Below are 56,784 nucleotides of genomic sequence, written 5' to 3'. Positions count from 1 at the left end.
GTCGAAGTAGTGCCGCCAGTCCCAGAAGGGGCCGGGGTCGTCGTGCATGTCGGGGATGCTCGAGGTGGTCGGCGCCGCCACGTTGTCGTGCCCGAAGATGTGCTGACGGTCGAGCGGGATGTTGTACTTCTTCGCCAGGTAGCGCACCAGTTTGGCTGAGGACTGGTACATCTGCTCCGTGTACCAGGCGTCGGGCTGCCTGAGGAACCCCTCGTGCTCGATGCCGATCGAACGGGCGTTCACAAACTGGTTCCCGGAGTGCCAGGCCACGTCCTTGGTCCTGATGTGCTGGGTGACATGGCCGTCCTTGGAGCGGATCGAGTAGTGCCAGGACGCCTCCGTCGGATCCTGCACGGTCTGACGCATGGACGGCAGGCCCGCCTCCGTGTCGTGGATGACGATGTACTCGATCTTCTGGTCCCTGGGCCGGTCGGCCAGGTCGTGATTGCCGTAGTCGCCGTTGTCGTCGTACTCGACGTACGGCGCGGCGAGCCAGTCGCAGGTCAGCTCCGCGGGACACTCGACCTCCTTGGGCCGCCGTGCCGCCTGGGGGTGAGGAGTGCGGGGGTGTACGCCAGGGCTGGCGGGGAGGGTGACCTGCTGTCCGGAGTCGGTGGTGCGGTGCGCGCCCTTGCGGATCACCGCGAAGACGTTGTTCGCGTACTCCGCCGCCGACGCGGTGTCGCCGGTCCCCGGGAAGCGTGCCACCGCCTCCCACCAGTCCGCCGGGTTGGTGCTGAGCGGCTTGCCGAGCTGCCGTTGTGTCTCCGCGAGGAGCGCCGCACCTCCGCGTACGTTGGCCTCGGCATCGGTCCGCAGCCGCGCCACCGGGGCTCCGATCAGGCCGGCGGCCCGGCGCAGGTCCGCGGGCTGCGCGGAGCGTCCGCCCGGGGAGCCCGCCGCGGGCGAGGCCGAGGACCCCGCCGCGGCCGCGGGCGGCTGGGCACCTCCGCGGTGCGACTCCGACGGAGCCGGTGTCGGGGACTTGCCCTTGGCCTGGCGGGCGTCGACCAGGTGCATCGGCCCGTAGCCGCCGACGACGCTCGGGGTGCCCGGCCGGGCGTCCCATCGCGACTGCAGGTAGGACACGCCCAGAAGCACACTGCGCGGCACGTGGTATTCGTTCGCGGCGTCCGTGAAGACGTTCTGAAGCTGGCGGTCGGCCGATGTCCCTCCGGCGCACGCCGCCGGGCCGGCCAGCAGCGGCATCAGGAGCGCCGCGGAGGCGGTCATGCGGACTGTACGGCGGTGCTCACGTGGGGAGTTGGGGACACGGGGGGCGACACGTCTTCTCATCGCAAGGGTCTCCAATCATGCTCGTCGCAATCAGGACAAAGGAGTTGCCCTCTGCATCACCCCCCGTACGTTTCCGTGCCCGACACGCCCCGTCGCGCCAAGCGTCACTGGTGTGGCCCAGCCACCCGGCAGAGGCCACCCGGTCGGCGGCAGAACGTCCGCCCCGGCGGGGAGTCGGCGCGAGCCCGCCGCGGCACGCGGGAGTCCCGTCGTACGGGGCGCGTGGGAGTGCCGTCATACGGGGCGCGTGGGAGCCCCGTCATACGGGGTGCGCGGAAGTGTCGCCGTACGGGGGAGGTGACGGCTCAGTCCTGGACCGGGTCCACCTGCCAGTCGGGGTGTCCCGGCATGGGCGGGGTGCGGTCCCCGTACAACCACGGCGTCAGGAACGGCTTCAGATCCTCGCCCGCGACCTCGGACGCCAGCGCGACGAAGTCCTGGGTACCGGCCGCCCGCCCCTGGTACTTCGTCACCCAGGACCGCTCGATCTTCTCGAAGGTCCCCTCGCCGACCTTCTCCCGGAGGGCGTAGAGCACGAGCGCCGAGCCGTCGTACCGCACCTGCTTGAACAGGGCCGCCTCGGTGCGGGGTTCGGCGGGCGCCCCGTCGTCGTGACGCCACTGGTCGTGCTGCTCGTACGCCGCCCGCATCGCGGATTCGATGCTGTCGCCGTCGTGCGCCTCGGAGTAGAGACGCTCGTAGAAACGGGCGTGCCCCTCGCTCAGCCACAGGTCGGACCACCGCCGGATGGCCACGCTGTCGCCGGTCCACTGATGGGTCAGCTCGTGTACGAGGTCGCGCTCGGCGCCGACCCGGTCACCCTGTAGGTCGCCCTTCGGCACAAGGGACAGCGACTGCGTCTCCAGCGCCACCGGCAGGTCGGTGTCCCCCACCAGCACGCCGTAACGGCGAAACGGGTACGGGCCGAGCCGCTGTTCCAGCCAGGCCAGGTGCTCGGGCGTGAGTGAGCGATAGGCCTTGGTCTCGGCGACCAGGTCACCGGGGACCGCGTCCCGGACGGGCAGCCCGTGCGGACCGGTGCTCTCGACGAACGTGAACTTCCCGATCGCCATCTGCACCAGCTGCGCCGCGACCGGCTGCTCGGAGTCGTACGTCCACAGGACCCGTCCGTCGGGCCGCGGCGCGCGCTCGACGAGCCGGCCGTTGGCGACCGCGCTGACACCCGGTGGAGTGGTGATGAGGAAGGTGACCGGCGCCCGCAGGCTCGGATGGTCGTTCGCCGGGAAGATCATCTTGGCCCCGTCGGGCTGCGGATAGAGCACGGTGCCGTCGGGTGTGGGCACCCAGCCGTAGTCTCCGATCGCGTCGCCGCGGTGCCTTCGCTGTGTCGGGTCGGCGGTGTAGGCGACCCGCACGGTGAACGCGCCGCCCTGGGGGATCGGCTTCGCGGGTGTGACGACGAGTTCGTCACCGTCGCGCACGGTCCTCGCCGGTACGTCGTCCACGGTGACCGAGTGCAGCGTGTTGCCCGCGAAGTCGAGGTCGAAGCGGGACAGGGCCTGCGTGGCGCTCGCGCTGATGGTCGTACTGGCGTCGAAGCGTGTCCTGGGCGCCCGCCAGTCGAAGGCGAGCGTGTAGCGGCTGACCGTGTACCCCCCGTTGCCGTCGAGCGGCAGAAGCGGGTCGCCGATACCCGGGGCACCGGGTGAGCCGGCGGAGGCGGTGGTGCGGGAGGGGGCCGTGGTGGCGAGGGTGCCTGGGCGGGCGGGGGAGGGGCGGTCTCCATGGGGGAGGGCGCCGACGAGGACCACGGCACCGCCGATCCCCACGGCGCCGGTGACGGCGAGGAGGAGGGCCGTACGGCGGGTGCGGGGGCCCGGGAGGCCACGGAGACCCCGGGGGCCACGGGACTGACTCGGCTGCCGGGGGTCGTGGATCTCCATGGCCGCACTATGTCAGCCGGATCAGCCCATAACCGACTATTTCGGCTCACATCCTTGTCGGTCACTTCATGGCCGGTCACCTCGCGGGGGTACTGCGACTGGTCACTGCGACTGGTCACTGCGACGGGGTGCTGCGATGGGGTGCTGCGGTGGGGTGCCGCGACGGGGTGCCGCGACGGGGTGCTGCCATCAGAAACGGGGATAACTCCCCGGTTGCGTGCTAGCGTCGAAGCAGGAAACGGGGATCAGTCCCCGCTGGCGGGGAGGGTGGACGTGGCGGATACGGCGCTGGTGTTGGGCGGGGGCGGCCTGACCGCGTACGCGTGGCAGGTCGGCATGCTGGCGGGGCTGGCCGACGCCGGGCTGGAGCTCGGCGATGCCGACGTGCTCGCCGGCACGTCGGCCGGCTCGCTGCTCGCCGTGGAACTGGCCGCAGGAGCGGCGCCCGCCGACCTGTACGAGGTACAGGTCGCCCGGAAGCGAGCCATGATGGAGGTGGACTTCACCTTCTTCATGACGGTCAAGTACCTGTGGGCGGCGCTCGGTTCGCGCGATCCGGCGACCGTGGTCAAGCGGCTGGGCCGGCTCTCCCTGAACGTGCACGACGTGACGGAGACCGATGTGTTCGACGCGATCCGCCCCCAACTGCCGGTTGAGGACTGGCCGGAGCGGCCCGTGCGGCTGTTCGCGGTGGATGCGCTCACCGGCGAACCGACCGGCTTCAGCGCCAACAGTGGCGTCGACCTGGTGACGGCGATGTCGGCCACGTGCGCACTGCCACCGCTGTTCCCGCCGATCACGATCGGGACGGGCCGCTGGATGGACGGGGGCGTACGTTCCACGACCAACGCCGACTTGGCGCACGACTGCCGACGGGTGGTGGTCCTGGCCCCGATCCCCGACGTGCCGGGCGCGACCCCGAGTGCCTTCGATCAGGTGGCCTCCCTCGAGGCGGGCGGTACCCGGGCCGCCCTGCTGGTCCCGGACCGAGCGGCCCGCCGCGCGTTCGGCCGCAACGCGCTGGATGCGTCCCGCATTCCGGGCGCGGCCCAGGCAGGCCTACGCCAGGCGGCCGAGTACGCCGAAGAGGTCCGAGCCATCTGGCACGGCTGAGCCTCGACGGAGTGCGCGATCCGGGTCGGGAGGCTGCGGTCGCTCGAAGCCGACCGGGTGTCGGGACAGGACGATTGAGTGACACACCAGCCGGACTGAGTGCGATGCCGTACCCGCCGAACTCACCGCGACCGCACCCGAGTTGCTACTTGGCATTTCGCCCCACACACACGAAGGTGACGCCTCGCCACGGCGGCATGTGAACCCACGATCCCTGGCCCCGTGTCGTTGTCTCCCGGTCGCTGCACGGGCGCCCCGGGCATAGGCTGGTCGTACCGAATGCGGCCATGCGGCCGCCGACGAGACCACGTTGTCGCCGATGGCTGTCCGGCCACGGTACGAGTCGGCGGTGCGGCTCGCTTCCGTGGCAGCCGTCCTCCACGCCGACACTCCCCAGCAGGCCTTTTCGGCGCTGCTGTATTTCCTGCGGCCAGGGAGTCGCAATGAAGAACCCCACTCTGCTGCACCGTCGCGCCGCGACCATCGTCGCGGCGGCGCTCTTGACCGGTGGCACGGTACTGACGACGGGCGCTTCCGCGACCGTCTCCGAAGTCAGCCCGTCCGATCAGCAGGCCATCGTCTCCGAGACCAACAGCGTGCGCCAGCAGGCCGGCCAGTCACCATTGACCTGGGACGACTCGCTCGCCAAGGCAGCCCAGGCCTGGGCCGACAACCCGGCATCCACCGAGGGCGGCAGCCTGCATCACGGCCCGATCAGCAACGCCGCCGAAAACATATCCTCCTCTTCGGCGACCCAGGCCACGGGACGATGGGCCTCGGAGAAGAGCGCCTACGACGCCGACCCCAACCACGACACCGACAGCCCCGGTTACCGGAAATGGGGTCACTACTACAACATGATCAGCGAGAGATACGGGAAGATCGGCTGCGGCACCAAGAGCGGCGTTCCCACCGGCTCGATCACGGTGTGCCAGTACGCACCCTGACGCTGTGTGCGGCAGCCGTGCCTACACGTCTCGCCCGAGCTTCAGTGTTCGCGGAGGCCGCATTCAGCCGGGTAAAGAGTGGAGCCCGCGGACAGCGAACCGGACGGCGGTCGCGTGAGCTGGACGCACGTGGCGCCGGTGGCATCGGTCGCGAGGGCGTCGATACGGACCGCCGGAGCGGGTCGCAGGAACGGCGGGGTGTGCGGTTGGGCCTCGGCCGGTGTGTCGAAGGGTGCGCCTTCGAGGACGGCGAGGGCGATCAGGGTGCCATCGGACTGGGCTCGATCTCCTCGATGGTCAGTCGCCAGTGACGCTCCGCCTCTGCCAGGAGGCTCTTGCCGCCGCGTCCGTGGGCGCGCAGGGCACCGCGATGGCCGCGTATGTGCCGCGCTATGGCGCAGCAGAGCGGGACGTCGGTGCCATAGGGGGTGTCCACGCGGTTGTGGCCGGCGGCCGGGAAAGAGTCCAGTGCCTCCGACAGGAGCCCGAGGGCCGCGTCCTTGATACGCGGCCGTCGGCCGTTTTCAACGAGGTCCAGCAGGATCGGAGTGGCTGCGTAGGTTGCCGGGAACACCATGGCGGCGTGGCCGCAGACGAAGCCACCGCCGGCGAGGAGGGCCGCCGCGTCGCCTGTCTGGTTGGCGGTGGTGGACACCGTCAGCAGCCGCAGCGCGTGAGCGACACGCTCAGGATCGTCGCACTGGTGCCAGGTCGGGTTGGGTATCGCCGACCAGTTCACAGCATCGATGGCGTCAAGGGACACGCCCGTATTCGACCACAGAGCGAACAGCCACTGGCAGAGCGAGGGGTGCACTGCGGTGGCTGAGCCGTCATGCGCCTGTCGTCGAGCCGGGGCGGACGATCATCAGGACCACCACGATCAGCCAGAGGAGGGCGAACAGACCGGTGATCACCGACAGGCGGGGGAGCCGGGCGATCAGGGCCTGCGTGGCGGTCGGTGTCCGTTCGGGTTTGTCGAGCTGAGTGACCACGTCGTCCTGGGTGCCGAGCACCGCGACGCCCAGCAGGACGGCGGCCACCGCTGTCAGAGCCATGGAGACGATGAGCCAGGCGCTGCCCATCACGCCCATCACCTCGGCGGTGCCGACACCGAAGACCGGTACGGAGATTCCGACCACCGAGTAGACCCGGCAGATCCGGTGCAGCAGCCGGACCGATCCCTCGGCCGACTGCTGCTCGGGTCCGTCGGCCAGCGCGTGGCGTGCAGAACGCGGGAACAAGCTCGCCGCGATGGTGACCGGTCCGGCAGGATCGCGGCCAGCACGTGGATGCTGAGCAGGATTTTGGCCATGCCGGTGTCTCCCTTTCGCGCGCACGCCGGCGCGGGGCGTCAGACGCACGGTTTCAGTCTGGTTCGAAGCCCGACGATTGATCGCGGCGTCGCCCGGAGGTCTGGCCGTCCGTTTGACCGGAGCTCGGTTCGCGGGCGGTGCCGGTGTTGATAGTTGTGCTCAACGATCAACACCGGCTGTTCGGGGGGAAGTTGTGCGCGGGGAAGCCCTGTAGGCGCCTCGCACCGTCCCGTTGACGTACCGCTTATGCCTCGGCGGATGTCCGGGGACGGTGAACGCCCTCGGTACCGCCGTACCCACCATGCGGGCGAGGGGTGCGAGGAGGCTCGTCGCGCTGCCGCCGTGTGACGCACCCTCCAGGATCCTGTCCGCCTGCGGCGAGGGGATGCCCGCCTCGACGAGACGGTCATGCAGGTTCCGGGGGAAGCGACTGGTGACGACAGTTCCGAGCACGGTTCCCAGCTGACGAGCCGTGTTCACCGCTGCCGCCGCCATGCCTTCCTACTGTGGCGGGGTGAGGTTCCCCCCTGATCTTGGACAGCTGGTGTTTACGCTGCGGGGGTGAAGCCGTGCTCGGCCACGCCGCCACCGGGGGCCGGCACCGCGTCGCGTGGCGCCGCGCCGCGCGCCGGCAGGTCCTCAGCCACCCTTGCCTGGTCCGCTTCCGTTCCCCGGCGAAGCCGGAGTCGGCTCGATCTTCCTGCTCACTACGGTCGGCGGGATGGCCGACCGATTCCCCTTTCGTGGTGTTTGCACCCCACACGATAGGAGCATATGCTCCTATATGTTTGACCCCCACAGCACTGTTGAGGAAACAAAATGATCAATACAGAGGATCTGGTCAGCCGGAACGCCGCGTTCGCCGCCCGTGGCGCGCATGAGGGCCTGCACATCCTGGGCAGCGGCAACCTGATGGTCATCGGGTGCGTCGACTCCCGTGTCGATCCGAGCCACGTGCTCGGGCTGCACCTCGGCGAGGTCACAGCGATCCGCAACGTGGGCGGACGCGTCAACCCGGCCGTGTTTCGCACCCTGCTCATGCTCGCGAAGGTCAGGGAGGCCCACCGCGGCGGCGCCCCCGCAGGCACGCACATCGTGGTCATGCATCACACCGATTGCGGCATCAGGGACATCGCGGCGTTCCCCGAAATGCTCGCGGACGACTTCGACATCCCCGTCGAGGCGCTGGACGCGAAAGCCGTCATGGACCCGGTTGCCGCCGTCCAGGTCGACGTCGGGGTCCTCAAGGAGGTCCTCAGGACCAGGATGCCCGCAGGCCTCGTGACAGGGCTCGTCTACGACGTCGAGACCGGATTGATCGAGGTCGTCGTCCCGACCGCGAGGGCCGGCGAGGAGTAGGCGCCGGCTTCGTCCACCTCGGCGAGGCTCACCAAGGCATTGCCCGACAGAGGCGGCCGGGTTGCGCCCGTGCGGGCAGATCGGATGAGACTGCGCAGGACGAACACGGCAGCACAGGGCCCCGTCGAAGCCTTCGCCGAACGCTACAAGACGGCCTTCGGGCAGTACGTCCTGGCTGCCGACGTGGGCGAGCCATCGCCTCTGCCTCGCGCCGCGAACAAGCGGCGATGCGCCGCCCGACGGCGCGATGGGCCGCCGACGGGCGGGCCAGCGCGCGGCGCGAGCAGCTGCCCCTGATTCCCGCACGCATCGATGAGCAGCGCAGCATCACCGTGGGCCGGGCGGCCTCGAAGGCAGCGACAGTGCCCGGTCGGCCGCCTTGGTGCGCAGCCGCCCAGCCCGTGTCCCGGCTGCGTGCGCCCCCGCTCTGAGCCACTGTGGTGGTTGTGGCGATGCCCATGCCCCCGGCGGCCGTCACGGCACACCCGGCTGATCGGGCCAACGCAGTACGGTCCGCGTCAATCGTCGTGGGCGGCTCGTCGGCGACGAACAAGCCGAACAATCGGCAGAAAGCCAATCCCATGTGTCTTGCTGCAGGTAACGCCGCCGAAGCGGCCAGTGCTACGCCTCGTCCCGCCTTCGGGCCCGCGGTGGACCCCATTCCTCTTGAACCGGTCGACGAGGTCGAGATCACGATTCTCGTCGACAACGTCTACGACGCCCTGCTGGGCGGCGATGAGCGCACGCGCCGTGCTCCCTTCAGCGTCGGTGTCGAGCCGGCGCCGCACTTCGAGGAGGGCGAGACCTTCGTCGGCCTCGTCGCCGAGCACGGCTTCTCCGCGCTGGTCACGATCAAGCGGCTCGGACACACCGGCTCGCTGCTGTTCGATGCCGGGCTCTCGCCGACGGGAATGGTCCTCAACGCCGACCGGCTCGGCGTGCGCTTCGACGATCTCCAAGCGGTCGTGCTCAGTCACGGCCACTTCGACCACACCGGAGGTCTGGCCGGGCTCGCGGGACGCCGGCGCGCCTCAACCATGCCGATGCTCGTACATCCCGAGGTGTGGACTCGCCGTCGCGTGGTGCTCCCGGGTTCAGAGATCCAGCCGTTTCCCACCGTCAGCAAGAAGGCTCTGCGCCAGGAGGGATTCGACGTGGTGGAACGGCGCGTACCCTCCCTGCTCCTCGATGAGAGCGTACTGATCACTGGCGAAGTCGACAGGACAACTGAGTTCGAACGGGGCATGCCGCCCAGTCATGAGGCGTGGACGGGCGAGCGGTGGGCACACGACGCGAAAGTCATCGACGATCAGGCCCTCGTCGTGAACCACCGGGGGCACGGACTGGTGGTGCTGACCGGCTGCGGCCACGCCGGCGCGGTCAACATCGTTCGGCACGCCCTACGCCTCACCCAGGTCGACCGGCTCCATGCCCTCGTCGGCGGACTGCATCTGAGCGGGCCGGCATTCGAACCGATCATCCCGCCGACCATCACCGCCCTGGCGCAATTCGCGCCGAGCCTGGTCGTTCCCGGCCACTGCACAGGCTGGCGTGCGCAGCATGCACTGGCTGCCGCGCTCCCGTCGGCCTGGGTGCCAAGCTCGTCCGGCACCTCGTTGCACCTCGAGAGCGCGCCCGCCTGACGGAGCGAGCACGTGGCACAGAAGCGTAGGAAGTTCGGTCCTGAGTTTCGGGACGAAGCGGTCAAGATGGCGGCCGTGGAGTCCCGCCCGATCGCCGAGGCCGCCCGAGAGATATACGTGAACGAGGGAACGCTGGGCACCTGGGTCAGCCGGTATCGGCAAGAGCACGCCGGGGGGAGCCTCCCCTGAACATCAGCGAACGCGCCCGCCTGCGCGAACTGGAACGCGAGAACCGGAAACTCCGTATGAAGCGCGAATACGAGTGACACGGCCTGTCCCAAGATTGAAGCCCGTGGACTTTGGTTCAGGGGCTTCGCTGTTCCCGGGCGGATTCCATCGGTTCGGCTTGTGGCGTTTGGCGACCACAGTGTCATCAGCCCCACCGGGAGACGATGGCTTCCTCGACGCTGAAGATCCCATCACACTCGGCGCACTGCGCGTCACCGAAGACGTAGGTCAATTTGCGTGCGATATCCGGCGCGCTCACGCGGGAGCGCCCCGCGGCGCGTGGCTGCGGGGCGCCTTGTGGGGTTTAGTCGACAATCATCCCGTCGTACTTACCACCCCAGCATTTGACGGTGTTGTGCAGATAGGGCGTTCCGCCGCCCTCCCTGCACTGAGAAGGAGTGGTGTAACCTGAGCCGCCACCCTGTGCGGTGGCGGTGGCGGCGCCTGTGAGGCCGAGTCCGGCGAGGGCTGCCGTGGCGATGACGGCGGCGAGGATTCGTCGAATGCGCATTTGGTTTCCCTTTCACGGATTGCCTCGGTTGGGGCACTAGCCAGCTTGATCTTCACCCATGTGGGTGGCACGTCATGTTGCGCCATTCGGGTGACATTGCTGTCGGGTGCGGGGTCGGTGACGCGACCCGTCGGACAGGCCCTAGCGCTAGAGGTGCAGCGAGTGGTCCAAAGCTCACCCGCGCTATCGGCTCAGGCATCGCCTAGCGCCGCCCGGTACGCCTCGTATCGAACCCAGGCGTCTTCGAACATCTCGATGGCGGCTGGGATGGCGTCGCACCCTTCGAGATAGGCGCGCTGGCCCGACCGCCCCTTCCGTACAGCCCCCCGACGTCGTCAGGGGTGCCCTACGCGCGAGGAGCGCGTGAGTGTGTCGGAGGTGTGTCCCGTGTATCGCAGATGGTGCGCGGACAGTGAGAGACAACGAGAAAGAGCGGGAGTCAGTGAGACTGTCTCCCGCTCTTTCATGTCGGCATCCGCCCTGGTCAGATCACACTTTCAAGTTTCTGACCGGCGAGTGCCCCCGGCAGGATTCGAACCTGCGCACACGGCTCCGGAGGCCGTTGCTCTATCCCCTGAGCTACGGGGGCGTGTCGGGCGCGGTGTTCGCGGCGACGGGTAGAACCCTACCAGCTCTTTCGTGGGGGGCTGGCATGGGTTTATGTGGGGGCGGGGCGGTGTTCGGGGGAGGGGGAGTGGGGGCGTCCGCGAGGGGCGTCCTTGGGGTGGTCGAGGCCCCCGTACGGGGGTGGAAGTGGGGAAAACCCGGACGGCGCGGTGGGCGCGGACCTACTCTCGAGTTGTGCCAGGCGCGTCCGGTCGGGTGCTTGTTGTGGACGACAACAAGGTCATCCGGCAGCTGATCAGGGTCAACCTCGAGCTGGAGGGCATCGAGGTCGTGACCGCGGCCGACGGTGCCGAATGCCTGGACGTCGTGCATCACGTGCGGCCCGATGTGGTGACCCTGGATGTGGTCATGCCTCGGCTCGACGGGTTGCGTACCGCCGCCCGGCTGCGTGCCGACCCCCGGACCCGGAATCTTCCCCTCGCCATCGTCAGTGCCTGTACGCAGTACGAGGTCGAGAGCGGACTGGACGTCGGCGTTGACGCCTTTCTTGCCAAGCCCTTTGAACCTGCCGAACTCGTGCGTCTCGTACGGGAGCTGATGGAGCGGCGGGGGAGCGGGAGTGGGGCCGGTGGTGGCGGTGCTTTTGGCGGGCAGACGTTCGGGCCCGATGAGCTTGGCGCCGAGGAGCTCGGGGCCGAGGAGGCCCAGCGCGCCGGTCATTGAGCGGGCGCCGCGCCGCTGAGGGGTGAGGAGCCGACGGTGGTCGGCCCTGCGGGCACGTGCCCGCCCGTGTGTCGGTGATCGGTGATTGACGATTGGTGTTGCGTGAGAGTGGGAGGGGCCGTCGCCCGGATGCGGTCGTCGTGCGGCTCCGGCCCTACTTCGCCGGTGTCCCTGCACTCCGTCCGGGTTGCCGTACCCCCTACCCCGTCCACGTCGTTCCCGGTACTCCGACACCACGGTCGACACTCGACGACGTGGACGGTCACTCCCCCTCGCCAGTGAGAACACCCTTGCCCTCCGTACCCCGTCCACATCCCGGACCCTTGCCAAACGGAGTCGCCTACCCACCCCCCTCCTCCCCTACGCTTGTCCCGTGACCCCCGTCGAGCTCTCCCGCACCGTGCTGCGCGCGGTGCGTCGTGCCGTGGACGAGGGTGAGCTGAGTGTGGTCGTGCCGGTGCGGGCGGTGGTGACGCCGCCGGGGCCGGGTGGGTGTGGGGACTACGCCACGAACATCGCGTTGCAGTTGGCGCGGCCCGCCGGGCGGCCGGCACGGCAGGTCGCGGAGATCCTGCGGCCCCACCTCACCCGCAGCGAAGGTGTCGCCGACGTCGCGATCACCGGGCCGGGGTTCCTCAACATTCGGCTGGGGGGTGGCGCGGGCGCCTCTCTCGTGCGGGAGATCCAGCGCCGACGTGACGCCTATGGGTACGGCGACGTCCTCGCCGGGCAGATCGTCCCGCTCCGGGTCCCGTACGACATCCGGGCCGAAGTCGTCGCCGACACGCTCGTACGGATCGTGGCCACCCAGGGCGGCCGTGCGGAGGTGCACCACATCCATCCCTCGCGTGCCGAGTCGGCGGCCCCCGAGTTCTCGCGTGCCGAGCCAGCAGGCACCGACCGCTCGCGCGCCGAGCCCGCGAGCGCCAACCTCTCGCAGGCCAAGACAGCGGGCGCCGATCCCTCACACGCCAACGCGCCGCAGGCCGATCCCTCGCGCCCCCACCGCCCGCGTCCCCACCATCCCCACCCCCGGATCACAACCCTCCGCCCCACCCCCGCCCCCGAAGACCCCACCCCCCTCGGCCCCGACGCCGCGCGGTGGGCCCTGCTGCACCCCGCGTCCCACGATCGGCCGCGGATCAGCGCCGATCACCTGCTTCAGCGGGAGAGCAACCCCCTCTTCCGGGTCCGGTATGCCCACGCCCGCACCCGGGCCCTCACCCGTAACGCCGCCGCGCTCGGCTGCACCGGCGACCCCGGTGACGTACCCGGCGGCGACGAGCTCGTCGGGGCGCTCGCCGGGTATCCGGCCGTGCTGACGCAGGCGGCCCTGCACCGGGCGCCCGACCGGCTCGCCCGGCACCTCGTCACCACCGCCGACGCCCTCCTCGCCTTCCAGCACACCGTGCTGCCGCTCGGCGACGAGAAACCCTCGGCCGCCCACCGCGCCCGGCTCGCGCTCGCCGAAGCCGCCGGGACGGTGCTGGCCGGCGGCCTGTCCCTGCTCGGCATCAGCGCCCCTGACTATCTGTGACCGTCTGTGAGAGAAAAATGAGCCGTTCCGCACACCCCGCCGGCCCCCGTCACGCCGATGTCCTCACCGAGGGCCACTACAGCGCCCCGCCCGCCGACCTCAACGCCCTCGACCCCAAGGTCTGGGCGCACACCGTCAGCCGTACGGACGACGGAGTCCTCAGTGTCGGTGGGATGGAAGTCACCCGGCTCGCTGAGGAGTTCGGCACCCCCGCCTACTTCATCGACGAGGCCGACTTCCGCGATCGTGCCCGTGCCTGGCGGACCGCCTTCGGGCACGACGCCGATGTCTTCTACGCCGGGAAGGCCTTCCTCTCGCGCGCCGTCGTGCGGTGGCTGCACGAGGAGGGGCTCAACCTCGACGTGTGCTCCGGCGGTGAGCTCGCCACCGCCCTCTCCGCCGGGATGCCCGCCGACCGCATCGCCTTCCACGGCAACAACAAGTCCGAGGAAGAGATCACCACCGCCATCGTGAGCGGGGTCGGGCGGATCGTTCTCGACTCCTTCCAGGAGATCGTCCGCGTCGCCCACATCGCGCAGTCCCTCGGCAAGCGGCAGCGGGTGCAGATCCGCGTGACCGTAGGGGTCGAGGCGCACACCCACGAGTTCATCGCCACCGCCCACGAGGACCAGAAGTTCGGGATCGCGCTGGCCGACGGGCAGGCCGCGGAGGCGGTGCGGCGGGCGCTCGCGCTCGACGGGCTCGAGCTCGTGGGCATCCATTCGCACATCGGTTCGCAGATCTTCGACATGGCCGGGTTCGAGGTCGCCGCCCGGCGGGTGGTGTCGCTGCTGGCCGCCGTTCGTGACGAGCACGGGGTCGAGCTGCCCGAGATCGACCTCGGTGGTGGTCTCGGCATCGCGTACACGAGTGACGACGATCCCCGCGAGCCGCACGAGATCGCGAAGGCGCTGGGCGAGATCGTCACGCGGGAGTGCGAGGCCGCGAAGCTGCGGACGCCCCGGATCTCGGTGGAGCCGGGGCGGGCCATCGTCGGGCCCACCGCCTTCACGCTCTACGAGGTCGGCACCATCAAGCCGCTCGAAGGGCTGCGGACGTACGTCTCCGTCGACGGGGGCATGTCCGACAACATCCGGACCGCGCTGTACGACGCCGAGTACAGCGTCGCCCTCGTCTCGCGTACCTCCGACGCCGAGCCCATGCTCGTCCGCGTCGTCGGCAAGCACTGCGAGAGTGGCGACATCGTGGTCAAGGACGCCTTCCTGCCCTCCGACCTGGCCCCCGGCGATCTCATCGCCGTACCCGCCACGGGTGCCTACTGCCGGTCCATGGCCAGCAACTACAACCACGCCCTGCGCCCGCCGGTCGTCGCCGTGCGCGACGGTGAGGCATGGGTGATCGTCCGCCGGGAGACGGAGGAGGACCTCCTGCGTCTCGACGTCGGATGACCGGCCGGTCGAGGGAGGAATGACCGAGGCTGGTCGAGCTCGGGACGACCGGGCGGGCGAGCTCGGGACGACCCGCTGGGCGAGGTCGGAAGGGACGGTCGGCGCAGGTGGAAGATCTCCTGTCGCCGGCGGTCGGAAAAATGAAATAGATGTCTCACGATCCGGACCATGGATAGAAACTCCCGTCCGGTGAGTGAGACTGGTCCAACCGTAGACGGTATGAGGAAACGAGGTCGGATGATGCGTACGCGTCCGCTGAAGGTGGCGCTGCTGGGCTGTGGGGTTGTCGGCTCAGAGGTGGCGCGCATCATGACGACGCACGCCGACGACCTTGCGGCCAGGATCGGGGCCCCCGTCGAGCTGGCGGGCGTGGCCGTCCGCCGGCCCTCCAAGGTGCGCGAGGGCATCGATCCCGAACTCGTCACCACCGACGCCACCGCCCTCGTCAAACGCGGGGACATCGACGTCGTCGTCGAGGTCATCGGCGGTATCGAGCCCGCCCGCTCCCTCATCACCACCGCCTTCGAGCACGGCGCCTCCGTCGTCTCCGCCAACAAGGCGCTCCTCGCCCAGGACGGGGCAGCCCTGCACGCGGCGGCGGAGGCGAACAACCGGGACCTCTACTACGAGGCCGCCGTCGCCGGCGCCATCCCGCTGATCCGGCCGCTGCGCGAGTCCCTCGCCGGTGACAAGATCAACCGCGTGATGGGGATCGTCAACGGGACGACGAACTTCATCCTCGACAAGATGGACTCCACCGGGGCCGGCTATCAGGAAGCCCTCGACGAGGCCACCGCGCTCGGGTACGCCGAAGCCGACCCGACCGCCGACGTCGAGGCGTTCGACGCGGCCGCCAAGGCCGCCATCCTCGCCGGAATCGCCTTCCACACGCGTGTGCGCCTCGACGACGTGTACCGCGAGGGCATGACCGAGGTCACCGCCGCCGACTTCGCCTCGGCGAAGGAGATGGGCTGCACCATCAAGCTGCTCGCCATCTGTGAGCGGGCGGCGGACGGGGGATCGGTGACGGCGCGCGTGCATCCGGCGATGATTCCGCTGAGCCACCCCCTCGCCTCCGTGCGCGGCGCGTACAACGCGGTGTTCGTCGAGTCGGATGCCGCCGGGCAGCTCATGTTCTACGGGCCGGGCGCCGGCGGCGCCCCGACCGCTTCCGCCGTGCTCGGTGACCTCGTCGCCGTCTGCCGCAACAAGCTCAGCGGTGCGACCGGGCCCGGCGACTCCGCGTACACCCAGTTGCCCGTCTCGCCCATGGGCGAGGTCGTGACGCGCTACCACATCAGCCTCGACGTGGCGGACAAACCTGGTGTTCTCGCCCAGGTGGCCACCGTTTTCGCCGAGCACGGCGTATCGATCGATACGGTGCGCCAGCAGGGACGACAAGACGGAGGCGGCGAGGCCTCTCTCGTCGTCGTCACCCATCGAGCGTCCGACGCGTCCCTGAACGGGACCGTGCAGGCGCTGCGCAGCCTCGACACCGTGCGGGGTGTCGCCAGCATCATGCGGGTTGAAGGAGAGTAACCAGCAATGACCCACCAGTGGCGCGGAATCATCGAGGAGTACCGGGACCGGCTTCCGGTGTCCGACAGCACGCCGGTCGTGACGCTCCGTGAGGGCGGTACGCCGCTCGTGCCCGCGCAGGTGCTCTCCGAGCGCACGGGCTGCGAGGTCCACCTGAAGGTGGAGGGCGCCAATCCGACCGGGTCCTTCAAGGACCGCGGTATGACCATGGCCATCACCCGGGCCAAGGAGGAGGGCGCGAAGGCTGTCATCTGCGCCTCCACCGGCAATACGTCCGCCTCCGCCGCCGCGTACGCCGTGCGTGCGGGCATGGTGTGTGCCGTGCTCGTCCCGCGGGGCAAGATCGCCATCGGCAAGATGGGCCAGGCCCTCGTGCACGGGGCGAAGATCCTCCAGGTCGACGGCAACTTCGACGACTGCCTGACGCTCGCGCGCTCGCTGTCCGACAACTACCCGGTGGCGCTGGTCAATTCGGTCAACCCGGTGCGCATCGAGGGGCAGAAGACCGCCGCCTTCGAGATCGTGGACATGCTCGGCGACGCGCCCGACATCCACGTCCTGCCGGTGGGCAACGCGGGCAACATCACCGCGTACTGGAAGGGCTACACGGAGTACGCCGCCGACGGCATCGCCGGGCGCACCCCGCGCATGTGGGGCTTCCAGGCCTCCGGTTCCGCGCCCATCGTGCGCGGCGAGGTCGTCAAGGACCCGTCGACGATCGCCACGGCGATCCGCATCGGCAACCCGGCCTCGTGGAAGTTCGCGCTGGCCGCACGGGACGAGTCCGGCGGCTTCATCGACGAGGTGACGGACCGTGAGATCCTGCGCGCCTACCGGCTGTTGGCCGCACAGGAGGGTGTTTTCGTCGAGCCCGCGTCCGCCGCGTCGGTCGCCGGTCTGCTGAAGGCCGCCGAGCAGGGCAAGGTCGACCCCGGCCAGCGGATCGTCTGCACCGTCACTGGAAACGGGCTCAAGGATCCGGACTGGGCCGTTGCGGGCGCCCCGCAGCCGGTTACCGTTCCTGTGGACGCGGCCGCGGCGGCGGAGCGGCTCGGACTGGCGTAAGACAAAACGGCCGGAAGGCAAAGGGGCCGTAAAGCATAGGGGCTCGGACCGGCGGGCGGCGGGGTGGACAGAGTGGCGTAAAGCCGCCTGGCGCACATCCGCCAAAAGCCGTCGGGGCCTGTCAGAGGCCATCAGCGGCGGGCGGATTTCGCCAGAACTTGGCGAAATCCGGCCGCTGTCAAGGTCACCCCTACCGCAACCCGACAGGGGGTGCACGGGGGGCTTACGACACGCATCGTGCGCCTCCTGTGCGCCCTATGTCGCCACAGAACCTTCCTTCGATAGGCTGTACCGAACCCGCCCGCCGCATATGCCGCGGTGCCGCGCCGTCAGTGCAGTCAGGACAGTCACTGCGTCTCCGGGTCTTCCGTACGTATCGCAGTCCCTCTCGCAGTTCATCAGAGTTCATCCGAAACACGCAGTTCCTCTCGCAGCACATCGAAAATCTCGTACATCACGCAGCTCAAGGAGAGTCATCGAGCGATGGCCGGTCCAGCGTTCCGCGCCGCCGCCGTCCGGGTGCGCGTCCCCGCCACCAGCGCCAACCTCGGGCCGGGCTTCGACGCCTTCGGCCTGTCACTGGGGCTGTACGACGACGTGGTCGTCCGGGTGGCCGACTCCGGGCTGCACATCGACATCGCAGGTGAGGGCAGCGAGACGCTGCCCCGCGACGAGAACCACCTCCTCGTACGCTCCCTGCGCACCGCCTTCGATCTGCTGGGCGGACAACCGCGCGGCCTCGAGATCGTCTGCGCCAATCGCATTCCGCACGGGCGGGGTCTCGGCTCCTCCTCGGCCGCCATCTGCGCCGGAATCGTCGCCGCACGCGCCGTGACCATAGGCGGCGACAGCAAACTCGACGACAGCGCGCTTCTTGAGCTCGCCACCGAGATCGAGGGCCATCCCGACAATGTCGCGGCCTGTCTGCTGGGTGGATTCACGCTCTCCTGGATGGAGGCCGGAGCCGCGCGGGCGATCAGGATGGACCCTGCCGATTCCATCGTTCCGGTGGTTTTCGTTCCCGGAAAGCCGGTGCTCACCGAGACCGCGCGTGGTCTGCTGCCGCGTACCGTTCCGCACGTCGACGCCGCCGCCAACGCGGGCCGGGCCGCACTGCTCGTCGAGGCCCTCAGCCGGCGCCCCGAGCTGCTGCTGCCCGCCACCGAGGACCGGCTGCACCAGGAGTACCGCGCCCCGGCCATGCCGGAGAGCGCGGCGCTGGTGGAGCGGCTGCGGGCCGACGGCATCCCCGCGGTGATCTCCGGCGCGGGCCCCACTGTCCTCGCGCTGGCCGACGAGGAATCCGCCGACAAGGTCGCTCATCTCGCAGGTCAGGGCTGGGCCGCCAATCGGCTGGACCTCGACGAGGCGGGGGCGTGCGTCCTGCCGCTCGCTCCGGCGGGCGTCCATTAATAGCGCGCGGTTGCCGGATTTGGAGAGGGGGAATGTTTGTTGGATCCGGTAGTGTTAACCTCAAGTCTGCACCCGACCCCACCATGGCGAGGTGCTTCGTGTCCCCGTCCGGGACAACCATTCTTCCGGGAGCCTCCCAAACTGCTTTGTGCCATGCATTGGGTGCTATGCGCTGAGCAGTGCTGAGCACGCTCCGGAACCGGCGTGACCGTGCCGATGACACCGCAATTCAGTGCCACGGCTCCGGAATCGTCATCACCAGATATGTCTTCCGCCTCTTTGGCGGACCACCGCCCCGGCACGGTCCACACAGCAAGGACCAATGCCGGACAGCACAACCGGTCGCCGAGCCAGACAGGCCGACGTCCGCTCCAGGGAAGGACCCTTCGTGAGCGACACCACCGATCTGATGGGCGCACGTGTCGAGGAGACCGCTGCCGCGCCCGCCACGGACGCCTCTGCCGCGCCTGCCTCCGGTGCCGGCTCCCGGCGGCGCCGCGGTACCGGCCTCGAGGGCATGGTGCTGGCCGAGCTGCAGCAGGTCGCGTCCGGCCTCGGTATCAGGGGCACCGCGCGGATGCGCAAGAGCCAGCTGATCGAGGTCATCAAGGAGGCGCAGGCGGGCGGGGGTGCCCCGGCGAAGACCGCCGAGGCCGCCACCGAGACCAAGCCGAAGCGCCGGGCCACCTCCAAGGCCCGTACCGGCGACGACGCCGCTCCGGCCGCCGAGAAGAAGGCCGCCGAGAAGCCCGCGGCCGAGAAGGCCGTGGCCCAGCAGCAGATCGAGATCCCCGGCCAGCCGGCCAGCGACGACGCCCCCGCGGGTGAGCGCCGCCGGCGCCGTGCCGTGGCCGAGGCCGGCAGCCCCGAGACGGTCACCGCCGAGGCGAAGAGCGAGCCGAAGACCGCCGTCGTCGAGGCCCCCGCCGAGACCAGGACCGACGCCGGTGACGGCGTCGACGGTCGGCAGGGCCGCCGGGACCGCCGTGACCGCGGCGAGCGTGGCGACCGCGAGCGGGGCGGCCGTGACCGTGACCGCCGCGGTGGCAAGGGCGACGAGCAGCAGCAGCAGGGCCAGGGTCAGGGCCAGGGCGGCGCCGGTCAGCAGCGCCAGGACCGGCAGGACCGTCAGCAGCAGGGCGGCGGCCGTCAGGACCGCCAGCAGCGTGACAACGGCCCGCAGGACGACGACGACTTCGAGGGCGGCCGCCGCGGCCGTCGCGGGCGCTACCGCGACCGTCGGGGCCGTCGTGGCCGCGACGAGTTCGCCACCAACGAGCCGCAGCTCGCCGACGACGACGTCCTGATCCCCGTCGCGGGCATCTTGGACATCCTCGACAACTACGCGTTCATCCGTACGTCCGGCTACCTGCCGGGCCCGAACGACGTGTACGTCTCTCTCGCCCAGGTCCGCAAGAACGGTCTGCGCAAGGGTGACCACGTCACGGGTGCGGTCCGTCAGCCCAAGGACGGCGAGCGCCGCGAGAAGTTCAACGCGCTGGTGCGCCTGGACTCGACCAACGGCATGGCCCCCGACTCCGGGCGCGGGCGACCGGAGTTCAACAAGCTGACGCCCCTTTACCCGCAGGACCGCCTCCGCCTGGAGACGGACCCGGGCGTGCTGACGACGCGCATCATCGACCTCGTCGCGCCGATCGGCAAGGGCCAGCGTGGTCTGATCGTGGCCCCGCCGAAGACCGGCAAGACCATGATCATGCAGGCGATCGCCAACGCGATCACGCACAACAACCCCGAGTGCCACCTGATGGTCGTCCTGGTCGACGAGCGTCCGGAAGAGGTCACCGACATGCAGCGGTCGGTGAAGGGCGAGGTCATCTCCTCGACCTTCGACCGCCCGGCCGAGGACCACACCACGGTCGCCGAGCTCGCCATCGAGCGTGCCAAGCGCCTCGTGGAGCTGGGCCACGACGTCGTCGTCCTGCTCGACTCGATCACGCGTCTGGGCCGTGCGTACAACCTCGCCGCCCCGGCCTCCGGCCGCATCCTGTCCGGTGGTGTCGACTCGACGGCCCTCTACCCGCCGAAGCGCTTCTTCGGTGCCGCGCGCAACATCGAGGACGGCGGCTCGCTGACCATCCTCGCGACCGCGCTCGTCGACACCGGGTCCCGCATGGACGAGGTGATCTTCGAGGAGTTCAAGGGCACCGGCAACGCCGAGCTCAAGCTCGACCGGAAGCTCGCCGACAAGCGCATCTTCCCGGCGGTGGACGTCGACGCGTCCGGTACCCGTAAGGAAGAGATCCTGCTCGGCAGCGACGAGCTCGCCATCACCTGGAAGCTGCGTCGCGTGCTGCACGCGCTCGACCAGCAGCAGGCGATCGAGCTGCTGCTCGACAAGATGAAGCAGACGAAGTCGAACGCCGAGTTCCTGCTGCAGATCCAGAAGACGACGCCGATGCCGGGCAACGACTGACGACATCCGCACAGCTGAGGGCCGCTCCCGGTGACGGGGGCGGCCCTTTGTGCTCCCTGGGACACATGTACGATCGCGCTCTCTTTCAACGTATGAGTCTCAGGGGGGACTTGAGTGGATACGTCCATGTCCGGGCGCGGTCGTCACAGACGCCGGATACGCATCGCCGTGCCCGTCGCGGCGGCCACCTTGGCGGCGGCCGTCGGGGGTGCGCTCCTGATGTCGTCGGCGAACGCCGCCACCGCGCAGCCGGCTCCGCTCGCCAGGACGACCGGTACCTCGCCGAGCCTGGCCACGCTGGAGAAGCGGATCGCCAGGGCCATCGCGAGTGACGGCACGGCCGGACAGTCGACGACGAAGTCCTCTCCGAGCACGAGCACGAGCACCGGCACGAGCGCGAGCGCGAACACGAGCAGCGCCTCCGTCGACCCGAAGATCATCGGCGGCACCACGACCACCATCACCACCGCCCCGTGGATGGCCCAGCTCTTGTACTCCGACGACAAGGGCACCAGCAGCACCAGCGACGACGTCGGCTTCTTCTGCGCCGGCTCCGTCGTCTCGCCGACGAAGATCCTCACCGCCGCGCACTGCGTCAAGGGCTACGACTGGAAGGCCCACGGCGCCGTCGTCACCGGCACTTCTCAGCTTCCCTCGGCAGGCGGAACCGATCTGCACGGCGGTACCGCCAGCTTCGTGTCGCGGCAGTGGAACCACCCCTCGTACAACGCGTCGACCATCGACAACGACATCGCGGTCCTCACGTTGGACGGGCCCGTCAAGGCCAAGCCGATCCGGATGACGACGTCGGGCGACACCGCCTCGTACGCCTCCGGCACGAAGGCGACGCTCTACGGCTGGGGCCGCACCTCCTCCGCCACCCAGGACATCTCCCAGACCCTGAAGACGGCCACGCTGCCCATCAAGTCCGACGCCACGTGCGGCGGCTACTACGGCGGCGAGTTCATCAAGGGCCACATGGTCTGCGCGGGCAACCCCGCGACCGGCAGCGACACCGGCACCACCTCGGCCTGCAACGGCGACTCCGGCGGCCCGCTGATCGTGGGCGGCCGCATCGTGGGCGTCGTCTCCTGGGGCGTGGTGGACTGCGTCGACAAGGGCGCGTACAGCGTCTTCACCAAGGTCAGCTCGTACGTCGGTGCCGCCTACCCGCGCGTCGACGACGCGAACCTGAGCGGTGACCACAAGGCCGACCTGTTCGTGCGCAACTCGTCCACGAAGACGCTGTACGAGAAGGACTCCAACGGCACTTCGTTCGGCGCCCGGCAGTCGTGGGGCGGCTGGAGCACGTCGAACGTCGTCCTGCAGACCGACCTCGACCGGGACGGCTTCCAGGACGTCGTCGAGCGCCACACCTCCAACGGCGACATCCACTGGTGGCACTACCTGCCGTCCACGGGCAAGTGGGCCGACACCAAGCTCTTCAGCGACTGGAAGACCCGCACCCGCGTCGTCGCCCCGGGCGACGTCACCGGTGACGCCCTGCCCGACCTGCTCTCGGTCGACTCCGGCGGCGTCCTGTGGATCTACCCGGGCAAGGGCAACGGCACCTTCTCGGCCCGCGTCAAGGTGAGCTCCGGCTGGAACCAGTACAACTCCCTGCGCGCCCACGGCGACTTCACCGGCGACGGCAAGGCCGACCTGATCGCGCGCAGCAAGACCGGCTCGTACGTCTACCTCTTCAAGGGCACCGGCAAGGCGGGCTCCGGCGCGTTCTCCAGCCGGATCAAGGTGCGCACCTGGGCCGGCTACAACGCCTTCGACGCGGTGGGCGACGTGACCGGTGACGGCAAGGCCGACTTCCTGGCCCGTACGCCTGCCGGCACGCTCTACCTCTACCCCGGTACCGGCAAGGCGACCAGCGAGATCTTCGCCACAGCCATCAAGATCGGCACTGATTTCAAGCAGTACGACCTCTTCGGCTGAAGCCGCAGGTGAGCGGGGTTTCCCCGAGCTCACCCGTCACGCACTGTGCCCATCGCGCCACGCGGTGGGCGCAGTGCGTTGTGCAACCCTTGCCCGAGTTTCCCCGTCTGACCGTACGGAGCGACCATGAGGCACCACGTCGCACCGGCCCGGGATTGGCCCTGAAAACAGGGGGTAACCGACCGCAACGAGGACAAGAGGAGCACATGCCTGCCGAGAGCATGCCGGAACCCGGCACACCGGGCGATCCCGGAACGAGCGCCCCGCTTCGCCGCGCGAAGGGCAGCCGCCGCAAGCCGCGCGGCACGCGAAGCAAGGCCCTGTTCATCACGGCCTGGACCGCCGCGGGCATCGTGGTGCTGGGGGGCGCCGGCGCCGGGTACGTGTACTTCAAGCTCAACGGCAACATCAAGACCGTCGACATCAACCAGGCCCTCGGTACCGACCGGCCGCTGAAGGTCGACAACGGCTCCGAGAACATCCTGGTCCTGGGCTCCGACACCCGCTCCGGCAGCAACAAGGACCTCGGTGGCGGCACCGACGACGGCAGCGCCCGCTCGGACACGGCGATGATCGTGCACATATACGAGGGCCACAAGAAGGCCAGCGTGGTCTCCATACCCCGCGACACCCTCGTCCCGCGCCCCTCCTGCACCGACGCCAAGGGCGTCACCCACGACGCCGCGACCAGCGTGATGTTCAACTCCGCGTACTCCACCGGCGGGGCCGCCTGCGCGGTGAAGACCGTCGAATCCATGTCCGGTATCCGCATGGACCACTACGTCGAGGTCGACTTCAGCGGCTTCCAGAAGCTCATCGACGACCTCGGCGGTGTTCGGGTGACCACCACCAAGAACATCAAGGACCCCGACAGTCATCTGAACCTGACCGCCGGCACGCACACCCTCGACGGACAGCAGGCGCTCGGCCTCGTCCGCACCCGGCACGGCGTCGGCGACGGCTCCGACCTCGGCCGCATCCAGCTCCAGCAGGCGTTCATCAAGGCCCTGGTCAACCAGGTCAAGCACATCGGCGTGCTGTCCAGCCCCACCAAGCTGTACGACCTCGCCGACACCGCGACCAAGACCGTCACGACCGACTCCGACCTCGGCACGGTCAAGAACCTCGCGTCCTTCGCCAACGGCCTCAAGGGCATCAGCTCGTCGAACATGAACATGGTGACGATGCCGGTCCAGTACGACAGCGCGGACGCCAACCGCGTCCTCGTCGACAAGGCCAAGGCGAAGCTGGTGTGGACCGCCCTGAAGAACGACCGGACGATCCCGAAGGCGGCCACGAAGGGCACGGCCACGGGCACCGCGAAGGGCGTCGTCAGTTCGAGCTGAGCCGGTACCCAGGCCCAGCGGGGGCCGGTACGAGCCCCGTACGCAGGCTCGGGAATAGATCGCCCAAGCCCCCGGTTTTGGGGGATGGCGCCAGTCCTGGCAGACTGGTACGTCGGCTCCGGTTCACGCACCCGCATCCCGCGGTGGCGACCCGGCGCCCTCCCGAAACTAGGAGACACCTTGAAGCGCGACATCCACCCCGAGTACGTCGAGACGCAGGTCAGCTGCACCTGTGGCGCGTCGTTCACCACCCGTAGCACGATCTCCAGCGGTGCCATCCGCGCCGAGGTCTGCTCCGAGTGCCACCCGTTCTACACGGGCAAGCAGAAGATCCTCGACACCGGTGGCCGCGTGGCCCGCTTCGAGGCCCGCTTCGGCAAGGCTGCCGCTGCCAAGAAGTAGCGAGCCCACAGCGCCGGTCTTCGGCGTCCCCGGCACGGGGGCGCCGGGACCGGCGCTTTGCGGTGCAGCCCCCACATTCGTCTTACCTACGTCCCTGAGCCCATGATGGAGCTGGGGACAGTCCATTGGAGCCGGAGATGTTCGAGGCGGTCGAGGAACTCATCGGCGAGCACGCCGATCTGGAGAAGAAGCTCGCTGACCCGTCGGTCCACGCCGACCAGGCCAACGCGCGCAAGCTGAACAAGCGCTACGCCGAGCTGACCCCGATCGTCGCGACGTACCGCTCCTGGAAGCAGACCGGGGACGACATCGGCACGGCGAAGGAGCTCGCCGCCGACGACCCCGACTTCGCGGCCGAGGTCAAGGAGCTGGAGAAGCAGCGCGAGGAGCTCACCGAGAAGCTCCGCCTGCTGCTGGTCCCGCGCGACCCCAGCGACGACAAGGACGTCATCCTCGAGATCAAGGCGGGCGCGGGCGGCGACGAGTCGGCCCTGTTCGCCGGCGACCTGCTGCGCATGTACCTGCGCTACGCCGAGCGCGTCGGCTGGAAGACCGAGATCATCGACTCCACCGAGTCCGAGCTCGGCGGCTACAAGGACGTCCAGGTCGCCGTGAAGACCAAGGGCGGCCAGGGTGCCACCGAGCCTGGTCAGGGTGTCTGGGCGCGCCTGAAGTACGAGGGCGGGGTGCACCGCGTGCAGCGGGTGCCCTCGACCGAGTCGCAGGGCCGTATCCACACCTCCGCGGCCGGTGTGCTGGTCACGCCCGAGGCCGAGGAGGTCGACGTCGAGATCCACGCGAACGACCTGCGCATCGACGTCTACCGCTCGTCGGGCCCCGGCGGTCAGTCCGTCAACACGACCGACTCCGCGGTGCGCATCACGCACATTCCGACCGGAGTCGTCGCCTCCTGCCAGAACGAGAAGAGCCAGCTGCAGAACAAGGAGCAGGCGATGCGTATCCTGCGCTCCAGGCTCCTCGCCGCGGCGCAGGAGGAAGCGGAGCGTGAGGCCGCGGACGCCCGCCGCAGCCAGGTCCGCACCGTCGACCGCTCCGAGAAGATCCGTACGTACAACTTCCCGGAGAACCGCATCTCGGACCACCGCGTCGGATTCAAGGCGTACAACTTGGACCAGGTGCTCGACGGGGACCTCGACGCGATGATCCAGGCGTGCGTCGACGCCGACTCGGCCGCGAAGCTCGCGGCCGCGTAAGGCGGAACGGCGGACGGCCGAACGGCGCAACGGCCGGACGGCCGGCCGCAGCTTTGTGAGGCCGTACCAGTAAGCCCTGCTCGTCAAGCCGTACGACAACAGCTCAGCCCCGGAGGACCAGCGTGAACCTGCTGCTCGCGGAAGTGGCCCAGGCCACCCAGCGGCTGGCCGACGCCGGCGTGCCCTCGCCGCGCAACGACGCGGAGGAGCTCGCCGCCTTCGTGCACGGCGTGAAGCGGGGCGAGCTGCACACCGTCAAGGACGTGGACTTCGACGCCCGCTACTGGGAGGTGACCGCGCGCCGCGAGGCCCGCGAGCCGCTCCAGCACATCACCGGCCACGCCTACTTCCGCTATCTGGAACTCCAGGTGGGCCCAGGGGTGTTCGTCCCGCGTCCGGAGACGGAATCCGTCGTCGGCTGGGCCATAGACGCCGTCCGCGCGATGGATGTCGTCGAGCCGCTGATCGTCGACCTGTGCACCGGCTCGGGCGCCATCGCGCTCGCGCTCGCGCAGGAGGTCCCGCGCTCCCGTGTACACGCCGTGGAGCTGTCCGAGGACGCCCTCCAGTGGACGCGCAAGAACGTCGAGGGGTCCAGGGTCGACCTGCGTCAGGGAGACGCTCTGGAGGCCTTCAGGGACCTCGACGGCCAGGTGGACCTGGTGATCTCCAACCCGCCGTACATCCCGCTCACGGAATGGGAGTACGTGGCGCCGGAGGCCCGGGACTACGATCCCGAACTCGCCCTGTTCTCCGGCGAGGACGGACTCGACCTCATCCGTGGCATCGAGCGCACCGCGCACCGGCTGCTGCGCCCCGGCGGTGTCGTCGTCATCGAGCACGCCGACACCCAGGGCGGGCAGGTGCCGTGGATCTTCACCGAGGAGCGGGGCTGGGCCGACGCGGCCGATCACCCGGACCTCAACAACCGGCCGCGGTTCGCGACCGCCCGCAAGGCGATGCCGTGAGCGCGCGCATCGTGACCCCCAGCCAGCAGTACGTGTACGAGGAGGCCCGCTAAATGGCACGGCGATACGACACCAACGACGCGACCGACCGCATCACCGGTCTGCGCGAGGCCGCGTCCGCCGTCCGCCGTGGCGAGCTGGTGGTCCTCCCGACGGACACGGTGTACGGCATCGGCGCCGACGCGTTCACCTCGGAAGCCGTCGCCGACCTCCTTGAGGCCAAGGGCCGGGGCCGCAACATGCCCACCCCTGTCCTCATCGGCTCCCCGAACACCCTGCACGGTCTCGTCACGGACTTCTCCGAGATGGCCTGGGAGCTCGTCGACGCGTTCTGGCCGGGTGCGCTGACCCTCGTCGCCAAGCACCAGCCGTCCCTGCAGTGGGACTTGGGGGACACCCGGGGCACGGTGGCCATCCGTATGCCGCTGCACCCGGTCGCCATCGAACTGCTGACGGAGGTCGGCCCGATGGCCGTCTCCTCCGCGAACCTCACGGGCCACCCGGCGCCGGAGGACTGTGACGCCGCGCAGGAGATGCTCGGCGACTCCGTCTCCGTGTACCTGGACGGCGGTCCGACCCCCGGCAACGTTCCCTCCTCGATCGTCGACGTCACCGGCAAGGTGCCGGTCCTGCTGCGTGCGGGTGCCCTGTCGGCGGAGGAGCTCCGGAAGGTCGTACCCGACCTCGAGGTGGCGAATTGACAGCCCCTGACGCGGGGCGTGGCATAGGCACGGGGATCACGGGGACCAATGGGTCCCCCAGGGGGTCCTTCCGCATCCTCCACGTCAGCACCGGCAACGTGTGCCGCTCGCCGATCACCGAGCGGCTGACCCGCCATGCCCTCGCGGACCGGCTGGGCGACCCCCTGTGGGGCGGACTCATCGTCGAGAGTGCGGGCACCTGGGGGCACGAGGGCGCCCCCATGGAGGCCAACGCCGAGACGGTCCTCGCGGACTTCGGCGCGGACCCCTCGGGCTTCGTCGGCCGCGAGCTCCTCGACGACCACGTCATCAGGGCCGACCTGGTCCTCACCGCGACCCGCGACCACCGCGCCCAGGTCATCTCCATGGGCCACTCCGCGGGCCTGCGCACCTTCACCCTGAAGGAGTTCACCAGGCTGGTCCGCGCCATAGACCCGGCGACCCTCCCGCCCCTGGAGGACGGTGTGGTCGAGCGTGCCCGTGCCCTGGTGCGGGCCGCCGCCGCTCTACGCGGGTGGCTGCTGGCTCCGACGGCGGAGGCGGACGAGGTCTTCGACCCGTACGGCGCGCCTTTGCCGTTCTTCCGCTCGATCGGCGACGAGATCAACGAGGCACTGGATCCGGTGGTGACGGCGCTGACGGGGGTGCGGGCGCGAGCCTGATCCGCCCCGCGGTGCGAGGGGCGCGTCGGGGATGGGTCGGCGCTGACGGGGGTGCGGGCGCGCGCGTAGGTCGTTGTGGGCGTTTTCTCGTGGAGCGCCCGATAGGCCGTAATACCGGGCGTCCCACCGGTCCCGGTTCTACATTGGACGTAGCGCACCCCGCCGAGGCCCGGAGTCCACCATGCCGGTCACACAAACGCTGGAAGCGGATGTTCTGCGTCTGCAGGACCCGGAGCTCGCCGAGATCCTGATGGGGGAGCTGGCGCGGCAGTCGACGACGCTCCAGCTGATCGCGGCCGAGAACTTCACCTCGAAGGCGGTGCTGACCGCCCTCGGGTCGCCGCTGGCGAACAAGTACGCCGAGGGATATCCCGGCGCCCGCCACCACGGCGGCTGCGAGATCGTCGACGTCGCCGAGCGCCTGGCCGTCGAGCGCGCCAAGGCCCTCTTCGGCGCCGAGCACGCCAACGTGCAGTCCCACTCCGGATCCTCGGCCGTCCTCGCCACGTACGCCGCCCTGCTGCGGCCGGGGGACACCGTCCTGGCCATGGGGCTGCCGTTCGGCGGCCACCTCACGCACGGGTCGCCCGCGAACTTCTCCGGCCGCTGGTTCGACTTCGTCGGGTACGGGGTGGAGGCGGAGAGCGGGCTCATCGACTACGAGCAGGTGCGCGCGCTGGCCCGTACGCACCGGCCGAAGGCCATCGTCTGCGGGGCGATCTCCTACCCCCGGCACATCGACTACGCGCTCTTCCGGGCGATCGCCGACGAGGTCGGCGCCTATCTCATCGCCGACGCCGCCCACCCCATCGGCCTGGTCGCCGGGGGAGCGGCGCCCAGTCCGGTGCCGTACGCCGATGTCGTCTGCGCCACCACGCACAAGGTCCTGCGCGGCCCCCGAGGCGGCATGATCCTCTGTGGCGGCGAGCTGGCCGAGCGGGTCGACAGGGCCGTCTTCCCCTTCACCCAGGGCGGCGCCCAGATGCACACCATCGCCGCCAAGGCCGTCGCGTTCGGCGAGGCCGCGACCCCCGCGTTCGCGGCGTACGCGCATCAGGTGGTCGCCAACGCCCAGGTGCTGGCCGAGGGGCTGGCCGCGGAGGGGCTCGCCCTCACCACCGGGGGGACCGACACCCACATGCTCACCGCGGACACCGCTCCGCTCGGTCTCGACGGACGCAGCGCGCGCGGTCGTCTGGCCGCCGCCGGAATGGTCCTCGACACCTGCGCGCTGCCCCACGGCGACGCCCGCGGCCTGCGCCTGGGCACGGCCGCGCTGACCACGCAGGGGATGGGCGAGGCGGAGATGTCGCAGGTCGCGAAGTTGTTCGCGGCGGTGCTGCGGGACGAGGCCGACAGCAAGCGGGCACGTGAAGAAGTAAAGGATCTGGCCGGGAGATTTCCGCCCTATCCGGACGAGTGAGGGGTACACGCACACGTGTGCACAGCCACTCGTGCAACCATCGTCGCTACCCGGAAGTCCCCAACCATATGCGTGCATCGCTAGGGTGTGGGGCTGAGATGGCCAGCGAGACCTGTGGGGAAGCCCGTGCGTGAATATCTGCTGACGCTCTGCATCACGGCCGCGGTGACGTATCTGCTGACAGGGCCGGTACGGAAGTTCGCGATCGTGGCCGGAGCCATGCCGCAGATCCGGGCACGCGACGTGCACCGGGAACCCACGCCGCGGCTCGGCGGCATCGCGATGTTCTTCGGTCTGTGTGCCGGCCTGCTGGTCGCCGACCATCTGCGGAACCTCAACGCGGTCTTCTCGGACTCCAACGAGCCCCGCGCACTGCTCTCCGGCGCCGCGCTGATCTGGCTGATCGGTGTCCTGGACGACAAGTTCGAGATCGACGCCCTCATCAAGCTGGGCGGCCAGATGATCGCTGCGGGCGTGATGGTCATGCAGGGTCTGACGATCCTGTGGCTGCCCATCCCCGGCGTCGGCCTGGTCGCGCTGACCCAGTGGCAGGGCACCCTGCTCACCGTTGCGCTGGTCGTCATCACCATCAACGCGGTGAACTTCGTCGACGGCCTCGACGGTCTCGCCGCCGGCATGGTGTGCATCGCCTCCGCCGCGTTCTTCTTGTACGCGTACCGCATCTGGTACAGCTACGGCATCGAGGCCGCCGCCCCGGCGACCCTCTTCGCGTCGATCCTCATGGGCATGTGTCTGGGCTTCCTGCCGCACAACATGCACCCCGCCCGGATCTTCATGGGTGACTCCGGCTCGATGCTGATCGGCCTGGTGCTGGCCGCCGGCGCGATCTCCATCACCGGGCAGATCGACCCGGACGCGATGAACCTGTTCTCCGGTTCGGAGCGCAACACCGTGCACCAGACGGTGCCGGTGTACATCCCGCTGCTGCTGCCGCTGACGATCATCGCGGTCCCGGCCGCCGACCTGGTGCTCGCCATCGTGCGGCGCACCTGGCGTGGTCAGTCGCCCTTCGCCGCCGACCGCGGCCACCTGCACCACCGCCTCCTGGAGGTCGGCCACTCGCACAGCAGGGCCGTCCTGATCATGTACTTCTGGTCGGCACTGATCGCCTTCGGAGCGCTCGCCTTCTCGGTGAACTCGGCGTCCATGTGGATCGTGCTCGGCATCGCGGCGCTCAGCGCGGTGGGTCTCGTACTGCTCCTGCTGCCGCGCTTCACGCCGCGTGCCCCGCGCTGGGCCGAGCACCTGGTGCCGCCGCGCTACCGCCGCCGTCGCAGGGTCGCCCTGGCGGCCGCGGCGGAGGCGGCCGTGGCCTCCGTCGCGTACGAGGAGCCGACGTCCCACGAGAAGGCGGCCCAGGAGCGCGAAGAGGGCGTCCGCGAACACCGTTCGCCGGTCACCACGGGTATCTCAGGAGTCAACGGAGCGACGGCAATTGGGCCCCGTGCGCGCTTCCTGGAGGGGCGCAAAGCCGAATCTTCACGCTGACGCAAAGTAAGAATCCTGCAAGAGGGATCACCGGCAAACCGCGTCAATACCAGACAAGTTGCCCTCGATATTGCACAAACGCGCAGGTTCACTCTCATGTGTGACGGCGAGCACACCTTCTAGGTAAAGACCGCATCAAATAGTTTGTGATACGGTTCACGAGAACCCGGGATAGAGCCGAAGGACCGTAATGAGACGGCCCCTTGGCGTGAGGTTCTCTCTCAGCCCGGGACTACGCTCGTCCATGACGACACCCTGCCCCCGAAGCAAGCGGAGTTGCCGCCATGCCGTCCAATGACGCCCGGAACCTACTGCACACCGCTGTCCCCACAGCGGCTGTCGGCGCGATCGCCGTCGCCGTCAGTGGCGTGGTCGCGGGTGGCAAAGGCGCGCTCGGCGCGGGCATCGGCACACTGCTGGCCATCCTCTTCATGGGGATCGGCCTCTACGTCCTGCAGTGGACGGCAAAAACGCTCCCGCAGCTGTTCCAGGCCATGGGCCTGATGCTCTACGTCGCCCAGCTCCTGCTGCTCCTGATCTTCGTGGCACTCTTCAAGAACACGTCTCTGTTCAACCCCAAGGCGTTCGCGGTCGGCCTCGTCCTCGCGACCGTCGTGTGGATGGCGGCGCAGGCGCGGGCGCACATGAAGGCCAAGATCTTCTATGTCGACCCCGAACCCGAGAAGAGCGACAAGCCTGAGAAATCAGGGTCCTCGTCGTGAGGGGTAGGGGTGGGATAAAGCCATGTGGGAGATCCTGCTATCGTCCGGTGCCAACTGCGGCATCGCGGGCGCGGGCATCTGAGCTGACGCCTGCTCAATCGCGAGGCTTGATGCCCCACAGCCGCCCCCACATTCGTTACACCAGTCCAGTGCCGAACCGCGGCTGCGCGCCGCGCCGACACAACGAGGTTGCCGTACCTATGCGTCACGCCGAAGGAGCCCGTGGTGAGTGCTGACCAGACCCAGCTCGCCTTTGACTGGAGCTGTCGGATCATGTCCGACAACGGGTGTGGCTTTCCGGCTCCGGGCCTGCACTCGTTCCTCTTCAAGCCGCTCGCCACGGTCGGGGGGTTCGAGTTCAACAAGGTCATGCTGCTCGCCCTCCTCACCTCCATCCTTGTCGTCGCCTTCTTCTGGGCGGCTTTCGGCAAGGCCAAGGTGGTCCCGGGCAAGCTGCAGATGGTCGGTGAGGCCGGTTACGACTTCGTGCGCCGCGGCATCGTCTACGAGACGCTCGGCAAGCGCGAGGGCGAGAAGTACGTCCCGCTGATGGTCTCGCTGTTCTTCTTCATCTGGATCATGAACATCTGGTCCGTGATCCCGCTGGCCCAGTTCCCGGTCTCGTCGGTCTTCGCCTTCCCGGTGGTACTCGCCGCGCTGGTCTGGATCCTCTGGGTCTCGGTCACGTTCAAGCGCCACGGCTTCGTCGGCTTCTTCAAGAACGTGACGGGCTACGACAAGTCGCTCGGCGGGGTGCTGCCCCTCGTGATGGTCATCGAGTTCCTCTCGAACCTGATCGTCCGGCCCTTCACGCACGCGGTCCGACTCTTCGCCAACATGTTCGCCGGCCACCTGATGCTGGTCATGTTCACGGTTGCCTCCTGGTACCTGCTGAACAGCTGGATGGTCCCGGCGGCCGGTGTGTCGTTCGTGATGACCATCGTCATGATCCTCTTCGAGCTTTTCGTGCAGGCCGTCCAGGCGTACGTCTTCGTGCTGCTGGCCTGCTCGTACCTTCAGGGCGCTCTCGCCGAGCACCACTGAGTCACCGCCCCCGCAAGCCCCAGAACGTCCGGTGGCCAACCCCCGCCGGTCCAAGAAAGAGAAGGAAGATTCAGCATGGCTGCCACTGAGACCCTCGCCGCTGTCTCCGGTTCGCTCGGTTCCATCGGCTACGGCCTCGCCGCCATCGGCCCCGGCGTCGGCGTCGGCATCATCTTCGGTAACGGCACCCAGGCCCTGGCCCGTCAGCCCGAAGCCGCCGGTCTGATTCGCGCCAACCAGATCCTCGGCTTCGCCTTCTGTGAGGCGCTCGCCCTCATCGGCATCGTTATGCCGTTCGTGTTCGGTAAGTAATCACCCCTTACTGACACGAAACGACGAAAGGCACTGATGTGATCGCCAACCTGGTTGCACTCGCAGCCGAGGAAGAGCAGAACCCGCTCGTCCCGGCGGGTCCCGAGCTGCTCATCGGCACCATCGCCTTCGCCATCGTGTTCTTCTTCTTCTGGAAGAAGCTCCTCCCGAACATCAACAAGGTTCTGGAAGAGCGCCGCGCGGCGATCGAAGGCGGTATCGAAGAGGCCGACGCCATGAAGGTCGAAGCCCAGAGCGTGCTGGAGCAGTACAAGGCCCAGCTCGCCGAGGCACGGCACGAGGCCGCGCGGCTGCGCCAGGAGGCGCAGGAGCAGGGCGCCACGCTCATCGCCGACATGCGTGCGGAAGGCCAGCGGCAGCGCGAGGAGATCATCGCCGCCGGTCACTCGCAGCTCGAGGCCGACCGCAAGGCCGCCTCGCAGGCGCTGCGTCAGGACGTGGGCAAGCTCGCCACCGACCTGGCCGGCAAGCTCGTCGGTGAGTCCCTCGAGGACCACGCCCGGCAGAGCCGCGTCATCGACCGCTTCCTCGACGAGCTCGAGGAGAAGGCCGAGGCGACTCGATGACCGCACACGGAGCAAGCCGCGAGGCCCTCGCTGCAGCTCGTGAGCGTCTCGATGCGCTGACGGACTCGACGTCCGTGGACGCGGTCCAGCTCGCCGACGAGCTGGCCGCCGTCACCGCGCTGCTCAACCGCGAGGTATCGCTGCGGCGGGTCCTGACCGACCCGGCGCAGCCGGGCGAGGCCAAGGCCGAGCTGGCCCAGCGCCTGCTCGGCGGCCAGGTCGGCGGGTCAACCGCGGACCTGGTGGTCGGCCTGGTGCGCTCGCGCTGGTCGCAGCCGCGTGACCTGGTGGACACGCTGGAGGAGCTGGCGAGCATCGCCGACCTCACGGCCGCCCAGCGGGCGAACGCGCTCGACGACGTCGAGGACGAACTGTTCCGCTTCGGTCGGATCGTCTCTTCGAACACCGAGCTGCGCTCCGCGCTGACCGACCGCACCGCCTCGAAGGCGGCCAAGGGCGAGCTGCTGCACAGCCTGCTCGGCGGCCGGGCCAACCCGACCACCGAACGCCTGGTGACGCGCCTTGTGGCCGCGCCCCGGGGACGTAGCCTGGAGGCGGGACTCGACTCCCTGTCCAAGCTCGCCGCCGAGCGCCGCAACCGCATGGTCGCCGTCGTCACCTCCGCGGTCCCGCTGAGTGACGGACAGAAGCAGCGCCTCGGCGCCGCTCTGGCGAAGCTCTACGGCCGCCCGATGCACCTCAACCTCGACGTGGACCCCGAGGTCGTCGGCGGGATCCGGGTGCAGGTCGGCGACGAGATCATCGACGGTGCCGTCGCGGACCGACTCGAGGACGCGCGCCGCCGCATCGTCGGCCAGTAGCAACTCAATACGCGTAACCACGTAGTACTTACGGCCCTGGTTGGGCCGTGCAGAGGATTCCTGGGGGCTGACCCCAGACCCCCCAAGAAAACTTCGGGCCCAACAAGGAGAGCAGGGAACCCAGATGGCGGAGCTCACGATCCGGCCGGAGGAGATCCGGGACGCGCTGGAGAACTTTGTCCAGTCGTACAAGCCGGACGCGGCCTCGCGCGAGGAGGTCGGTACGGTCACCGTCGCCGGCGACGGTATCGCCAAGATCGAGGGCCTTCCCTCGGCGATGGCGAACGAGCTGCTGAAGTTCGAGGACGGAACCCTCGGTCTCGCGCTGAACCTGGAAGAGCGCGAGATCGGTGCGGTCGTCCTCGGCGAGTTCAGTGGTATCGAGGAGGGCCAGCCGGTGCAGCGCACCGGTGAGGTGCTGTCCGTCGCCGTGGGCGAGGGCTACCTCGGCCGCGTCGTCGACCCGCTCGGCAACCCGATCGACGGCCTCGGCGAGATCGAGACCACCGGCCGCCGCGCCCTCGAGCTGCAGGCCCCGGGCGTCATGGTCCGCAAGTCGGTGCACGAGCCGATGGAGACCGGCTACAAGGCCGTCGACGCGATGACCCCGATCGGCCGTGGCCAGCGTCAGCTGGTCATCGGCGACCGTCAGACCGGCAAGACCGCGCTGGCCGTCGACACGATCATCAACCAGCGCGACAACTGGCGCTCGGGCGACACCAAGAAGCAGGTCCGCTGCATCTACGTCGCCATCGGTCAGAAGGGTTCGACCATCGCCTCCGTGCGTGGCGCCCTCGAAGAGGCCGGCGCGCTGGAGTACACGACCATCGTCGCCGCCCCGGCGTCCGACCCGGCCGGCTTCAAGTACCTGGCGCCGTACACCGGTTCGGCCATCGGCCAGCAGTGGATGTACGAGGGCAAGCACGTCCTCATCATCTTCGACGACCTCTCGAAGCAGGCCGACGCCTACCGCGCCGTGTCCCTGCTGCTCCGCCGTCCGCCGGGGCGCGAGGCCTACCCCGGTGACGTCTTCTACCTGCACTCCCGTCTGCTGGAGCGCTGCGCGAAGCTCTCCGACGAGCTGGGCGCCGGTTCGATGACGGGTCTGCCGATCGTCGAGACCAAGGCGAACGACGTGTCGGCGTTCATCCCGACCAACGTCATCTCCATCACCGACGGCCAGTGCTTCCTGGAGTCCGACCTGTTCAACGCCGGCCAGCGTCCGGCCCTGAACGTCGGTATCTCGGTCTCCCGCGTCGGTGGCTCCGCCCAGCACAAGGCGATGAAGCAGGTTTCCGGCCGACTCCGTCTGGACCTCGCCCAGTACCGCGAGCTGGAGGCGTTCGCCGCCTTCGGTTCCGACCTGGACGCCGCGTCGAAGTCCCAGCTGGAGCGCGGTCAGCGGTTGGTCGAGCTGCTCAAGCAGGCTCAGTACCAGCCGATGGCCACCGAGGACCAGGTCGTCTCCGTGTGGGCCGGTACCACCGGCAAGATGGACGAGGTACCGGTCGCCGACATCCGCCGCTTCGAGAAGGAGCTCCTGGAGTACCTGCACCGCAAGGAGCAGGGACTCATGACCTCCATCAAGGAGGGCGGCAAGATGTCGGACGACACCCTCACCGCCATCGCGGACGCCATCGCGGACTTCAAGAAGCAGTTCGAGACCTCGGACGGCAAGCTTCTCGGCGAAGACGTTCCGGCCGCGGCCAAGTGACGTAAGGAAGGGACCTGACTCATGGGAGCCCAGCTCCGGGTCTACAAGCGTCGCATCCGATCCGTCACCGCGACCAAGAAGATCACCAAGGCGATGGAGATGATCGCTGCCTCGCGCGTCGTCAAGGCGCAGCGCAAGGTGGCGGCCTCCGCGCCGTACGCGACCGAGCTCACCCGCGCGGTCACGGCGGTCGGCACCGGCTCGAACACCAAGCACCCGCTGACCACTGAGGCGGAGACGGCGACCCGTTCCGCGGTGCTGCTCCTCACGAGCGACCGCGGACTGGCCGGCGCCTTCAACTCCAACGCCATCAAGGCGGCGGAGCTGTTGACCGCCCGTCTCGAGGCGGAGGGCAAGGAGGTCGACACGTTCATCGTCGGCCGCCGCGGTCTGGCCCACTACCACTTCCGCGAGCGCAAGGTCGTGGAGTCGTGGTCGGGTTTCACCGACGAGCCCACCTACGCGGACGCCAAGAAGGTTGCGGCGCCGCTCATCGAGGCCATCGAAACGGCGACGGCGGACGGCGGCGTGGATGAACTCCACATCGTCTACACCGAGTTCGTGTCGATGATGACGCAGACGGCGGTCGACGGCCGCCTGCTGCCACTGCGCCTCGAAGAGGTCGCGGAAGAGGCGCCCCAGGGCGAGATCCTTCCGCTGTACGAGTTCGAGCCGTCGGCGGAGGACGTCCTCGACGCCCTGCTGCCTCGGTACGTCGAGAGCCGTATCTACAACGCGCTGCTCCAGTCGGCTGCCTCCAAGCACGCCGCCACCCGCCGCGCGATGAAGTCGGCGACCGACAACGCGGGAGACCTGATCACCACGCTCTCCCGTCTTGCCAATGCGGCCCGCCAGGCCGAAATCACCCAGGAAATCAGCGAGATCGTCGGTGGCTCCGCAGCCCTTGCCGACGCGACCGCGGGGAGTGACAAGTAATGACGACGACTTCTGAGACGGCCGTTGCCACGGGCCGCGTCGCCCGGGTCATCGGCCCGGTCGTCGACGTGGAGTTCCCCGTCGACGCGATGCCGGACATCTACAACGCCCTTCACGTCGAGGTGGCCGACCCGGCCAAGGACGGCGAGAAGAAGACGCTGACCCTGGAGGTCGCCCAGCACCTGGGTGACGGCCTGGTCCGCACGATCTCCATGCAGCCCACCGACGGTCTGGTCCGCCAGGCCGCGGTCACCGACACCGGCACGGGCATCACCGTCCCGGTCGGTGACTTCACCAAGGGCAAGGTGTTCAACACCCTCGGTGAGGTGCTGAACTCCGACGAGAAGTACGAGGGCGAGCGCTGGTCCATCCACCGCAAGGCCCCGCGCTTCGACGAGCTCGAGTCGAAGACCGAGATGTTCGAGACCGGCGTCAAGGTCATCGACCTTCTCACCCCGTACGTCAAGGGTGGAAAGATCGGCCTGTTCGGTGGTGCCGGCGTCGGCAAGACGGTGCTCATCCAGGAGATGATCTACCGCGTCGCCAACAACCACGACGGTGTCTCCGTGTTCGCCGGTGTCGGTGAGCGCACCCGTGAGGGCAACGACCTCATCGAGGAGATGGCGGACTCGGGCGTCATCGACAAGACCGCGCTTGTCTTCGGTCAGATGGACGAGCCCCCGGGCACCCGTCTGCGCGTGGCCCTCGCGGGTCTGACGATGGCGGAGTACTTCCGTGACGTCCAGAACCAGGACGTGCTGTTCTTCATCGACAACATCTTCCGGTTCACGCAGGCCGGTTCCGAGGTCTCGACCCTGCTCGGCCGTATGCCCTCCGCGGTGGGCTACCAGCCGAACCTGGCCGACGAGATGGGTCTCCTCCAGGAGCGCATCACCTCGACCCGTGGTCACTCGATCACCTCGATGCAGGCGATCTACGTCCCCGCGGACGACCTGACCGACCCGGCCCCGGCCACCACGTTCGCCCACCTCGACGCGACGACGGTGCTCTCCCGTCCGATCTCCGAGAAGGGCATCTACCCGGCCGTGGACCCGCTGGACTCCACGTCCCGCATCCTGGACCCCCGCTACATCGCGGCGGACCACTACGCGGCCGCGATGCGCGTCAAGTCGGTTCTTCAGAAGTACAAGGACCTTCAGGACATCATCGCGATCCTCGGTATCGACGAGCTGGGCGAGGAGGACAAGCTCACTGTCCACCGTGCCCGTCGCGTGGAGCGCTTCCTGTCCCAGAACACCCACGTCGCCAAGCAGTTCACCGGCGTCGACGGGTCGGACGTCCCGCTGGACGAGTCGATCGTGGCCTTCAACGCGATCATCGACGGTGAGTACGACCACTTCCCGGAGCAGGCGTTCTTCCTGTGCGGTGGCATTGAGGACCTCAAGGCCAACGCCAAGGAGCTCGGCGTCTCCTGAACCTCGCGTACCTGAGGGACTCCGGTTCCTGAGGAACTCGTGTTCGTAAGGGAGGGGGACGGGACCGCACCTCGCGGGGCGCGTCCCGTCCCCCTCCGTACGCCCATTAGACTTTGACCCAACACCCGGCGGCCATGCCGGGTGGTGACCCGAGGAGCCCACCTTGGCTGCTGAGCTGCACGTCGAGCTCGTCGCCGCGGACCGCAGTGTCTGGTCCGGCGAGGCCACCCTGGTCGTCGCGCGTACCGCGTCCGGCGACATCGGCGTCATGCCCGGTCACCAGCCGCTGCTCGGTGTGCTGGAGTCGGGCCCGGTGACCATCCGTACGAGTGATGGTGGAACGGTCGTCGCCGCGGTGCACGGCGGTTTCATCTCGTTCGCCGACAACAAGCTGTCACTGCTGGCCGAGATCGCCGAGCTGTCGGACGAGATCGACGTCCAGCGCGTGGAGCGGGAGCTCGAGCGCGCGAAGGCGGAGGGCGATGCCTCCGCCGAGCGCCGCGCGGACGTCCGTCTGCGGGCGGTGTCGGCGCGCTGAGTCGCCGCGCTGTGTGATGCTTTGCCTCAGCCGCGGCGGGGACCGGATCACTCCGGACCCCGCCGCGGCTGAGGCAAATCCGGAGGTTTTTTCTTTTCCGTTACCTAGGAGACGAGGAGGTCGGTGTCGATGGTCCTCGCTCTGACTGTGTGCGGAGTGGTAGTGGCGCTCGTGGTGGTGGGGCTGTTCGTCTTCGGCCTCCGCCGCCGGCTGATCCAGCGCTCCGGGGGCACCTTCGACTGCAGCCTGCGCTGGGACGTGCCGGAGAAGAGCGACCCCAACGGAAAAGGCTGGGGCTACGGCGTCGCCCGCTACAACGGCGACCGCATCGAGTGGTACCGCGTCTTCTCGTACTCCCCCCGCCCGCGCCGCGTCCTGGAACGCTCGGCGATCGAGGTGGCCGGCCGCCGCACCCCGGACGGCGAGGAGGAGCTCGCCCTGCTGTCCGACGCGATCATCCTGGCCTGTGTGCACCGGGGCACCCGACTTGAACTGGCGATGAGCGAGGACGCGCTGACCGGTTTCCTCGCGTGGCTGGAGGCAGCGCCGCCCGGACAGCGAGTGAATGTGGCCTGACAGGCCACATTCACTCGCTGTCCGGGGGAGAGTCAACGTCGCCCAGCGGCTATCCGAGCCCGCCGGTGAGGGCGCTCACCAGTTCGCCGTTGCTGGTGTCTCCGCTGAACTCCCAGAAGAACGCGCCGCCCAGGCCCTGGCTCTTGGCCCAGGCCATCTTCGTGCCGATGGTCGCCGGGGTGTCGTAGGACCACCAGTTGCTGCCGCAGTGCGCGTACGCCGTCCCGGCGATCGTGCCGGTGGCCGGGCAGGACGTCTTCAGCACCTTGTAGTCCTCGATGCCCTGCTCGTACGTTCCCGGCGCCGGCCCCGTGGCCGTGCCGCCCGGCGCGTCCTGGGTGACGCCCGTCCAGCCGCGGCCGTAGAAGCCGATGCCGATCAGCAGCTTGCTCGCGGGCACGCCCTTCGCCTTGAACTTGGCGATCGCGTCGGCCGTGGTGAAGCCGGGCGTCGGGATGCCGCTGTACGAGGTGAGCGGGGAGTGCGGGGCGGTCGGGCCCTGTGCGTTGAACGCTCCGAAGAAGTCGTACGACATCACGTTGTACCAGTCGACGTACTGTGAGGCGCCCGCGTAGTCGGCGGCGTCGATCTTGCCGCCCGAGGTGCCGTCGGCCGTGGTGGCCGCGGTGACCAGGTTGCCCGTGCCGAACTTGGCGCGCAGGGCCTGCATCAGGTTCTTGTAGGCCGCGGCACCGCTGGTGTCACAGGACAGACCGCAGGCGTTCGGGTACTCCCAGTCGATGTCGATGCCGTCGAAGACGTCGGCCCAGCGCGGGTCCTCGACCAGGTTGTAGCAGGACTGGGCGAAGGCGGCCGGGTTGGCCGCGGCCTGCGCGAATCCGCCGGACCAGGTCCAGCCGCCGAAGGACCAGAGGATCTTGATGTTCGGGTACTTGGCCTTCAGCTCGCGCAGCTGGTTGAAGTTGCCGCGCAGCGGCTGGTCCCAGGTGTCGGCGACGCCGCTGACCGACTGGTCGGCGGTGAAGGCCTTGTCGTAGTCGGCGTAGGAGTCGCCGATCGCGCACTGGCCGTTGGTGACGTTGCCGAAGGCGTAGTTGATGTGCGTGATCTTGGCGGCCGAGCCGGACGTCACCAGGTTCTTGACGTTGTAGTTGCGGCCGTAGATGCCCCACTCGGTGAAGTAGCCGAGCTTGACGGCGTTGCCGGTGGGCGGCGGGGTGGTGCCCCCACCGGTGGTGTGCACGGCGGCCGCGCCGCTGACCGGACCGGTCTGGTCGGCGGTGTCACGGGCCTGGACGGTGTACGAGTAGTCGGTGCCGGCGGTCAGACCGGTGTCCGTGTACGAGGTCGTGGTCACGGTGGCGACCTTGGTGCCGCCGCGCAGGACGTCGTAGTTCTTGATGCCCTTGTCGTCGGTGGCCGCGCTCCAGGAGAGCTTCACCGAGGTGTCGGTGATCGCGGAGGAGGTGGGGGTGCCGGGCGCGCTCGGCGGGTTGTCACCGGGGACGGTGGTGCCACCGTCACAACTGCCGCCGTTGAGCGTGCAGTTGGACGGAGATCCGGTGCCGGCGCCGTTGAAGCCGAAGGAGACGGAGGCGCCCGCGGCGAGGGTTCCGTTGTAGGACTTGTTCTTGGCGGTCCAGTGGGTGCCGGAGGAGGTGACGTCCGCGTCCCAGGCCGAGGTGACGGACGTACCGGAGGGGAAGTCCCAGTCGATCGTCCAGGAACTGATGCTGGTGGTACCGGTGTTGGTGACCGTCCACTTGCCTTCGAAGCCCGTACCCCAGTCCTGGGTCTTGGTGTACGTGGCGGTGGCGGAGGTGGCTGCCGAGGCGGGGCTCGCGAGCCCGACGAGGGCGGCGAGCGGAAGCAGCAGGGTGGTGAGTCCTGCCACGGTTCGCTGTCGGACTCTGGTTCTGAAGCGCATGCTGCGCCTCCTTCCTTGTTTGTTTCGCCTCCGGGGCGCTCCAGCCGGTGGCGAGACCGCGACCGTGCTCAACCCTTCGGGCCTCCGCGCGCTCGCGCTCTCGCCACCGGCGCGCCCCTTCGGCGGGGGAGGTGTCGGGGGCATGACTAAGCGCAGTGCGGCGAGAATAGAAAGGTCTGGACCATAGGTCAATAGGTCTGGACCAGTGCGCCCGCGCGGTGAGTCAGACCCCCAACTCCTGGGCCAGCACGGCTGCTTGGACTCGACTCCGCAGCTCCAGCTTCCCCAGCAGACGGCTGACGTGCGTCTTCACCGTCGCCTCCGCCATGTCCAGCCGCTCCGCGATCTCCGCGTTGGAGAGCCCCTCACCCAGGCGGGACAGCACTTCCCGCTCCCGGCGCGTCAGCGCGTCGAGCACGGCCGGGTCGGTGCTCGGCTCCCGTACCGGCTTCGCGGCGAACTCGGCGATCAGCCGACGCGTCACGGCCGGGGCGATCAGCCCCTCGCCGCTCGCCACCGTCCGCACCGCCACCAGCAGGTCCCTCGCCTCCGTGTTCTTCAGCAGAAACCCGGAGGCGCCCGCGCGCAGCGCCCCGAAGACGTACTCGTCGAGGTCGAAGGTGGTGAGCACGAGCACATCGGCGAGCTGCTCGGCGACGACCTGACGGGTGGCGGACACTCCGTCGAGCCGGGGCATCTGCACATCCATCAGGACCAGGTCCGGGTGGAGTTCGCGGGCGAGTGCGACCGCCTGCTCGCCGTCCGCGGCCTCGCCGACCACCTCGATGTCGGGCGCGCTGCGCAGGATGAGGACGAGCCCGGCCCGTACGGCGGACTGGTCCTCGGCGACGAGCACGCGGATCATTCGGGTTCTCCTTGGACGAGGGGCAGAGTGGCGCGTACGGCCCAGATCGCACCGCCCTTGCCGTCTTTGCCGGCCTTGCCGTTCTTGACGTTCCCGCTGTCGGGGGAGGGCTCGGGCCCCGCCTCGAAGCTGCCGCCCAGCAGGTCGGCTCGCTCCCGCATCCCCACCAGACCGGCGCCGGAACCGGGGGCGCGGGGGCCGCTCGGACCGCCGTACGGACTGGTCACCGCGATGGCGAGCCGGCCGCCCCGCTGGGTGAGCGTCACCGTGACACGGCCCTCGGGCGCGTGCTTCAGGGCGTTGGTCAGCGACTCCTGGACGATCCGGTACGCGGCGAGTTCGACCGGGGCGGGCACCTTGCCGTGCTCGGTGGTGAGCGTGACGTCGAGTCCGTTGGTGCGGGCGCCGGCCACCAGGGAGCCGAGGCCGTCGAGGGTGGGGGCGGCGGACGGCTCGCGGTCACCGCTGCCGTCGCGCAGGATCCCGATCAGCCGGCGCATCTCGGCGAGCCCCTCGACGCTGTTCTCACGGATGACGGTGAGCGCGTCCTTGGACGTGTTCGGGTCGCCGATGGAGAGCGCGGCCGTGGAGTGGATCGCGATCGCGGAGAGATGGTTGGCCACCATGTCGTGCAACTCCCGTGCCATCCGGGCCCGTTCGGCGGCGACGGCCTGGGCGCGGTCCATCTCGGCGAGCAGCGCGGTCTGTTCGGCGCGCAGTCGTTCGGCGACGGCGGTGTCGCGGTGGTTGCGGACCACCCAGCCGGTGGCGGCGGGCGCCAGCGCCACTACGCCGACGCCGACGCCGATCAGCAGGGCCCCGGGGACGCGCCAGAGCGCGGCGGGCACCACCGCGCCGGCCACCGTGAGCAGCCCGGTGATCCAGGGGATGCGCCGGGCGGAGGCGGGGGTGCCGTACAGGACGGCCGCGTACACCAGGTCCGTGAACATCACGACGGTGGCCACGTTGCCCCGCGTGACGGTGTCGACCGTCAGCGCGGCGGTGCCGATCAGCAGGGCCGGGCGGGGCCGGGTACGCCGCAGCAGCTCACAGGCCGCCGTGACCACGAGGGGCACCAGGGCATTCCAGGTCCCGGACCAGAGGACGAGCGCGTCGTCCGGTCGCCGGGGAAACAGGCCGAGGCCCCACAGGAGGAGTCCGCCGAGGAGTCCACCGACCGCGATGCGTACGTCGTCGCGGTGCGGGCGGGGGAGTCGCATGGCCATGACTCCATCCAACACGGCGCACCGGCTCACCGCCTGATGCCCGGGAAGGGTCCGGAACTGCATCTTTCGATGTACCGGGACTTCGTCACCGCCGATGACGATCCGAGCCGCCCCGCAGGCGAGCCTGGAGGGGTGACCGAGAGGAGCGAACCGTGATCGTCGGGTTGATCGTCGCGTGCGAGGCCGGTTTCTGGCTGTTGCTGGCCGCGGGCCTCGCCGTCCGCTATCTGCTGGGGCTGCGCCGCACGAGTGTGGCCCTGCTGCTGTGCGAGCCGCTGCTGGAGGTGGTGCTCTTCGTGGTGACGGCGATCGACCTCAGAAACGGCGCCGAGCCGAGCTGGGAACACGGCCTGGCCGCGCTCTACATCGGCTTCACCGTCGCGTACGGCCACTACACCATCCGCTGGTTGGACGGCCTCGCCGCCCACCGCCTGGCCGGTGGCCCGCCCCCGCCGAAGCCCCCGCGTTTCGGCCTGCCCCGGGCCGCCCACGAGGGCCGCCTCTGGCTCCGCACCCTCCTCGCGGCGACCGTCGCGTGCGCCCTCCTCCAGGGCGCGGTCTGGTTCGTGGGTGCCGGCGACACCTCGTCGCTGCGCGCTTTCCAGTGGGTGGCGCTACGGGCGGTGGGGCTCCACGGCCTGATCGCCCTGACGTATCTGCTCCGGCCCAAACGGGCCCCGGTCACCCAGGGCCGGTCCGGCGGCCAGGGCCTGTCGTCGCATTCCGACGGGACCTAGCGCTCACCGCCCGGGACCCACAGCACGTCCCCGGTCTCCTTGTTCGCGGTGCGGGCCAGGATGAACAGCAGGTCGGAGAGCCGGTTCAGATAGGTGGCGGTCAGCGGGTTCATGATGTCGCCGTGGACCTCCAGCGCCGCCCATGTCGACCGCTCGGCACGGCGTACGACCGTGCACGCCTGGTGCAGCAGTGCCGCGCCCGGGGTGCCGCCGGGCAGGATGAAGGAGCGCAGCTTCTCCAGCTCGTCGTTGAAGCGGTCGCAGTCCGCCTCCAGCTTGTCGATGTAGAACTGCTCGACGCGCAGGGGCGGGAACTTCGGGTCCTCGACCACCGGGGTCGACAGGTCCGCGCCGACGTCGAAGAGGTCGTTCTGCACCCGGGTGAGGACCGCGACGACCTCCTCGTCGAGGCCGCCCAGTGCGATCGCCGTTCCGAGGACCGCGTTCGCCTCGTTGGCGTCCGCGTAGGCCGAGATCCGGGGATCGGTCTTGGCGACCCGGCTCATGTCCCCGAGAGCGGTGGTGCCCTGGTCGCCGGTCCTGGTGTAGATGCGCGTCAGATTGACCATGGGGCCAATTTAGACGGTCTCTCGACGGGGGCTGACGTGTGACTGAGCACTCCTTCGGCGCCTCAGCACTTTTCCTTTCACGCGTTCGAAGTCGTGCACGCGTTCTTTCTTCGTACCCGTGTCCTTTTGTCGGGGAGGCGGAGAGCATGTCGGGCGAAGATGAGGGTCCAGGGTGCACCGCCTGCGGTCACAAAGAGCACGCCGACACAGTCGGCGCGAAGAACACTCTGGCCCGCGGGCATGCGGGTCACAGGGCGTGGAGACCTCGGCAAAAGCCGGTCCGTGAGGCGCCAACCAGCCGGAATCCGCAAGGAATTAGCGCTCCGGCCATTGAGGCCGGAATCTCCGCGGTTTCGACCGCGGGGAGGATCGCCAAGTCCGTCAGCTGAGACGTGACGACCGTCTCACGCCGTGAGACGTGACACGCATTACTTACCCGTCACACAGGTCCTCACGAGCGCTAGTGTCCGCCCGAGAGGCAGACATATACACCGCGTCAGGGGAGTCGCACAGTGGCAGGGAAGCTCGCCGTCATCGGAGCCGGGCTCATGGGGTCCGGTATCGCCCAGGTGTCCGCGCAGGCGGGCTGGGACGTCGTCCTGCGGGATGTCACCGACGAGGCGCTCACGCGAGGCCTCGACGGCATCAAGGCCTCGTACGACAAGTTCGTGAGCAAGGGCAGGCTGGAGGCGCACGACGCCGATGCCGCGCTCGGCCGGATCACCACGACCACCGATCTCGACGCCGCCGCGGACGCGGACATCGTCGTCGAGGCCGTCTTCGAGAAGCTCGAGGTCAAGCACGACATCTTCCGCGCGCTCGACAAGATCGTGCGGGACGACACCGTGCTCGCCTCGAACACCTCCGCCATCCCGATCACCAAGATCGCCGCGGCCACCGACCGCCCGGAGCGGGTCGTCGGCGTCCACTTCTTCTCGCCCGTACCGATGATGCAGCTGTGCGAACTGGTGCGCGGCTACAAGACGAGCGACGAAACCCTCGCCACCGCACGGGAGTTCGCCGAGTCCGTCGGCAAGACCTGCATCGTCGTCAACCGTGACGTGGCCGGCTTCGTGACGACCCGTCTCATCTCGGCGCTCGTCGTCGAGGCCACCAAGCTGTACGAGTCCGGCGTGGCCACCGCCGAGGACATCGACCTCGCCTGCAAACTGGGCTTCGGCCACGCCATGGGCCCGCTCGCCACGGCCGACCTCACAGGCGTCGACATCCTCCTGCACGCCACCGGCAACATCTACACCGAGACCCAGGACGAGAAGTTCGCCCCGCCGGAGCTGATGCGCCGGATGGTTGACGCCGGTGACATCGGGCGCAAGAGCGGGCAGGGCTTCTACAAGCACTGAAGCAAGCGAGTCATCCAGCATCACCCGTCACGGAAACCGCACGTGCCTCTGGGGTGTCACCCCATGAGGTGAATTCGGTATCGGTTCGCTTACAGACGGCAACCTCTGCGGCCTCAAGCCAGTCAGACGGTGCACACGCACAACGCGGACCGACACCGACACTGACGCAGAGAGACTGACGCAGAGTACGAGACGCACTCTCGGGGAGCGCATATGTACATCAGGGGCGACCACGCCGAGCTGGTCGTCGGGGGCCGCCTCGACGTACGCAGCGCGGCGGACGCCCGTACGGTCCTGCACTCGGCCGTCGACGACGGAGTCGGCGACCTGGTGCTGGACCTGTCCGAGCTGGACTCCTGGGACGCCACCGGCCTCGGTGTCATCATGGGGGCCCACCGAAGGGCCGGGCGGTGCGGCCGGCGGCTCGTGCTGCGCCGCGTACCACCGCAGATGCAGCGCCTGCTGGTGGCCACCCGGCTGCACCGGATCCTCGCGATCGAGGGCGGCATCGGAGTCGAGTCACTGCCCCGGGTGTGACCCGGCGTACGCCTCCTGAGCGGCGTACGCATCGCATCTCGCGCACAATCCTCACGAGACTGTGACGTCTCGGACGGCGCGGTACCCCGGCCTGTCGGAGATACTGTGCGAAGGTTTAGGGTTCGGCTGCCCGCCACCCGAAACCCTACGAGCGGGCACCGGACCAGAAGCGACAGCGCGGTGTGCAGCAAGGCCGGGAGGGGCCTGGGTCCTTGTCATCGGACTCCCGGCGACAAGATCCGCACACGACGCTTTTGGGGGGCTTGGAACATGGACCCGATCAACCGGGGACCCGAAGAGTACGGCCATGACGACGACGGCCAGGCGCCTCGCTCGCGCCCACCGCGTGATGCGCTCACCGCCGACCTGGGTCAGCACACACCCGCACTCGCCCGTACCGTCCAACTCGTCTCGGGCGACTTCCTGCTCACGGTCAACCCCGTCGACGGCAGCGAGATAGAGGTCTGCCCGCCGGGAGAGCGACCGCAGCGGCCCACGAAGTTCAGCGCCGCCGAGCGAGCCGATCTGGCCCGCGCCGCCCTGCCGCCCGTACCGCCGGGCCCCGCCCAGCCCCGACTGCCGCTCCTGGAGCGCCAGGAGGAGCGTGAGCGGCTCGTACGCCTGCTGGCGCGCGGGCGCTCCGTACGCCTCACCGGCCCCGCCGGCTCCGGCCGCACCAGCCTGCTCGACGCCGTCGCCGACGACTGCGCGGACCTCGCCCCCGACGGCGTCGTCCGCCTCTCCGGATACCGGCGCACGGCGACCGATCTGCTGCACGACCTGTTCGCCGCCGTCTACAACGCGCCCCTGTACCGCCCCCAACGGGACGAACTGCTCGAACTCGTCCACGGGATCGGCGCCGTCGTCGTCCTCGATGACGTGGAGATCGGCGGCACCGCGCTCGACGAACTCCTCGACGCCACCCCCGAGTGCGCCTTCGCCATCGCCGCGACCCCCGACGTCCCCGCGCCCTCCACCGACTCCCTCCTCGAAGAGGTCTTCCTCGGCGGACTCGACCGCAGCGGCGGCCTCGAGCTCCTGGAGCGGACCGTCGGACGCGTGCTGACCGAGGAGGAGGCGAACTGGGCGGGCGACCTCTGGTTCGAGTCCGAGGGTCTGCCGCTGCGCTTCATGCAGGCCGGCGCCCTGCTGCGACAGCGCGACAAGTTGCAGGCCAAGGAGAGCGCCTTCGACGACTTCGGCGTCTTCCAGGACGCCCCGGTCGATCTGCCGGTCGACGCGCCCTTCGAGGCCGCCGACGGCCACGACGTACCCCTGCCCTCGCTCGCCGAGGGGGCCGCGCCCGCCGCGCTGCTCGCCTCCCGCCTGAGCGGATCGGCGCGCGCCACCCTGCGCTTCGCCATCGCGCTCGGCGGTGAGGTGCCGCACCAGACGCATCTGCCCGCCCTCGTGGACGACACCCACGCCGACGCCGCGCTCGCCGAACTGGCGGGCTGCGCGCTGGTCTCCCCGGTCGGCTCCCGCTACCGGCTCGCCGCCGGTGTGCAGGCCCAGCTGGAGGCCGCCGGATACGCCGACGGGCTGGAGGAGCAGGCCCGCACCGCGGCCCAGCACTACACCTGGTGGGCCGGACACCCCTCGGTCACCCCGGAGAGGGTCTGCGCCGAGGCCGACGCCTTGCTCGCCGCCCTCACCGTCCTGGTCCCGCTCACCACGGCACCGGCCGACGAGCAGGACGAGAGCGTCGCCGTGCAGCTGGCCCGCACGGCCGCGCCCGCCTTCGCCGCGGGACTGAACTGGAACGCCTGGGAGCGCGCGCTGCGCTCCGGCGCGGAGGCCTCCCGGCTGGCCGGCGAGGTCGGCGAACAGGCCTACTTCCACCACGAGTTGGGCATCCTCGCGCTCTGCGGCGGTCAGCTGGACCGGGCCCGCGCCGAGCTGGAGTCCTCCATCGGGCTGCGCGGTGCCCTCGCCGACAAGCGTGGCACCGTCGCGGGCCGCCGGGCCCTCGCGCTGGTCGCCGACCGCTCCGGGGCCGTACTGCCCGGCGGGCGCACGGCGGCGGGCGAGGAGGTGCCCGACGCGCGGCACGAGGAGTCGGCATCGCCGCCCGGCGGCGTACCGGCCGCGTTCGTGCTCTCCGCTCCGGTCGGGGAGCCCTCGACGCTGGTCACCAACCGGGCCGAACCGGGTCCGGCGTCGAAGCGCGTGGGCATGGGCGTGGGCAGTCGTCTGGTGGCCGGCACCCGGCGCAACCTGGTGGCGGCGGGCGCGGGCGCGCTGCTCGTCGCGGTGCTCGGCACCGTGGTGACGCTCGGCGCGACCTCGAACAACAACACCGACAACCCGTCCGAGAAGGTCGGGGTCAACCCCTCGGCCAGCCAGGGCGGCCAGGACGACAGCCTCGGCGCCGACAAGGCGAAGAAGGGCGGCGGGAACAGCGGCGACGCGGGCGTGGTGACCACGCCGACGGATCCGGGCCCCGACGGTACGTACGGGACCTCGGACGACCCGACGCCGCCGACGAGCACGAGCGGGCGGCCTTCGGACAGCCCGAGTGGGACGAAGGGGGGCGGGGGTACGTCGACGTCGCCGTCCAAGTCGACTTCCAAGCCGCCGACGACCAAGCCGTCTTCGACCTCGCCGAAGCCGTCGACGAGCACTTCGTCGTCGCCTTCGGCGGATCCCTCGCCATCGGAGTCGTCCTCCGGGTCGCCCACCCCGACGACGACGGCGCCCTCCACCTCGAACTCCGCCAGCGGCCCCGCCTCCAGCGTCCCCGCGAGCACTACCGCCAGCGCCCCGCACAGCAGTTCCGCGAGCGTTCCCGCGAGCAGCGGCGCCGCCGGGTCCCCGAACGGTTCGGTGATCTGAGCACCACGACAAGAGTGAGGGCCGGGTCCGATTTCGGACCCGGCCCTCACTTCTGACCGGTGAACTACATGGCCGATTGAGTCAAAGTCGTTCGAATCAGAACAACCGCAGCTTGTCGTCCTCGATGCCCCGCAGCGCGTCGTAGTCCAGGACCGTGCAGCCGATGCCGCGGTCCGTGGCGAGGACGCGGGCCTGCGGCTTGATCTCCTGCGCGGCGAAGACGCCACGGACCGGCGCGAGGTGCGGGTCGCGGTTGAGCAGCTCCAGGTAGCGGGTGAGCTGCTCCACGCCGTCGATCTCGCCGCGGCGTTTGATCTCGATGGCGACGGTCTGGCCCTCGCCGTCGCGGCACAGGATGTCGACGGGGCCGATGGCCGTCATGTACTCGCGGCGGATGAGCGTGTAGCCCTCGCCGAGCGTTTCGATGCGGTCCGCGAGGAGCTCCTGGAGGTGCGCTTCCACGCCGTCCTTGATCAGGCCGGGGTCCACGCCGAGTTCGTGCGAGGAGTCGTGGAGGACTTCCTCCATCGTGATGATGAGCTTCTCGCCCGCCTTGTTGATGACGGTCCAGACGCCCTCCTCGTCGCCCGAGCCCTCCTTCAGGGTGCAGGGCGGCGACATCCAGTTGAGGGGCTTGTAGGCCCGGTCGTCAGCGTGGATCGAGACGCTGCCGTCCGCCTTCACCAGGATGAGGCGGGGGGCCGACGGGAGATGGGCGGTGAGCCGGCCCGCGTAGTCAACGGAGCAGCGGGCAATGACGAGACGCATGGTCCGCAACGCTACTCGACGGGCAGAGGTCCACGCGATTCGCCCTGGAAGACGCCTGTTCGGTCGTGGCTGATTGTGGGCCTACTGGGAGTTCGCTATGTGCGCATTCTCCTGGTGCCGTCACCGTACGTTGCTTACCGTATAAACGGGAGGTCGCGATGCGTGTACTCAGAGTGTTCGACATCGCGAATGTCCCTTACCTGTCCGGCAACCCCCGAGGTCTGGGGGTGCGAGAGGAGAACCCATGTCGCTCGACGTCTCACCGGCCCTACTCGAGAAGGCCGAGCGAGGCGAGGTCGACGAAGCAGAATTCGTCGACTGCGTCCGGACCTCCCTGCCCTACGCATGGGAGATGATCAGCTCCCTGGTGGCTCAGCTGAAGGTGGACGGCGGCAACTTCGCCGACAACCAGACGCCTCCGCCGGACGAGCAGGCGCGTGGCCAGCTGCTGCGTGCGCTCGCGAGCGACGCGATACGCGGCGCGCTGCAGCGGCACTTCGGTGTGCGGCTGGCCTTCCAGAACTGCCATCGGGTGGCGGTGTTCCCACTGGACACCTCAGTGGACGACACACTGGCACGCTTCACCTCGGTGCGCAGTCAGCTGCTGAATCAGTCGCCAGAGTTCCGAGACTGCTGACGTGACGCCTTGATGCCGCATTGCTTGCCGCTCTGTACGCGGGAGGTGCATCTGTACGGGGCGGCAGGCTCCCCCGGGTCCCCGGGCCGACGGCGGGACGCGGATCGTGGGTGGGTGGGTGTGTGCGTCGGGTCAGGGGGACCGGGTTGTCCGGGCCGCGGGGCGGGACAAAGCCGGTTGTGGGGCCCTGGAGACCCTTGGTGGGCCCAGGGCGCCCGCACCCTCTCCCGGGCCCACGCCGTCCGCGGTGACCTGTCTCAGCCGAGGTGGGGGAGTACCTCGGAGCCGAGTCGCTGGACGTTCTCCTCTGTCGCCGCCAGGTCGCCGGAGCCCTCGACGAGGAGGGCGAAGCGGGAGATGCCGGTGCGCTCCGAGGTGGCCGCGAGGCGGTCGGCGCACAGGCGCGGCGTGCCCACCGGGTGCAGCCCGCACAGGAGTTCCGTGTACGCCAGCGGGTCCCGCATCGCGCGGGCGCGGCCGTCGACCGTCACATGCGCGTCCAGCCCCTGCCTCAGCCAGCCCGGCATCGCCTTGAGGAGTGTCTCGACGGCGTCGGTGCGCCGGTCCGCGATCTGGCAGACGCCGGCCGACACATGGGCCGCCCCGAGGATCTCGTCCGTCGAACGGCCCGCCACACGCGCCAACTGTCGCCACAGGGATACCATTTCGGCCTTCTCCTCGTCACCGACATGCATACCGAGGAGCATCGGCAGCCCCCGCTCGGCGGCGAGCCGCACGCTCGCCGGCGAGGTGCACGCGACGACGACCTCGGGGCCGGGGGAGCCGCTCAGTGACTCCGACGGCCGGGGAACGACGGGAACTTCGCGGAACCTGAACCGCTCGCCACGCCCTTCCACGGACGGCTCGCGCAGCCAGCGCACCAGCAGATCGAGTGATTCCGGGAACCCCTTCTCGTATGCCTCCAGGCCCGCGCCGAAGACCTCCAGGTCCACCCAGGGCCCGCCCCGCCCCACGCCCAGGGTGAAACGGCCGCCGGACGTCACGTGCAGCAGCGCGGCCTGCTCGCCGAGAGCGACGGGGTGGACGGTAGGGAGTACGCTCACCGCCGTACCCACGCGGATGCGGCTGGTGCGGCCCAGCAGCAGGGCGGCCAGGGTGACCGCCGACGGGCACGTCCCGTACGGCACGAAGTGGTGCTCGGCCAGCCACACCGCGTCGAGCCCGGCCTCTTCGGCGACCTCGGCCGTGCGCACCGCGCGGTGCAGGGCCTCCCCCTGGCCCTGGCCCGGGAACTGGGCCGCCAGTACAAAACTTCCAACGTGCATGGTGCTTTCCTGCTTCCTCGGCTCCGACGCGGAGCTCCCCCACCGGCATAACCGCCCGACACGTGCCGAGGACACGGCCTGTCGGAGAGATTTGCGGATTGTCTGCAGAATGAGCCGACGGGAGGGCGATCTGAGGGGGTTGGTGGGGTACGGCTACCCCTGTCTGCTCCGCGTAGGCTGGAGCAGACCCTGCTCCCTGTATAGCTCCGTGAGGTGTCCTGTGTCCCCGCGTCGCAACCGTCCCAAGGGTTCCGACCCCTCCGACCGGAGCGCGGAGGACGACCGCTCCGGGCGGTACGGCGGCTGGCAGTCCACGGAGAGCTGGCAGGGCGAGGAGTGGAGCGTGCGTCATGTGGCGGGCGCCAGCGCCGAGGGCAAGACCTACCGCTGCCCGGGCTGCGACCAGATGATCCCCTCCGGTGTCCCGCACGTGGTGGCCTGGCCGGAGCACTCGGGCGTCGACGAGCGCCGCCACTGGCACAAGGCCTGCTGGAACGCGAAGGACCGCCGCACCTCAAGGGTGCAGCGGTCCCGTAACGCGCCCAGGTTCTAGGCCACTTCGGGCCGGAGCGGACTCACACGTCCCGGCGCTCCAGCAGCACGTACGCGCCGGCGATCGCCGCCGCCGTCACCCCGGCGAGCACGCCGAGCTGCGCGCCGCCGCCGCTGCTCTCGTTGTCCAGCGCGAACATCCTGGCGAGGGCGTTGGGAGCGGCGTACTCCTGCATCTTCTCGCCGATCGTGCGCATGCTCTGCGACATCATCAGGAACGCGGGCAGGATCGCGGGCACCAGCACGACGCCGAGCATCGTGGTGATCGCGCCCGCCGAGTGCCGCAGCATCGAGCCCACCGCGAGGGACAGGACGCCGAGGAGCGAGACGTACAGCGCGCCCTTGACGACCGTGCCGCCCCACGAGACGTTCGAGGAGCCGCTGTGCATGGCCGAGGTCATGAGGCCGACCAGGCCGATGGAGAACACCGAGACGGCGAACGCCACCGCGAAGAAGATGATCAACTTGGCGGTGAGCACCCGGTGGCGCTGCGGCGAGGCCGTGAACGTCGTGCGGATCATGCCCGTGCCGTACTCGGAGGAGACGACCAGGACGCCCAGCGTGATCAGGCAGATCTGGCCCAGGATCAGCCCGAAGAAGGCCGGGATCGTGTACGGCACGTCGGTGAAGTCGGAGTCATGGGTCTGCGCGGCGACCAGGAAGCCGATGCCGACCACCAGGAGCAGGAAGATGCCGAGCGTCCAGAGCGTCGAGCGCACCGACTTGATCTTCGTCCACTCGGAGGTGAGCGCGTGACCGAGGTGGGTGCGGGTGACCGGGATCGGCGAGCTGTACGAAGCGCCGGGCGCCGCCTGCCAGGTGGGGGCAGCGGCGGCCTGCTGCGGCATCGGGGGCGGGGGCGTGCTCATCGGGCGTCCTCGGGCTTGGTCAGGTCGGGGGTGGCGGGAGCGGCCGGCGCCGGGGGCGCGACGGTCGGCTGCGCGGGGGTCTGGGGAGCGGGCTGGGCGTACGGGTTGACGTCCGCGGCGCCCGGCGCACCCGGGGTGCCCGGAGCGCCGTAGGGACCCGCCTGCGGGGTGCCCTGGGGCATCGCGAACGGCTGCCCGCCCTGCTGGGGCGGCGGCGGGGCGTACCAGCCCGGCTGGCCCTGTCCCGCGACCGGCAGCTGCGGCGGCGGCATGGCACCCGGCGGCAGCTGCTGCTGGAGCCCGGCCTTCTGGTCGATGGTCGAGCGGTAGTCGACGGCGCCCTGTGTCATCCGCATGTACGCCTCCTCCAGCGAGGCCTGGTGCGGAGAGAGCTCCCACAGGCGTACGTCGGCGGAGTGCGCGAGGTCGCTGATGCGGGGCAGCGGCAGGCCCGTCACGCGCAGCGCGCCGTCCTGCTCGGGCAGCACCTGGCCGCCCGCCTCGGTGAGCGCGGCGGTCAGCTTCTCGCGCTGCTGCGGCTCGGTCTCCGGGGTGCGGACCCGGGCGAAGTCGGCCGAGTTGTGCGAGATGAAGTCCTTGATGCTCTGGTCGGCGAGCAGCTGACCGCGGCCGATCACGATCAGGTGGTCGGCGGTCAGCGCCATCTCGCTCATCAGGTGCGAGGAGACGAAGACGGTGCGGCCCTCCGCCGCGAGCGCCTTCATCAGGTTGCGGACCCAGAGGATGCCCTCGGGGTCGAGGCCGTTGACCGGCTCGTCGAAGAGCAGCACCTGAGGGTCGCCGAGGAGCGCGGCGGCGATGCCGAGCCGCTGTCCCATGCCGAGCGAGAAGCCCTTGGAGCGCTTCTTGGCCACGTCCTGCAGCCCGACCACGCCGAGCACCTCGTCGACCCGGCGGGCCGGGATGCCCGACAGCTGGGCGAGGCAGAGCAGGTGGTTGCGGGCGTGCCGGCCGCCGTGCACGGCCTTGGCGTCGAGGAGGGCGCCGACCTGGCGGGGGGCGTTGGGCAGCTTGCGGTAGGGGAAGCCGCCGATGGTGACCTGCCCCGAGGTGGGGTTGTCGAGGCCGAGGATCATCCGCATCGTCGTCGACTTGCCCGAGCCGTTGGGCCCGAGGAAGCCGGTGACGGCACCCGGCCGCACCTGGAAGGAAAGGTTGTACACGGCCGTCTTGGCGCCATAGCGCTTCGTCAGGCCGACTGCCTCGATCATGCTCCGCACCCATCGAAAGGTTCAGGACGTCGGGGCGCACGCCCCCGTAAGGGTTAGGAGGATAGCGGGGCGCTGACGGTTCCACTCAAGAGGAAGTAAAAATGTGCAGGTCACGCGGGGGACGGGCGGGAGAACGCTCTTACCTGGGGCCTTACCCGCACCCTACCTTTGTCAGGTACTCGTCCTGCCTGGTCAGGCTGGAAACGGAACCTCCGCACCCGATACCGAACACGCCTCACGCCCGATCGGGAAGCGAGTCGTCCAGCGGCGGCAGATCGTCGTACAGCCGCAGCTCGGACGCGTCGTCGACGTACGGCAGGAAGTCCGTCTGCGGCAGTACCCAGCCCTCCTCACCGAAGACCAGCGTGCCCCGCTCGCGCAGCGCGCGGTCGGCTCCCGCGCGCCGCACCCAGGTGGCCGGGTCGGGGCCCAGCAGTTCGCGCAGCCGGGCGGAGCCGGCCAGCAGCGCGGCGAGCAGCTGCGCCTGGTCGCCGCCGCCCGGACGCGGCTGCCCGGTGGCCGGATCGGCGAGCACTCCGTGCGCGCTGAAGTAGATGTACGCGCCGCCGAGCCGCTCCCCGGAGGGCATCGTCATCGCGAACGCGTCGCCCGGGAGTATCGCCCGTCGGTAGTCCGGGAACTCGGTGTCGTCGACCGCCTTCAGCTGCGTCGAGTCCAGCCAGGTGACGACGAGCGTGGTCTCGGCGCGCGGGTCGACGTACGGCGTCCCCGCCACGTACCCCGCCGGACTGATGTGTCCCGAGCAGCCCACCCCGATGCCGTGCACCCGCACCGGCACCATCGGCACCGCCGCCGGGATGCCGAGCCGGGTCAGCTTGTGGGCGACCTGGCCGGGGGAGGCGTTGGAGCCGACGGCGATCACCGGGTGGCGGTGCCCGGTGCCGACCTGGCCGAGGTCGGCGAGCGCCTCGTCGAGCCGCTGCTGCTCCTGGCGCTCCTCCACGTACCACTCGCCGAGCCGCAGTGGCCGCACGTCGAGCTGGAGCAGTTCACCGCCGGTGAGCAGCGAGGGCTCGGTGGTGGGACGGCCGGGATAGGTGAGCGGCTGCTTCGCGGGCACGTCGTCCAGGCCCAGCGACTGCAGGCTTCGGTCCTTCGTCGTCACGGTGACGCCCTTCGGGGGTGGTCGCGCGATACCGGCAACAGCGTTCCACGCGAGTTGTACCCGGGGCGGGGCCTGGTCTCCCCGTCTGGGCGGGGTTGGCCGGAACGGACACCGGGAATCATGCCGTCCCATTGTACGAGTGGGGGCGAAGTGGGTTACGGGGGACGTGAGTTGAGGTTGATGAGACGCGGGTGGAGTCGGGTGGGGTCCTCGGGGCGGGGACGGGCCCATCCGCGCTTCCGTACGTCCGTTCGCTGGTGGATCGCCGGACGTACCGTCCACGCCCTCCTCCTGATGACGCTGGGCGCGCTGGCCGGGCTCTCCGTCGTCATCGCGACCGCGTGGACGCTGACCGAGCACTCGTCGAGGTCGATGGCGCAGCGGTTCTCGAACGGGGAGCGGCTCTTCGACCTCAGCCTCGCGGTGCTGCGGGCGAG

52 protein-coding genes, 1 tRNA gene and 1 pseudogene (2 of these 54 cut by a window edge) are annotated in these 56,784 nt (G+C 69.5%); 38 read left to right on the top strand and 16 right to left on the bottom strand.

The features are described from left to right. On the bottom strand, positions 1-1,233 hold the 5' portion of the coding sequence (locus tag ACZ7M2_RS08000) for an N-acetylmuramoyl-L-alanine amidase (protein ID WP_471594600.1). Its footprint begins 726 nt before the window's first position; only the first 1,233 of its 1,959 coding nucleotides appear in the window; it begins with the start codon at positions 1,231-1,233; its stop codon lies beyond the left edge, outside the window. A gap of 368 nt (positions 1,234-1,601) precedes the next feature. After that, positions 1,602-3,200 (bottom strand): M1 family metallopeptidase, encoded by a 1,599-nt coding sequence (locus ACZ7M2_RS07995; RefSeq protein ID WP_471594599.1) that lies wholly within the window; start codon positions 3,198-3,200, stop codon positions 1,602-1,604. Between the two features lie 273 nt (positions 3,201-3,473). Here ACZ7M2_RS07995 and ACZ7M2_RS07990 point away from each other — a divergent pair, with 273 nt between their 5' ends. Beyond that, positions 3,474-4,313, top strand: coding sequence for a patatin-like phospholipase family protein (locus ACZ7M2_RS07990; protein WP_471594598.1), 840 nt, complete (start codon positions 3,474-3,476; stop codon positions 4,311-4,313). 443 nt (positions 4,314-4,756) lie between these two features. After that, positions 4,757-5,260 (top strand): CAP domain-containing protein, encoded by a 504-nt coding sequence (locus ACZ7M2_RS07985; protein WP_352052749.1) that lies wholly within the window; start codon positions 4,757-4,759, stop codon positions 5,258-5,260. 259 nt (positions 5,261-5,519) lie between these two features. Here ACZ7M2_RS07985 and ACZ7M2_RS07980 read toward each other — a convergent pair whose 3' ends face one another. Together ACZ7M2_RS07980 and ACZ7M2_RS07975 are read right to left on the bottom strand one after the other, a co-directional pair. After that, entirely contained in the window at positions 5,520-6,023 is a 504-nt protein-coding gene (locus ACZ7M2_RS07980; RefSeq protein ID WP_471594597.1) for a hypothetical protein, read from the bottom strand. Positions 6,024-6,090: 67 nt separating this feature from the next. Further along, a pseudogene (locus tag ACZ7M2_RS07975) lies at positions 6,091-6,572 on the bottom strand (DUF2269 family protein). An 820-nt stretch (positions 6,573-7,392) separates the two neighbouring features. Between ACZ7M2_RS07975 and ACZ7M2_RS07970 the strand changes: the two are divergent. From ACZ7M2_RS07970 to ACZ7M2_RS07960, 3 genes are all read left to right on the top strand, one after another. Next, the gene (locus ACZ7M2_RS07970; protein WP_471594596.1) at positions 7,393-7,932 is read left to right on the top strand and encodes a carbonic anhydrase; all 540 of its coding nucleotides are present in this window, start codon (positions 7,393-7,395) and stop codon (positions 7,930-7,932) included. 527 nt (positions 7,933-8,459) lie between these two features. Then, entirely contained in the window at positions 8,460-9,575 is a 1,116-nt protein-coding gene (locus tag ACZ7M2_RS07965; protein WP_471594595.1) for an MBL fold metallo-hydrolase, read from the top strand. Positions 9,576-9,587: 12 nt separating this feature from the next. Then, positions 9,588-9,764: a transposase gene (locus ACZ7M2_RS07960; RefSeq protein WP_471594594.1), complete on the top strand. Its 177-nt coding sequence runs from the start codon at positions 9,588-9,590 to the stop codon at positions 9,762-9,764. A gap of 343 nt (positions 9,765-10,107) precedes the next feature. Here the strand turns inward: ACZ7M2_RS07960 and ACZ7M2_RS07955 are convergent, their stop codons facing one another. Both ACZ7M2_RS07955 and ACZ7M2_RS07950 read right to left on the bottom strand, forming a co-directional pair. Next, on the bottom strand, positions 10,108-10,314 hold the full coding sequence (locus tag ACZ7M2_RS07955; protein WP_471594593.1) for a hypothetical protein: 207 nt from the start codon (positions 10,312-10,314) through the stop codon (positions 10,108-10,110). 517 nt (positions 10,315-10,831) lie between these two features. After that, positions 10,832-10,903 (bottom strand) — tRNA-Arg (locus tag ACZ7M2_RS07950). Between the two features lie 158 nt (positions 10,904-11,061). Here ACZ7M2_RS07950 and ACZ7M2_RS07945 point away from each other — a divergent pair. The 7 genes from ACZ7M2_RS07945 to rho all read left to right on the top strand — a co-directional run bounded on the left by ACZ7M2_RS07945 (position 11,062) and on the right by rho (position 21,001). Next, entirely contained in the window at positions 11,062-11,604 is a 543-nt protein-coding gene (locus ACZ7M2_RS07945) for a response regulator (RefSeq protein WP_471594592.1), read from the top strand. Between the two features lie 373 nt (positions 11,605-11,977). After that, positions 11,978-13,141, top strand: coding sequence for an ArgS-related anticodon-binding protein NrtL (gene nrtL / locus ACZ7M2_RS07940; RefSeq protein WP_471594591.1), 1,164 nt, complete (start codon positions 11,978-11,980; stop codon positions 13,139-13,141). 17 nt (positions 13,142-13,158) lie between these two features. Further along, entirely contained in the window at positions 13,159-14,550 is a 1,392-nt protein-coding gene (gene lysA, locus ACZ7M2_RS07935; RefSeq protein WP_471594590.1) for a diaminopimelate decarboxylase, read from the top strand. A gap of 240 nt (positions 14,551-14,790) precedes the next feature. After that, positions 14,791-16,089, top strand: a complete 1,299-nt coding sequence (locus tag ACZ7M2_RS07930; protein WP_352052755.1) for a homoserine dehydrogenase — start codon at positions 14,791-14,793, stop codon at positions 16,087-16,089. Positions 16,090-16,095: 6 nt separating this feature from the next. Continuing rightward, a complete protein-coding gene (thrC, locus tag ACZ7M2_RS07925; RefSeq protein WP_352052741.1) occupies positions 16,096-17,154 on the top strand; it encodes a threonine synthase in 1,059 nt (352 codons plus the stop codon). A gap of 483 nt (positions 17,155-17,637) precedes the next feature. Beyond that, positions 17,638-18,567, top strand: a complete 930-nt coding sequence (thrB, locus tag ACZ7M2_RS07920; protein ID WP_471594589.1) for a homoserine kinase — start codon at positions 17,638-17,640, stop codon at positions 18,565-18,567. Between the two features lie 388 nt (positions 18,568-18,955). Then, positions 18,956-21,001: a transcription termination factor Rho gene (rho, locus tag ACZ7M2_RS07915; protein ID WP_471594588.1), complete on the top strand. Its 2,046-nt coding sequence runs from the start codon at positions 18,956-18,958 to the stop codon at positions 20,999-21,001. A 143-nt stretch (positions 21,002-21,144) separates the two neighbouring features. Here the strand turns inward: rho and ACZ7M2_RS07910 are convergent, their stop codons facing one another. Further along, positions 21,145-21,513, bottom strand: a complete 369-nt coding sequence (locus ACZ7M2_RS07910; protein ID WP_471594587.1) for a hypothetical protein — start codon at positions 21,511-21,513, stop codon at positions 21,145-21,147. On the opposite strand from ACZ7M2_RS07910, the gene ACZ7M2_RS07905 reads away from it, so the two are divergent. The 19 genes from ACZ7M2_RS07905 (at position 21,479) to ACZ7M2_RS07815 (ending at position 39,859) form a co-directional block, all read left to right on the top strand. Next, positions 21,479-22,948 carry a trypsin-like serine protease gene (locus ACZ7M2_RS07905; protein WP_471594586.1) on the top strand — a complete coding sequence of 490 codons (1,470 nt, stop codon included), beginning with the start codon at positions 21,479-21,481 and terminating at the stop codon, positions 22,946-22,948. The two genes, ACZ7M2_RS07910 and ACZ7M2_RS07905, sit on opposite strands and share 35 nt — an antisense overlap. Positions 22,949-23,154: 206 nt before the next feature. Beyond that, entirely contained in the window at positions 23,155-24,294 is a 1,140-nt protein-coding gene (locus tag ACZ7M2_RS07900) for an LCP family protein (protein WP_471594585.1), read from the top strand. Positions 24,295-24,474: 180 nt separating this feature from the next. Continuing rightward, complete coding sequence (rpmE, locus tag ACZ7M2_RS07895; RefSeq protein WP_352052736.1) at positions 24,475-24,696, top strand: 50S ribosomal protein L31; 222 nt, start codon at positions 24,475-24,477, stop codon at positions 24,694-24,696. A 137-nt stretch (positions 24,697-24,833) separates the two neighbouring features. After that, positions 24,834-25,910 (top strand): peptide chain release factor 1, encoded by a 1,077-nt coding sequence (prfA, locus tag ACZ7M2_RS07890; RefSeq protein WP_266628644.1) that lies wholly within the window; start codon positions 24,834-24,836, stop codon positions 25,908-25,910. A 122-nt stretch (positions 25,911-26,032) separates the two neighbouring features. Beyond that, entirely contained in the window at positions 26,033-26,878 is an 846-nt protein-coding gene (gene prmC / locus ACZ7M2_RS07885; protein ID WP_054233232.1) for a peptide chain release factor N(5)-glutamine methyltransferase, read from the top strand. 53 nt (positions 26,879-26,931) lie between these two features. Continuing rightward, complete coding sequence (locus tag ACZ7M2_RS07880) at positions 26,932-27,579, top strand: L-threonylcarbamoyladenylate synthase (RefSeq protein ID WP_054233231.1); 648 nt, start codon at positions 26,932-26,934, stop codon at positions 27,577-27,579. Continuing rightward, complete coding sequence (locus ACZ7M2_RS07875; RefSeq protein WP_054233230.1) at positions 27,576-28,241, top strand: arsenate reductase/protein-tyrosine-phosphatase family protein; 666 nt, start codon at positions 27,576-27,578, stop codon at positions 28,239-28,241. The genes ACZ7M2_RS07880 and ACZ7M2_RS07875 overlap by 4 nt, the downstream gene beginning before the upstream one ends. Before the next feature lie 181 nt (positions 28,242-28,422). Further along, positions 28,423-29,664 (top strand): serine hydroxymethyltransferase, encoded by a 1,242-nt coding sequence (locus tag ACZ7M2_RS07870; protein ID WP_352052735.1) that lies wholly within the window; start codon positions 28,423-28,425, stop codon positions 29,662-29,664. Positions 29,665-29,790: 126 nt separating this feature from the next. Further along, a complete protein-coding gene (locus ACZ7M2_RS07865) occupies positions 29,791-31,173 on the top strand; it encodes an MraY family glycosyltransferase (protein WP_471594584.1) in 1,383 nt (460 codons plus the stop codon). A 284-nt stretch (positions 31,174-31,457) separates the two neighbouring features. After that, positions 31,458-31,895 (top strand): hypothetical protein, encoded by a 438-nt coding sequence (locus ACZ7M2_RS07860; RefSeq protein WP_352052733.1) that lies wholly within the window; start codon positions 31,458-31,460, stop codon positions 31,893-31,895. 273 nt (positions 31,896-32,168) lie between these two features. Further along, a complete protein-coding gene (gene atpB / locus ACZ7M2_RS07855) occupies positions 32,169-32,939 on the top strand; it encodes a F0F1 ATP synthase subunit A (protein ID WP_471595200.1) in 771 nt (256 codons plus the stop codon). 75 nt (positions 32,940-33,014) lie between these two features. After that, the gene (locus ACZ7M2_RS07850; protein WP_015657805.1) at positions 33,015-33,251 is read left to right on the top strand and encodes an ATP synthase subunit c family protein; all 237 of its coding nucleotides are present in this window, start codon (positions 33,015-33,017) and stop codon (positions 33,249-33,251) included. A gap of 38 nt (positions 33,252-33,289) precedes the next feature. Next, a complete protein-coding gene (locus ACZ7M2_RS07845) occupies positions 33,290-33,838 on the top strand; it encodes a F0F1 ATP synthase subunit B (RefSeq protein ID WP_471594583.1) in 549 nt (182 codons plus the stop codon). Continuing rightward, on the top strand, positions 33,835-34,659 hold the full coding sequence (locus ACZ7M2_RS07840; RefSeq protein WP_471594582.1) for a F0F1 ATP synthase subunit delta: 825 nt from the start codon (positions 33,835-33,837) through the stop codon (positions 34,657-34,659). Before ACZ7M2_RS07845 ends, ACZ7M2_RS07840 begins: the two co-directional genes overlap by 4 nt. 124 nt (positions 34,660-34,783) lie before the next feature. Further along, positions 34,784-36,373, top strand: coding sequence for a F0F1 ATP synthase subunit alpha (gene atpA / locus ACZ7M2_RS07835; RefSeq protein ID WP_319746214.1), 1,590 nt, complete (start codon positions 34,784-34,786; stop codon positions 36,371-36,373). 21 nt (positions 36,374-36,394) lie between these two features. After that, the gene (locus tag ACZ7M2_RS07830; protein ID WP_352052731.1) at positions 36,395-37,309 is read left to right on the top strand and encodes a F0F1 ATP synthase subunit gamma; all 915 of its coding nucleotides are present in this window, start codon (positions 36,395-36,397) and stop codon (positions 37,307-37,309) included. Beyond that, on the top strand, positions 37,309-38,745 hold the full coding sequence (atpD, locus tag ACZ7M2_RS07825) for a F0F1 ATP synthase subunit beta (protein WP_352052730.1): 1,437 nt from the start codon (positions 37,309-37,311) through the stop codon (positions 38,743-38,745). Before ACZ7M2_RS07830 ends, atpD begins: the two co-directional genes overlap by 1 nt. A gap of 163 nt (positions 38,746-38,908) precedes the next feature. Next, positions 38,909-39,283 carry a F0F1 ATP synthase subunit epsilon gene (locus ACZ7M2_RS07820; protein WP_054233220.1) on the top strand — a complete coding sequence of 125 codons (375 nt, stop codon included), beginning with the start codon at positions 38,909-38,911 and terminating at the stop codon, positions 39,281-39,283. Between the two features lie 129 nt (positions 39,284-39,412). Next, on the top strand, positions 39,413-39,859 hold the full coding sequence (locus ACZ7M2_RS07815; protein ID WP_352052729.1) for a DUF2550 domain-containing protein: 447 nt from the start codon (positions 39,413-39,415) through the stop codon (positions 39,857-39,859). Positions 39,860-39,908: 49 nt separating this feature from the next. Here the strand turns inward: ACZ7M2_RS07815 and ACZ7M2_RS07810 are convergent, their stop codons facing one another. The 3 genes from ACZ7M2_RS07810 to ACZ7M2_RS07800 all read right to left on the bottom strand — a co-directional run bounded on the left by ACZ7M2_RS07810 (position 39,909) and on the right by ACZ7M2_RS07800 (position 43,838). Beyond that, positions 39,909-41,747 carry a glycosyl hydrolase family 18 protein gene (locus ACZ7M2_RS07810; RefSeq protein WP_471594581.1) on the bottom strand — a complete coding sequence of 613 codons (1,839 nt, stop codon included), beginning with the start codon at positions 41,745-41,747 and terminating at the stop codon, positions 39,909-39,911. A 223-nt stretch (positions 41,748-41,970) separates the two neighbouring features. Next, positions 41,971-42,612, bottom strand: coding sequence for a response regulator (locus tag ACZ7M2_RS07805; protein WP_471594580.1), 642 nt, complete (start codon positions 42,610-42,612; stop codon positions 41,971-41,973). Next, positions 42,609-43,838, bottom strand: coding sequence for a sensor histidine kinase (locus tag ACZ7M2_RS07800; RefSeq protein ID WP_471594579.1), 1,230 nt, complete (start codon positions 43,836-43,838; stop codon positions 42,609-42,611). Before ACZ7M2_RS07800 ends, ACZ7M2_RS07805 begins: the two co-directional genes overlap by 4 nt. A gap of 152 nt (positions 43,839-43,990) precedes the next feature. Between ACZ7M2_RS07800 and ACZ7M2_RS07795 the strand changes: the two genes are divergently transcribed. Then, positions 43,991-44,575, top strand: a complete 585-nt coding sequence (locus ACZ7M2_RS07795; protein ID WP_471594578.1) for a hypothetical protein — start codon at positions 43,991-43,993, stop codon at positions 44,573-44,575. On the opposite strand, the gene ACZ7M2_RS07790 is transcribed toward ACZ7M2_RS07795, so the two are convergent. Further along, positions 44,572-45,144: a cob(I)yrinic acid a,c-diamide adenosyltransferase gene (locus ACZ7M2_RS07790; RefSeq protein ID WP_067369052.1), complete on the bottom strand. Its 573-nt coding sequence runs from the start codon at positions 45,142-45,144 to the stop codon at positions 44,572-44,574. The genes ACZ7M2_RS07795 and ACZ7M2_RS07790 overlap by 4 nt on opposite strands. A gap of 512 nt (positions 45,145-45,656) precedes the next feature. Between ACZ7M2_RS07790 and ACZ7M2_RS07785 the strand changes: the two genes are divergently transcribed. The 3 genes from ACZ7M2_RS07785 to ACZ7M2_RS07775 all read left to right on the top strand — a co-directional run bounded on the left by ACZ7M2_RS07785 (position 45,657) and on the right by ACZ7M2_RS07775 (position 49,877). Next, the gene (locus ACZ7M2_RS07785; protein ID WP_471594577.1) at positions 45,657-46,505 is read left to right on the top strand and encodes a 3-hydroxyacyl-CoA dehydrogenase family protein; all 849 of its coding nucleotides are present in this window, start codon (positions 45,657-45,659) and stop codon (positions 46,503-46,505) included. Positions 46,506-46,718: 213 nt separating this feature from the next. Further along, on the top strand, positions 46,719-47,042 hold the full coding sequence (locus ACZ7M2_RS07780) for an STAS domain-containing protein (RefSeq protein WP_030596935.1): 324 nt from the start codon (positions 46,719-46,721) through the stop codon (positions 47,040-47,042). 270 nt (positions 47,043-47,312) lie between these two features. Continuing rightward, a complete protein-coding gene (locus tag ACZ7M2_RS07775; RefSeq protein ID WP_471594576.1) occupies positions 47,313-49,877 on the top strand; it encodes an ATP-binding protein in 2,565 nt (854 codons plus the stop codon). Positions 49,878-49,973: 96 nt separating this feature from the next. On the opposite strand, the gene nucS is transcribed toward ACZ7M2_RS07775, so the two are convergent. Further along, entirely contained in the window at positions 49,974-50,645 is a 672-nt protein-coding gene (gene nucS / locus ACZ7M2_RS07770; protein ID WP_060901300.1) for an endonuclease NucS, read from the bottom strand. 244 nt (positions 50,646-50,889) lie between these two features. On the opposite strand from nucS, the gene ACZ7M2_RS07765 reads away from it, so the two are divergent. After that, positions 50,890-51,282, top strand: a complete 393-nt coding sequence (locus ACZ7M2_RS07765; protein ID WP_067369067.1) for an SCO5389 family protein — start codon at positions 50,890-50,892, stop codon at positions 51,280-51,282. 257 nt (positions 51,283-51,539) lie between these two features. Here ACZ7M2_RS07765 and ACZ7M2_RS07760 read toward each other — a convergent pair whose 3' ends face one another. After that, a complete protein-coding gene (locus tag ACZ7M2_RS07760) occupies positions 51,540-52,568 on the bottom strand; it encodes an LLM class flavin-dependent oxidoreductase (protein WP_143628128.1) in 1,029 nt (342 codons plus the stop codon). A 220-nt stretch (positions 52,569-52,788) separates the two neighbouring features. Here ACZ7M2_RS07760 and ACZ7M2_RS07755 point away from each other — a divergent pair, with 220 nt between their 5' ends. Then, positions 52,789-53,121 (top strand): hypothetical protein, encoded by a 333-nt coding sequence (locus ACZ7M2_RS07755; protein ID WP_054233208.1) that lies wholly within the window; start codon positions 52,789-52,791, stop codon positions 53,119-53,121. A 22-nt stretch (positions 53,122-53,143) separates the two neighbouring features. Here ACZ7M2_RS07755 and ACZ7M2_RS07750 read toward each other — a convergent pair whose 3' ends face one another. The 3 genes from ACZ7M2_RS07750 to ACZ7M2_RS07740 form a co-directional block, all read right to left on the bottom strand. Beyond that, on the bottom strand, positions 53,144-53,989 hold the full coding sequence (locus tag ACZ7M2_RS07750; protein WP_471594575.1) for an ABC transporter permease: 846 nt from the start codon (positions 53,987-53,989) through the stop codon (positions 53,144-53,146). Continuing rightward, positions 53,986-55,221: an ABC transporter ATP-binding protein gene (locus ACZ7M2_RS07745; protein ID WP_471594574.1), complete on the bottom strand. Its 1,236-nt coding sequence runs from the start codon at positions 55,219-55,221 to the stop codon at positions 53,986-53,988. Before ACZ7M2_RS07745 ends, ACZ7M2_RS07750 begins: the two co-directional genes overlap by 4 nt. Before the next feature lie 235 nt (positions 55,222-55,456). Further along, entirely contained in the window at positions 55,457-56,347 is an 891-nt protein-coding gene (locus ACZ7M2_RS07740) for a hypothetical protein (protein WP_471594573.1), read from the bottom strand. 201 nt (positions 56,348-56,548) lie between these two features. Here ACZ7M2_RS07740 and ACZ7M2_RS07735 point away from each other — a divergent pair, with 201 nt between their 5' ends. Further along, positions 56,549-56,784 carry the start of a hypothetical protein gene (locus tag ACZ7M2_RS07735; protein ID WP_471594572.1) on the top strand. Its footprint extends 727 nt past the window's final position, so the window shows 236 of its 963 coding nt (coding positions 1-236); it begins with the start codon at positions 56,549-56,551; the stop codon falls past the right edge of the window.

The organism is Streptomyces sp. NPDC111507 (assembly GCF_055638955.1).
Note: the sequence above shows the minus strand (reverse complement) of the source record. Positions and strands in the feature narration are given on the sequence as shown.

What these genes read in the sequence shown, in the direction of transcription:
- ACZ7M2_RS07995 (WP_471594599.1), bottom strand. Translation starts at nt 3,200, where the DNA reads ATGGAGATCCACGACCCCCGGCAGCCGAGTCAGTCCCGTGGCCCCCGG.
- ACZ7M2_RS07985 (WP_352052749.1), top strand. Translation starts at nt 4,757, where the DNA reads ATGAAGAACCCCACTCTGCTGCACCGTCGCGCCGCGACCATCGTCGCG.
- ACZ7M2_RS07970 (WP_471594596.1), top strand. Translation starts at nt 7,393, where the DNA reads ATGATCAATACAGAGGATCTGGTCAGCCGGAACGCCGCGTTCGCCGCC.
- ACZ7M2_RS07955 (WP_471594593.1), bottom strand. Translation starts at nt 10,314, where the DNA reads ATGCGCATTCGACGAATCCTCGCCGCCGTCATCGCCACGGCAGCCCTC.
- lysA (WP_471594590.1), top strand. Translation starts at nt 13,159, where the DNA reads ATGAGCCGTTCCGCACACCCCGCCGGCCCCCGTCACGCCGATGTCCTC.
- ACZ7M2_RS07930 (WP_352052755.1), top strand. Translation starts at nt 14,791, where the DNA reads ATGCGTACGCGTCCGCTGAAGGTGGCGCTGCTGGGCTGTGGGGTTGTC.
- thrC (WP_352052741.1), top strand. Translation starts at nt 16,096, where the DNA reads ATGACCCACCAGTGGCGCGGAATCATCGAGGAGTACCGGGACCGGCTT.
- thrB (WP_471594589.1), top strand. Translation starts at nt 17,638, where the DNA reads ATGGCCGGTCCAGCGTTCCGCGCCGCCGCCGTCCGGGTGCGCGTCCCC.
- ACZ7M2_RS07905 (WP_471594586.1), top strand. Translation starts at nt 21,479, where the DNA reads ATGGCCCAGCTCTTGTACTCCGACGACAAGGGCACCAGCAGCACCAGC.
- ACZ7M2_RS07900 (WP_471594585.1), top strand. Translation starts at nt 23,155, where the DNA reads ATGCCTGCCGAGAGCATGCCGGAACCCGGCACACCGGGCGATCCCGGA.
- prfA (WP_266628644.1), top strand. Translation starts at nt 24,834, where the DNA reads ATGTTCGAGGCGGTCGAGGAACTCATCGGCGAGCACGCCGATCTGGAG.
- ACZ7M2_RS07880 (WP_054233231.1), top strand. Translation starts at nt 26,932, where the DNA reads ATGGCACGGCGATACGACACCAACGACGCGACCGACCGCATCACCGGT.
- ACZ7M2_RS07870 (WP_352052735.1), top strand. Translation starts at nt 28,423, where the DNA reads ATGCCGGTCACACAAACGCTGGAAGCGGATGTTCTGCGTCTGCAGGAC.
- ACZ7M2_RS07860 (WP_352052733.1), top strand. Translation starts at nt 31,458, where the DNA reads ATGCCGTCCAATGACGCCCGGAACCTACTGCACACCGCTGTCCCCACA.
- atpB (WP_471595200.1), top strand. Translation starts at nt 32,169, where the DNA reads ATGTCCGACAACGGGTGTGGCTTTCCGGCTCCGGGCCTGCACTCGTTC.
- ACZ7M2_RS07850 (WP_015657805.1), top strand. Translation starts at nt 33,015, where the DNA reads ATGGCTGCCACTGAGACCCTCGCCGCTGTCTCCGGTTCGCTCGGTTCC.
- ACZ7M2_RS07840 (WP_471594582.1), top strand. Translation starts at nt 33,835, where the DNA reads ATGACCGCACACGGAGCAAGCCGCGAGGCCCTCGCTGCAGCTCGTGAG.
- atpA (WP_319746214.1), top strand. Translation starts at nt 34,784, where the DNA reads ATGGCGGAGCTCACGATCCGGCCGGAGGAGATCCGGGACGCGCTGGAG.
- ACZ7M2_RS07830 (WP_352052731.1), top strand. Translation starts at nt 36,395, where the DNA reads ATGGGAGCCCAGCTCCGGGTCTACAAGCGTCGCATCCGATCCGTCACC.
- atpD (WP_352052730.1), top strand. Translation starts at nt 37,309, where the DNA reads ATGACGACGACTTCTGAGACGGCCGTTGCCACGGGCCGCGTCGCCCGG.
- ACZ7M2_RS07815 (WP_352052729.1), top strand. Translation starts at nt 39,413, where the DNA reads ATGGTCCTCGCTCTGACTGTGTGCGGAGTGGTAGTGGCGCTCGTGGTG.
- ACZ7M2_RS07810 (WP_471594581.1), bottom strand. Translation starts at nt 41,747, where the DNA reads ATGCGCTTCAGAACCAGAGTCCGACAGCGAACCGTGGCAGGACTCACC.
- ACZ7M2_RS07805 (WP_471594580.1), bottom strand. Translation starts at nt 42,612, where the DNA reads ATGATCCGCGTGCTCGTCGCCGAGGACCAGTCCGCCGTACGGGCCGGG.
- ACZ7M2_RS07800 (WP_471594579.1), bottom strand. Translation starts at nt 43,838, where the DNA reads ATGGCCATGCGACTCCCCCGCCCGCACCGCGACGACGTACGCATCGCG.
- ACZ7M2_RS07790 (WP_067369052.1), bottom strand. Translation starts at nt 45,144, where the DNA reads ATGGTCAATCTGACGCGCATCTACACCAGGACCGGCGACCAGGGCACC.
- ACZ7M2_RS07780 (WP_030596935.1), top strand. Translation starts at nt 46,719, where the DNA reads ATGTACATCAGGGGCGACCACGCCGAGCTGGTCGTCGGGGGCCGCCTC.
- ACZ7M2_RS07775 (WP_471594576.1), top strand. Translation starts at nt 47,313, where the DNA reads ATGGACCCGATCAACCGGGGACCCGAAGAGTACGGCCATGACGACGAC.
- nucS (WP_060901300.1), bottom strand. Translation starts at nt 50,645, where the DNA reads ATGCGTCTCGTCATTGCCCGCTGCTCCGTTGACTACGCGGGCCGGCTC.
- ACZ7M2_RS07765 (WP_067369067.1), top strand. Translation starts at nt 50,890, where the DNA reads ATGTCGCTCGACGTCTCACCGGCCCTACTCGAGAAGGCCGAGCGAGGC.
- ACZ7M2_RS07760 (WP_143628128.1), bottom strand. Translation starts at nt 52,568, where the DNA reads ATGCACGTTGGAAGTTTTGTACTGGCGGCCCAGTTCCCGGGCCAGGGC.
- ACZ7M2_RS07750 (WP_471594575.1), bottom strand. Translation starts at nt 53,989, where the DNA reads ATGAGCACGCCCCCGCCCCCGATGCCGCAGCAGGCCGCCGCTGCCCCC.
- ACZ7M2_RS07745 (WP_471594574.1), bottom strand. Translation starts at nt 55,221, where the DNA reads ATGATCGAGGCAGTCGGCCTGACGAAGCGCTATGGCGCCAAGACGGCC.